This is a genomic window from Streptomyces sp. NPDC058691, from assembly GCF_042714775.1.
In the GTDB taxonomy this organism is placed as follows: Bacteria; Actinomycetota; Actinomycetes; order Streptomycetales; family Streptomycetaceae; genus Actinacidiphila.
Genome location: NZ_JBHXSO010000042.1, coordinates 1 through 56929, shown reverse-complemented (window position 1 = coordinate 56929; position 56929 = coordinate 1). Strand labels below are relative to the sequence as shown.

The 56929-nt window shown below is 71.9% G+C and carries 50 protein-coding genes (1 of these 50 cut by a window edge); 11 read left to right on the top strand and 39 right to left on the bottom strand.

Annotated elements, in window-relative coordinates:
• The 5 genes from ACFWVC_RS26765 to ACFWVC_RS26745 form a co-directional block, all read right to left on the bottom strand.
• Positions 1–1247, bottom strand: the 5' portion of a protein-coding gene (locus tag ACFWVC_RS26765) for a serine/threonine-protein kinase (RefSeq protein ID WP_384291368.1). It extends 172 nt beyond the left edge of the window; the window shows 1247 of its 1419 coding nt (coding positions 1–1247); its start codon is at positions 1245–1247; the stop codon falls past the left edge of the window.
• Positions 1248–1332: 85 nt separating this feature from the next.
• Positions 1333–3234, bottom strand: coding sequence for a serine/threonine protein kinase (locus ACFWVC_RS26760; protein WP_384291362.1), 1902 nt, complete (start codon positions 3232–3234; stop codon positions 1333–1335).
• 81 nt (positions 3235–3315) lie between these two features.
• Positions 3316–5172, bottom strand: a complete 1857-nt coding sequence (locus ACFWVC_RS26755) for a protein kinase (RefSeq protein WP_384291357.1) — start codon at positions 5170–5172, stop codon at positions 3316–3318.
• Between the two features lie 121 nt (positions 5173–5293).
• Positions 5294–6958 carry a protein kinase gene (locus tag ACFWVC_RS26750; protein WP_384291351.1) on the bottom strand — a complete coding sequence of 555 codons (1665 nt, stop codon included), beginning with the start codon at positions 6956–6958 and terminating at the stop codon, positions 5294–5296.
• A 124-nt stretch (positions 6959–7082) separates the two neighbouring features.
• Positions 7083–8789: a glycerol-3-phosphate dehydrogenase/oxidase gene (locus ACFWVC_RS26745; RefSeq protein ID WP_384291346.1), complete on the bottom strand. Its 1707-nt coding sequence runs from the start codon at positions 8787–8789 to the stop codon at positions 7083–7085.
• Between the two features lie 584 nt (positions 8790–9373).
• On the opposite strand from ACFWVC_RS26745, the gene ACFWVC_RS26740 reads away from it, so the two are divergent.
• Positions 9374–10609: a nucleotide sugar dehydrogenase gene (locus ACFWVC_RS26740; protein ID WP_384291342.1), complete on the top strand. Its 1236-nt coding sequence runs from the start codon at positions 9374–9376 to the stop codon at positions 10607–10609.
• A gap of 12 nt (positions 10610–10621) precedes the next feature.
• On the opposite strand, the gene ACFWVC_RS26735 is transcribed toward ACFWVC_RS26740, so the two are convergent.
• The 7 genes from ACFWVC_RS26735 to ACFWVC_RS26705 form a co-directional block, all read right to left on the bottom strand.
• Positions 10622–11713, bottom strand: coding sequence for a sugar phosphate nucleotidyltransferase (locus tag ACFWVC_RS26735; protein WP_384291338.1), 1092 nt, complete (start codon positions 11711–11713; stop codon positions 10622–10624).
• Positions 11710–12312, bottom strand: a complete 603-nt coding sequence (locus ACFWVC_RS26730) for a GtrA family protein (protein WP_384291334.1) — start codon at positions 12310–12312, stop codon at positions 11710–11712. The genes ACFWVC_RS26735 and ACFWVC_RS26730 overlap by 4 nt, the downstream gene beginning before the upstream one ends.
• 74 nt (positions 12313–12386) lie before the next feature.
• Positions 12387–13106 (bottom strand): polyprenol monophosphomannose synthase, encoded by a 720-nt coding sequence (locus tag ACFWVC_RS26725; RefSeq protein WP_384291455.1) that lies wholly within the window; start codon positions 13104–13106, stop codon positions 12387–12389.
• Between the two features lie 59 nt (positions 13107–13165).
• The gene (locus ACFWVC_RS26720) at positions 13166–14488 is read right to left on the bottom strand and encodes a UDP-glucose dehydrogenase family protein (protein ID WP_384291330.1); all 1323 of its coding nucleotides are present in this window, start codon (positions 14486–14488) and stop codon (positions 13166–13168) included.
• Between the two features lie 36 nt (positions 14489–14524).
• Positions 14525–16303: an ArnT family glycosyltransferase gene (locus ACFWVC_RS26715; protein ID WP_384291324.1), complete on the bottom strand. Its 1779-nt coding sequence runs from the start codon at positions 16301–16303 to the stop codon at positions 14525–14527.
• Positions 16303–17316: a glycoside hydrolase family 26 protein gene (locus tag ACFWVC_RS26710; protein WP_384291318.1), complete on the bottom strand. Its 1014-nt coding sequence runs from the start codon at positions 17314–17316 to the stop codon at positions 16303–16305. Before ACFWVC_RS26710 ends, ACFWVC_RS26715 begins: the two co-directional genes overlap by 1 nt.
• The gene (locus ACFWVC_RS26705) at positions 17313–18728 is read right to left on the bottom strand and encodes a glycosyltransferase family 2 protein (protein ID WP_384291451.1); all 1416 of its coding nucleotides are present in this window, start codon (positions 18726–18728) and stop codon (positions 17313–17315) included. Before ACFWVC_RS26705 ends, ACFWVC_RS26710 begins: the two co-directional genes overlap by 4 nt.
• 461 nt (positions 18729–19189) lie before the next feature.
• On the opposite strand from ACFWVC_RS26705, the gene ACFWVC_RS26700 reads away from it, so the two are divergent.
• On the top strand, positions 19190–20104 hold the full coding sequence (locus ACFWVC_RS26700) for a UTP--glucose-1-phosphate uridylyltransferase (RefSeq protein WP_384291313.1): 915 nt from the start codon (positions 19190–19192) through the stop codon (positions 20102–20104).
• Between the two features lie 74 nt (positions 20105–20178).
• Here ACFWVC_RS26700 and ACFWVC_RS26695 read toward each other — a convergent pair whose 3' ends face one another.
• From ACFWVC_RS26695 to ACFWVC_RS26680, 4 genes are all read right to left on the bottom strand, one after another.
• Positions 20179–21300 carry a GuaB3 family IMP dehydrogenase-related protein gene (locus ACFWVC_RS26695; RefSeq protein ID WP_360902374.1) on the bottom strand — a complete coding sequence of 374 codons (1122 nt, stop codon included), beginning with the start codon at positions 21298–21300 and terminating at the stop codon, positions 20179–20181.
• Between the two features lie 153 nt (positions 21301–21453).
• Positions 21454–22956 (bottom strand): IMP dehydrogenase, encoded by a 1503-nt coding sequence (gene guaB / locus ACFWVC_RS26690; RefSeq protein WP_384291303.1) that lies wholly within the window; start codon positions 22954–22956, stop codon positions 21454–21456.
• Positions 22957–23078: 122 nt separating this feature from the next.
• On the bottom strand, positions 23079–23690 hold the full coding sequence (locus ACFWVC_RS26685; RefSeq protein WP_384291298.1) for a sigma-70 family RNA polymerase sigma factor: 612 nt from the start codon (positions 23688–23690) through the stop codon (positions 23079–23081).
• Between the two features lie 260 nt (positions 23691–23950).
• Positions 23951–24562, bottom strand: coding sequence for a response regulator transcription factor (locus ACFWVC_RS26680; protein ID WP_003948568.1), 612 nt, complete (start codon positions 24560–24562; stop codon positions 23951–23953).
• A 478-nt stretch (positions 24563–25040) separates the two neighbouring features.
• Here ACFWVC_RS26680 and ACFWVC_RS26675 point away from each other — a divergent pair, with 478 nt between their 5' ends.
• From ACFWVC_RS26675 to ACFWVC_RS26660, 4 genes are all read left to right on the top strand, one after another.
• Positions 25041–25355, top strand: coding sequence for a WhiB family transcriptional regulator (locus tag ACFWVC_RS26675; protein ID WP_360902383.1), 315 nt, complete (start codon positions 25041–25043; stop codon positions 25353–25355).
• Between the two features lie 240 nt (positions 25356–25595).
• Positions 25596–26651: an aminotransferase class V-fold PLP-dependent enzyme gene (locus ACFWVC_RS26670; RefSeq protein WP_384291289.1), complete on the top strand. Its 1056-nt coding sequence runs from the start codon at positions 25596–25598 to the stop codon at positions 26649–26651.
• A 52-nt stretch (positions 26652–26703) separates the two neighbouring features.
• The gene (locus tag ACFWVC_RS26665; RefSeq protein ID WP_384291283.1) at positions 26704–27363 is read left to right on the top strand and encodes an MOSC domain-containing protein; all 660 of its coding nucleotides are present in this window, start codon (positions 26704–26706) and stop codon (positions 27361–27363) included.
• 10 nt (positions 27364–27373) lie between these two features.
• Positions 27374–28159, top strand: coding sequence for an SDR family NAD(P)-dependent oxidoreductase (locus ACFWVC_RS26660; protein WP_384291278.1), 786 nt, complete (start codon positions 27374–27376; stop codon positions 28157–28159).
• A gap of 56 nt (positions 28160–28215) precedes the next feature.
• On the opposite strand, the gene groL is transcribed toward ACFWVC_RS26660, so the two are convergent.
• Complete coding sequence (gene groL / locus ACFWVC_RS26655) at positions 28216–29838, bottom strand: chaperonin GroEL (protein ID WP_384291272.1); 1623 nt, start codon at positions 29836–29838, stop codon at positions 28216–28218.
• A gap of 124 nt (positions 29839–29962) precedes the next feature.
• Positions 29963–30271, bottom strand: coding sequence for a co-chaperone GroES (groES, locus tag ACFWVC_RS26650; RefSeq protein ID WP_018562788.1), 309 nt, complete (start codon positions 30269–30271; stop codon positions 29963–29965).
• Between the two features lie 246 nt (positions 30272–30517).
• Here groES and ACFWVC_RS26645 point away from each other — a divergent pair, with 246 nt between their 5' ends.
• Entirely contained in the window at positions 30518–31690 is a 1173-nt protein-coding gene (locus ACFWVC_RS26645; RefSeq protein WP_384291265.1) for a methyltransferase domain-containing protein, read from the top strand.
• A 175-nt stretch (positions 31691–31865) separates the two neighbouring features.
• On the opposite strand, the gene ACFWVC_RS26640 is transcribed toward ACFWVC_RS26645, so the two are convergent.
• From ACFWVC_RS26640 to tsaB, 4 genes are read right to left on the bottom strand one after another with little or no spacing between them, the layout of a single operon-like run.
• Complete coding sequence (locus ACFWVC_RS26640; RefSeq protein WP_384291260.1) at positions 31866–32117, bottom strand: hypothetical protein; 252 nt, start codon at positions 32115–32117, stop codon at positions 31866–31868.
• Positions 32114–33214 carry a tRNA (adenosine(37)-N6)-threonylcarbamoyltransferase complex transferase subunit TsaD gene (gene tsaD / locus ACFWVC_RS26635; RefSeq protein ID WP_384291255.1) on the bottom strand — a complete coding sequence of 367 codons (1101 nt, stop codon included), beginning with the start codon at positions 33212–33214 and terminating at the stop codon, positions 32114–32116. The genes ACFWVC_RS26640 and tsaD overlap by 4 nt, the downstream gene beginning before the upstream one ends.
• Positions 33207–33734: a ribosomal protein S18-alanine N-acetyltransferase gene (rimI, locus tag ACFWVC_RS26630; RefSeq protein ID WP_384291250.1), complete on the bottom strand. Its 528-nt coding sequence runs from the start codon at positions 33732–33734 to the stop codon at positions 33207–33209. Before rimI ends, tsaD begins: the two co-directional genes overlap by 8 nt.
• Positions 33731–34384 carry a tRNA (adenosine(37)-N6)-threonylcarbamoyltransferase complex dimerization subunit type 1 TsaB gene (tsaB, locus tag ACFWVC_RS26625; RefSeq protein ID WP_384291245.1) on the bottom strand — a complete coding sequence of 218 codons (654 nt, stop codon included), beginning with the start codon at positions 34382–34384 and terminating at the stop codon, positions 33731–33733. Before tsaB ends, rimI begins: the two co-directional genes overlap by 4 nt.
• Positions 34385–34548: 164 nt before the next feature.
• On the opposite strand from tsaB, the gene ACFWVC_RS26620 reads away from it, so the two are divergent.
• Entirely contained in the window at positions 34549–35091 is a 543-nt protein-coding gene (locus tag ACFWVC_RS26620) for a hypothetical protein (RefSeq protein ID WP_384291240.1), read from the top strand.
• A gap of 59 nt (positions 35092–35150) precedes the next feature.
• Here ACFWVC_RS26620 and ACFWVC_RS26615 read toward each other — a convergent pair whose 3' ends face one another.
• The 10 genes from ACFWVC_RS26615 to ACFWVC_RS26570 all read right to left on the bottom strand — a co-directional run bounded on the left by ACFWVC_RS26615 (position 35151) and on the right by ACFWVC_RS26570 (position 45861).
• Positions 35151–35339: a hypothetical protein gene (locus ACFWVC_RS26615; protein WP_384291234.1), complete on the bottom strand. Its 189-nt coding sequence runs from the start codon at positions 35337–35339 to the stop codon at positions 35151–35153.
• A 133-nt stretch (positions 35340–35472) separates the two neighbouring features.
• Complete coding sequence (gene tsaE, locus ACFWVC_RS26610; protein WP_384291229.1) at positions 35473–36000, bottom strand: tRNA (adenosine(37)-N6)-threonylcarbamoyltransferase complex ATPase subunit type 1 TsaE; 528 nt, start codon at positions 35998–36000, stop codon at positions 35473–35475.
• An 11-nt stretch (positions 36001–36011) separates the two neighbouring features.
• Entirely contained in the window at positions 36012–37361 is a 1350-nt protein-coding gene (locus ACFWVC_RS26605; RefSeq protein ID WP_384291224.1) for an alpha/beta fold hydrolase, read from the bottom strand.
• A gap of 32 nt (positions 37362–37393) precedes the next feature.
• Positions 37394–38530: an alanine racemase gene (alr, locus tag ACFWVC_RS26600; protein WP_384291221.1), complete on the bottom strand. Its 1137-nt coding sequence runs from the start codon at positions 38528–38530 to the stop codon at positions 37394–37396.
• A 35-nt stretch (positions 38531–38565) separates the two neighbouring features.
• Entirely contained in the window at positions 38566–39504 is a 939-nt protein-coding gene (locus ACFWVC_RS26595) for a L,D-transpeptidase (RefSeq protein ID WP_384291215.1), read from the bottom strand.
• Positions 39505–39573: 69 nt separating this feature from the next.
• Positions 39574–41028 (bottom strand): NAD(P)H-hydrate dehydratase, encoded by a 1455-nt coding sequence (locus ACFWVC_RS26590; protein WP_384291211.1) that lies wholly within the window; start codon positions 41026–41028, stop codon positions 39574–39576.
• 728 nt (positions 41029–41756) lie between these two features.
• Entirely contained in the window at positions 41757–42125 is a 369-nt protein-coding gene (locus ACFWVC_RS26585; RefSeq protein WP_384291206.1) for a holo-ACP synthase, read from the bottom strand.
• Positions 42126–42138: 13 nt separating this feature from the next.
• Positions 42139–43986 (bottom strand): glutamine--fructose-6-phosphate transaminase (isomerizing), encoded by a 1848-nt coding sequence (gene glmS / locus ACFWVC_RS26580; RefSeq protein ID WP_384291202.1) that lies wholly within the window; start codon positions 43984–43986, stop codon positions 42139–42141.
• A gap of 97 nt (positions 43987–44083) precedes the next feature.
• On the bottom strand, positions 44084–44890 hold the full coding sequence (locus ACFWVC_RS26575; protein ID WP_384291198.1) for an ABC transporter permease: 807 nt from the start codon (positions 44888–44890) through the stop codon (positions 44084–44086).
• Positions 44887–45861: an ATP-binding cassette domain-containing protein gene (locus tag ACFWVC_RS26570; protein ID WP_384291194.1), complete on the bottom strand. Its 975-nt coding sequence runs from the start codon at positions 45859–45861 to the stop codon at positions 44887–44889. The genes ACFWVC_RS26575 and ACFWVC_RS26570 overlap by 4 nt, the downstream gene beginning before the upstream one ends.
• 161 nt (positions 45862–46022) lie before the next feature.
• On the opposite strand from ACFWVC_RS26570, the gene coaA reads away from it, so the two are divergent.
• On the top strand, positions 46023–47015 hold the full coding sequence (coaA, locus tag ACFWVC_RS26565; RefSeq protein ID WP_384291188.1) for a type I pantothenate kinase: 993 nt from the start codon (positions 46023–46025) through the stop codon (positions 47013–47015).
• A 79-nt stretch (positions 47016–47094) separates the two neighbouring features.
• Here coaA and glmM read toward each other — a convergent pair whose 3' ends face one another.
• The 4 genes from glmM to ACFWVC_RS26545 form a co-directional block, all read right to left on the bottom strand.
• Positions 47095–48453, bottom strand: a complete 1359-nt coding sequence (gene glmM / locus ACFWVC_RS26560) for a phosphoglucosamine mutase (protein WP_384291182.1) — start codon at positions 48451–48453, stop codon at positions 47095–47097.
• 154 nt (positions 48454–48607) lie between these two features.
• Positions 48608–49108: a 30S ribosomal protein S9 gene (rpsI, locus tag ACFWVC_RS26555; RefSeq protein WP_384291176.1), complete on the bottom strand. Its 501-nt coding sequence runs from the start codon at positions 49106–49108 to the stop codon at positions 48608–48610.
• A gap of 40 nt (positions 49109–49148) precedes the next feature.
• On the bottom strand, positions 49149–49595 hold the full coding sequence (gene rplM / locus ACFWVC_RS26550) for a 50S ribosomal protein L13 (RefSeq protein WP_319658506.1): 447 nt from the start codon (positions 49593–49595) through the stop codon (positions 49149–49151).
• Between the two features lie 289 nt (positions 49596–49884).
• Positions 49885–51507: an ATP-binding cassette domain-containing protein gene (locus ACFWVC_RS26545; protein ID WP_384291168.1), complete on the bottom strand. Its 1623-nt coding sequence runs from the start codon at positions 51505–51507 to the stop codon at positions 49885–49887.
• A 66-nt stretch (positions 51508–51573) separates the two neighbouring features.
• Between ACFWVC_RS26545 and ACFWVC_RS26540 the strand changes: the two genes are divergently transcribed.
• Positions 51574–52626 (top strand): hypothetical protein, encoded by a 1053-nt coding sequence (locus ACFWVC_RS26540; protein WP_384291163.1) that lies wholly within the window; start codon positions 51574–51576, stop codon positions 52624–52626.
• Between the two features lie 37 nt (positions 52627–52663).
• Positions 52664–54511: a hypothetical protein gene (locus ACFWVC_RS26535; protein ID WP_384291161.1), complete on the top strand. Its 1848-nt coding sequence runs from the start codon at positions 52664–52666 to the stop codon at positions 54509–54511.
• A 370-nt stretch (positions 54512–54881) separates the two neighbouring features.
• Here the strand turns inward: ACFWVC_RS26535 and truA are convergent, their stop codons facing one another.
• The 3 genes from truA to ACFWVC_RS26520 all read right to left on the bottom strand — a co-directional run.
• Positions 54882–55745: a tRNA pseudouridine(38-40) synthase TruA gene (truA, locus tag ACFWVC_RS26530; protein ID WP_384291158.1), complete on the bottom strand. Its 864-nt coding sequence runs from the start codon at positions 55743–55745 to the stop codon at positions 54882–54884.
• A gap of 82 nt (positions 55746–55827) precedes the next feature.
• Positions 55828–56331 carry a 50S ribosomal protein L17 gene (gene rplQ / locus ACFWVC_RS26525; RefSeq protein WP_319658500.1) on the bottom strand — a complete coding sequence of 168 codons (504 nt, stop codon included), beginning with the start codon at positions 56329–56331 and terminating at the stop codon, positions 55828–55830.
• Between the two features lie 82 nt (positions 56332–56413).
• Positions 56414–56929 (bottom strand): DNA-directed RNA polymerase subunit alpha C-terminal domain-containing protein (locus tag ACFWVC_RS26520; RefSeq protein WP_384291148.1); only part of this gene is annotated, 516 nt, incomplete at its 5' end.

Below are 56929 nucleotides of genomic sequence, written 5' to 3'. Positions count from 1 at the left end.
CAGGTGAACTCCCACAGCGCGCCGTCGCCCTCGCGGTAGACGTTCTGGTGCAGCCGCACGCGGGTGTAGCGGGGCAGCGCGCGGACGTCCTGTTCGAGCGCGAGCAGGTGCATGTACGGGTTGGGGTCCGCCGGGTGGCTCTCGATCCCGATGCGCAGGCGGTGCGCGCCGTTGTCGGGCGTGTAGTCGATCTGGTCGCCGTCCAACTGCCGCTTCCAGCCGCGCGGTACGGCCACGCTGAACCCGGCCGGGTCGGTGACGCGCTCGTAGCCGGCGGGGACCCCGGCGTTCGTGTCGCCGCCCCGGTCGCGCAGCACGGCCGCGACGACCGCCGCGGCCGCGAGCAGCGCGACCGCGACCGACACGGCGACCGCGGTGACGGCGGTGCGCCGCCCGCGGGGACGGCTGTGGTGCGGCTCGCCCGCGGCGACGACGGCCAGGGTGGTGGCGAGTTGCCCGGCGGGCGTCCGCGCGGCCGGTTCCTTCTGGAGCAGGCCCGTGATCACCGGTCGCAGCGGTCCGGCGGTGCGGGGCTCGGGCAGTTCCTCGTACACCACCGCCTGGAGCGTGCCGATCGGCGAGGTGCGGCGGAACGGGGAGCGGCCCTCGACCGCGGTGTAGAGCGTCGCGCCCAGCGACCACAGGTCGGACTCGGGTCCCGGCCGGCCGCCGCGGGCCCGTTCGGGGGCCAGGTAGTCGACGGAACCGACGAGTTCGCCGGTGCGCGTGATGGCCGCGTCGCCCTCGACGACGGCGATGCCGAAGTCCGAGAGCAGCACCCGGCCGTCGCGGGCGAGCAGCACATTGGCCGGTTTCACGTCACGGTGCAGGACCCCCGCGGCGTGCGCGGCGCGCAGCGCGTCGAGGACGGCGGCGCCGACCCGGGCCGCCTCGCGCGGCGGCAGCGGGCCGTCCTTGCGGACCGCCTCCTCCAGGGAGCGTCCGTCGACGAGCTCCATGACGATCCACGGGCGGCCGTCCTGCTCGACGACGTCGTGGACGGTGACCACGCCCGGGTGGTTGATCCGGGCCGCCGCACGGGCCTCCTGCTGCATGCGGGTCTGGAGCACCGCCCGGTCCTCCTCGGCCAGATGGGCGCCGAGGGTCAGCTCCTTGACCGCGACGGTGCGGCGCAGCACGACGTCCTGGGCCTCCCACACCCGGCCCATGCCGCCGCTGCCGATCAGGTCGCCCAGCCGGTACCGCCCGGCCAGCACGCTGCCGCTGCCACTTGCGCTTCCGATCATTCCCCTGCCCCCACGGCCTGTCCGACGCCCGTCCGCCCCATTCGGTTCCGGCCCCCGCTCCGCGCGTGGGACCGGCACGGACGGGTCAGGTGCCGTAGGTCTCCGCCGCCTTCTCGAAGTACCGCTTGACGTCCGAGCGGCGGTTGTCCGGGCCGACGACCAGCACGACGTGGTACCTGCCGTCCCGGATCATGACCAGGTTGCGCGCGAAGAGCTGCCGCCCGGAGGCGTCACTCCAGCTGAACTCCCCCTCCGCCGCGGCGATTCCCCCCATGTCGAGACGGCGCAGCCCGGAGGCCGAGGACCATCCGGAGGCGCGGAAGCCGGCCAGCTCCGGCTCGTCGTTCTGGTACGCCATGGGGTCGCCGCCCTTGGCGGTGGCCGAGTCGCGGCCGGGGACGACGAGCAACTGGTAGTCCCCGCCGCTGTAGCGGACCTGGCCGTCGCCGTTTTTGCCGCTGCGCTGCCAGCCGTTGGGCACGGCCAGCCGGAAGCCCTCGGCGTCGGTGCGCAGCTGGAAATCGCCGCCGAGCCCGGTGGTCACCGTGTTGTCGGGAGGCGTGGCACGGGTGGGCGGCGCGCTGCTCGCCGGCGCCTTGCCCGTCGGCGCGCCGCTCCCCGGGGTGCGCGAGGACGGGGTCTTCGAGGGCGGGGCCTTCGAGCCCTGTGGCTTGTCGTCGCCGCCGGGCACCTGCGCGGGCAGCGTACGGGAGGCGCCCGCGCTGCCCTCGTCGGTCGTGCCACCGGCGCGCGGCAGGAAGACCACGGCGTAGACCACGGCGGCGGCCAGCAGCGCCAGGACCAGGGCGACGAGCATCAACCCGAGCGTGCGCGGCCCCCGTTGGGTCCGCTTGCGTTCCCTGGACCGCTTGTGGCGGCCGTGGGCGAGGGGCACCGGCACCGGATCGGCGGCGGCCTTGCGGCGGCGGACGAGTTCGCCCCGGCGCCGCACGATCGGCAGCTTGTGCGGGTCGTCGGCGGGCACCGGCACGGTGCGCAGCCCCAGATCAGGCTCAGGGGCGGAGCGCACCAGGGAGCGCAGCCAGCCGCGCAGTTCCTCCACGTCCGGGCGTTCCTCGGGGTCCTGCCGCAGCAGGGACTCCACGACCGGCCGCAGCGGGCCGCACTCCTCCGCGAACGCGGGCGGCTCGGCGACGACGAGCTGCACCAGCTCGGTGGTGGACTCCTCCGGGAACGGCGGGTGACCCTGCACGCTGCGGAAGAGCAGCGAGCCCAGCGCCCACAGGTCGGCGGCGGGGCCGACCGGCGGGGCCAGCTGCCAGTTCTCGTGGACCTCGGTGGCCTGCTCCGGTGCCCAGCGTTCGGTGACCGGGCCGACCACGGTGAGCCGGGCCTGCCGGGCGCGCTCCAGCTCCAGTACGGAGTGCGGTCCCTCCCAGCTGCCGCCGCCCGCCTCCTCGCCGCCCCCGGCGAGCGCGGGCACCGGCAGCGTGTTGTAGCCGCACAGCGCCTCCTGGGCGGCGCCGACCGCCAGGCCCGACAGCATCGCCCGGCCGTCGTCGCAGACCAGCACGGTGCCGGCGGTGACATTGCGGTGGGTCCAGCCATGGGCGTGCAGCACGCGCAGCGCGGTCAGCACGTCGTTGCCGACCTCGGCGGCGCGGAACGGGCTCAGCTTCTTGTCGGCCAGGAGCGCGGCGAGCGGGCGCGCGGACACCAGCTCGCTCACTATCCAGACGCTGCCGTCCTCGACGAAGATGTCGAAGACCTGCACCAGCCGGGGGTGATCGGGTATCGCGGCCGCCGCGCGGGCGGCCTCCAGCGCCCGGCGCGCGGTGTCGCCGCCGTCGCCGCGGTACGGCTCCGGTTCGGCGCCGACGACCTCCGGCAGCAGCACCTGGCGTATCAGCACCTCCTGGCCGCTGTAGGTGTCGTACGCCCGGGTCTCCACCAGTTCGTACTCGTCGGCGGGCGGCCGCGGCAGGCGGTAGCGGCCGGCCAGTATCCGTCCCGCGTAGTCGTCCACGACGCCTCCCCAAAGCGTCAGATCCGATCCGATCTGGATGCGGACAGTCCGCAATGACTCACGATACGTGCTGGAGCAGTGTCACTTGGCCGGTTTGAAGGTGTTGTACAGAGCGGCGAGCATCGCCTTGGTCTCCGGGCTGTTCCATTCGGCGTCCGGGGCCGTGAAGAGGATGGCGTAACCGTGCTTGTCGTCGGTGACGAAACCGCGGTTGACCGCCCGCATCTTGGTGCCGCCGGAGGTGAAGGTGAACGTCCAGTCGGCGACGGTGCGATAGCCGCGCCACGCGATGGGATCGATGGAGATCCGCTGGTAGCCGGGGTAGTAGCGCCGGCTGTTCGGCTCCTGGTTGCGCCACGCCTCGGCAGCGTCCTTGCCGGGACGATCCGTCCAGTCGACCTGGACGCGCGGGCTGTGGCTCGCGTTGAATATCGTGCCGCTGCCGTAGCCGTTGCCCTTGCTGTTCCCCGCCCAGCCGGCGGGCAGCGCTATCGAGAAGTTGCCCTCGGGAGAGGTGTAGGCCTGCCAGCCGGACGGCACCGCGCCGGCGGAGTCGTCGGAGCCGCTGCCGGACCCCTTGCCGGACCCCTTGCCGGACCCCTTGCCGGACCCGGAGTTGTCGCCGGAGCCCTTGCCGGAGTTGTCGTCGTCCGCGTTCTTGCCCTTGTCGTCACCGGACGTGTCGTCGTCGCCCTTGTTGCCCTTGTCGTCCTGGACGCCGCCGTTGTCACCGGACTTGGTGCTCGGCGAGGCCGAGGAACCGGGGGACGCCCCGGAGCCCGTGCCGTCGTCGCCGCCGCCCGCGTAGACGCCGATGATCGTGCCGAGTACGGCGAGCACGATCGCGGCCGCCACGATCAGCAGGATCCGGCGGCGCCGCTCGTCCTGCAGGAAGGGCGGCAGGGTGAACGATGCCGCGGTGACCGCCGCCCGGGCCGGGGGCACCGGCACCGGCTCCGGCTTGGTCTTCGCCGCGCGCAGCGCGGCCTGGTCGGCGGCGGCCTCGCGGGTCGCGGGCGGCGCGTCGGTGGGGGTCGGCTGCGGGTCGGTGGGCAGCGCCATGGCGCGGGTGACATCGGGCGCCGGGGCGACGGGGGCGACCGGGGCGTTGACGATCCCGGTCAGCATCGGCCGCACGGCCGCGTCGTCGAGGCGCTTGTCGGGGTCCTTGTCCAGCAGCCCCTCGATCGCGCCGGCCAGCGGGCCGGCATTGGCGGGGGTCTTGAGCTGCTCGGTCATCACGGCGGTGAGGGTGGCGATGGCCGAGCCCCTGTCGTACGGCGGCCTGCCCTCCACGCACGCGTACAGCAGCGCGCCCAGCGACCACAGGTCGGCGGGGGGCCCGGGCTTCTGGCCGCGGGCCCGCTCGGGCGAGATGTAGGAGGGGGCGCCGACGAGCATGCCGGTGGAGGTGACCGACGGGTCGCCGTCGATCTGGGCGATGCCGAAGTCGCTGAGCACGACCCGGCCGTCCTGGGCGAGCAGCACGTTGGACGGCTTGACGTCGCGGTGGAGGATGCCCTCCTTGTGCGCGGCCCGCAGCACGTCCAGCACGGTCAGGCCCACCTCGGCGGCCCGCTTGGGCGTCAGCGGGCCGTCCTCGCGGATCGCGTCGGACAGCGAGCGGCCCTCGACCAGCTCCATCACGATCCAGGGGCGCTCGTCCTCCTCGACGACGTCGAAGACGGTGATCGCACCGGTGTTGCGGATGCGGGCGGTCGCCTTGGCCTCCCGCAGGGTGCGGGTGATCAGGCGGCGCTTCTCGTCCTCGTCGACGTTGCCCGGGAAGCGGAGCTCCTTGACGGCGACGGTGCGGCCCAGGGTCTCGTCCACAGCCCGCCAGACCGTGCCCATGCCGCCCTTGCCGAGCACGGCACCCAGCCGGTAGCGGCCGGCGAGGAGACGGTGGTCGGTGTCGGTGTCATGCGCCTGACCCATGAATTCCCTCTGCAGTCGCTGAAGATGAAGCTCCCTCATCGCCTGATTCCGGCGACCGCGGGATGGAGAGCTCCATCATCCCTGACAATGCCCCGTGGTCCCACCCCGGCTTGACCCTGTGCTAGTCGGTGAGTACGAGACCGGCCACCACGTTCTCGAACACTGGCCGGTAGGAGGCCCATTGGGCGTCCGGAGCGGAGAGGTAGACGGCGAACTCCCGTTGTCCCGGCTCGCCGAATCCGAGGTCGATCGCGCGGAACTTCCGTGCCTTGCCCTCCCAGGTGAACTCCCATACGGCGGCGGGCCGTCCACGCCACTGGGTGCTCTGCATGCGCAGCTGCTCGTAGCCGGGCAGCTTGGGGATCGTCTGCGCCTCTTCGTCCTTGAAGTGCTGAAGGGGGCTCGGCCCCGCGAAGTCCAGCGTGCCGATGCGCAGGCCGACCAGGCCGGTCGGGTCGACGTAGATGATCTGCTGGCCGTCGTCGCTGACCTGGCGCGTCCACCCGTCGGGAATGGGCAGGGAGAAGCCGCGGTCCGGTTCCTCGACGAGGTGGTAGCCGTCCGGAACCGGGGACGGGCTGTAGGAGGGGGACGGCGAGGAAGGCGCGGAGGTGGACGGCGTGCTCGGCGTCGCCGGCGGGGACGACGGGGACGACGCTCCGGGCGAACCCGCGGCGCTGCCGTGCGTACCGCCGAAGTTCTGGGCGGCGTACACCCCGCCCCCGGCGAGTGCGGCCACCAGCACACCGGCGGTGATCCACAGCGGGGCGCGCCGCCGCCGGGCGGGCGCGGGCGCGGGGGTCGGCACCGGGGCCGGGGCCGGGGGCTGCGGCTGGTACGGCGGCGCCGCGGCGGCCGCGGTGACGGGGGCGGTCTCGGCCCCGGCCACCGGGCGGAAGACCGTGGTCGGCCCGGTCAGCGGCTGCGGGTGGGCCAGCGCTTCCCGCTGCACACGGGCCGTCACGGGCTCGGCGGCCAGGACGCGCAGCATCCGCTCCGCCTCCTCCGCCGACAGCCGCCGCTCCGGCTCGCGGGCGAGCAGCCCGGCGATGACCGGGGCGAGCGCGCCCGCGCGGCCCGAGACGGGCACCTCGTCGGTGGCGATGGCGTACGCGGTCTCGATGGCGGTGTCCCGGCGGAACGGTGAACGTCCCTCCACCGCCTGGAACAGCGTCGCCCCCAGCGCCCACAGATCGGCCTCGGGACCGGGCACGCCGCCGGTGAGGCGTTCCGGCGCGAGGAAGTCGATCGACCCGATCAGCTCGCCGGTGCGGGTCAGCGTCGAAGTACCGGACGCCTGGGCGATGCCGAAGTCCGTCAGCACGATCCGGCCGGTTTCGGAGAGCAGCACGTTGCCGGGCTTGACGTCCCGGTGCAGCACGCCCGCGGCGTGCGCGGCGCGCAGGGCGGCGATCATGCCGCGGCCGATGCGGGCGGCCTCCTCGGGCGGGACCGGCCCGCGCTCCTTGAGCAGATCGCCGAGGGTGGTGGCGGGGACGTACTCCATCACGATCGACGGCAGTCCCTCGTCCTCCACCACGTCGTGGACCACGACGACATTGGGGTGGCTGATCCGCGCGGCGCTGCGCGCCTCGCGCCGGGTGCGCTCGAAGAGCGTCTCCAGTTCGTCGTCCTGCAGATGGGGCTGCGGCGGATGCAGCTTCTTGACGGCCACCGGGCGTCCGAGCAGTTCGTCCTCGGCCCGCCAGACGGTGCCCATGCCGCCGCGGCCTATCCGCTCGACGAGTCGGTACCGCCCGGCTACCAGGCGTCCGAGGTCGGACATCGCGCGCCCCTTCCTGCGACTTACCAGAAGGAACGATATCCGGCCCGGCCGCGGAGCCCGCAGGCGCAGTGGTCCAGGCCACTGCGGACGCCCGCGGGGCCGCGTTCCCGCGGGCTACGGCGGGCTACAGCGGGACGATGTCCGGGGCGCCCAGACGGGCGGCGTCGGCCGTCTGGTCGTCGGGCTGCCGCTGCGACTCCCGCTCCGCCTCCACCCGCTTCTGGTAGTGCTCGACCTCCTTCTCGACCTGCTCCTTGTCCCAGCCCAGCACGGGCGCCATGAGCTCCGCCGTCTCGCGGGCGCTGAGCGTGCCGCGGTCGAAGGTCTCGATGGAGATGCGGGTGCGGCGGGTGAGCACGTCGTCCAGATGGCGCGCGCCCTCGTGGGAGGCGGCGTAGACGACCTCGGCGCGCAGATAGTCGTCGGCGTTGGCCAGGGGACTGCCGAGGGACGGGTCGTCCTTGATCAGCTGCAGCACTTCCTCGGTGAGGCTGCCGTAACGGTTGAGCAGGTGCTCGATGCGCGCCACGTGCACGCCGGTGCTCTCCGCCATCCGCGCCCTGGCGTTCCACAGGGCGTGGTAGCCCTCGGCACCGGCCAGCGGGACCTCCTCCGTGCAGCACTGCGCGACCCGGCGGTCCAGCCCGTGCACCGCGGCATCCACGGCGTCCTTGGCCATCACCCGGTACGTGGTGTACTTGCCGCCCGCGACGACCACGAGCCCCGGCACGGGATGCGCCACGGTGTGCTCACGCGACAGCTTGCTGGTCGCCTCCGACTCACCGGCCAGCAGCGGCCGCAGCCCGGCGTACACGCCCTCGACGTCGTCGCGGGTGAGCGGCACCGCGAGCACCGAGTTCACATGCTCCAGCAGATAGTCGATGTCGGCGCTGGACGCGGCCGGGTGCGCCTTGTCCAGGGACCAGTCGGTGTCGGTGGTGCCGACGATCCAGTGCCGGCCCCACGGGATCACGAAGAGCACGCTCTTCTCGGTGCGCAGGATCAGCCCGGTCGAGGAGTGGATGCGGTCCTTCGGCACGACCAGGTGGATCCCCTTGGACGCGCGGACATGGAACTGCCCGCGCTCGCCTATCAGCGCCTGCGTGTCGTCCGTCCACACCCCGGTTGCGTTCACGATCTGCCGGGCCCGCACCTCGTAGACGCCGCCGCCCTCGACGTCCTCGACCCGGGCGCCGACGACGCGTTCGCCCTCGCGCAGGAAGCCGATCACCCGGGCCCGGTTCGCGGCGAGCGCGCCGTAGCCGACGGCCGTTTTGACCAGCGTCATCGTGTAGCGGGCGTCGTCCATCTGCGCGTCGTAGTACTGCAGCGCCCCGACCAGGGAGTCCTTGCGCAGGCACGGCGCCACGCGCAGCGCCCCCTTGCGGGACAGATGCCGGTGGTGCGGCAGGCCGCGGCTGTGGCCCGACGACAGCGCCATCGTGTCGTACAGCGTCACGCCCGCCCCCGCGTAGAAGCGCTCCCAGCCGCGGTGCTGGAGGGGATAGAGGAAGGGCACCGGCTTGACCAGGTGCGGGGCCAGCCGCTGGATGAGCAGCCCGCGCTCCTTCAGGGCCTCCCGGACGAGGGCGAAGTCCAGCATCTCCAGATAGCGCAGGCCGCCGTGGATCAGCTTGCTCGACCGGCTCGACGTCCCCGACGCCCAGTCCCGCGCCTCCACCAGCCCGGTCGCGAGGCCGCGGGTCACCGCGTCCAGCGCCGTCCCCGAGCCGACGACGCCGCCGCCGACCACGAGCACGTCCAGTTCCTGTTCCGCCATTCGGGCGAGCGCGGAGGCGCGCTCCGCCGGTCCCAATGTCGCCGTCAGCATCCGAGCCTCCCGTGATGACGCCAGGTCGCGCCTCAGCGCATTCCCCGTCCTCACGATCGTTACCCGCGCTGCGCGGTGCGGCTACCTGTGCGGGGGTTCCTTCCCGCCCTCCCGCCCGTGTGCCCGGCGCGGTCTGGCACCCCGGCGCCCGTTTCGTGGGGTGCCGGGTGCAGGGCCTCCGGGGCTGGCCATTCTGGACAGCACATTTACGTGCGTTTCCAGCGCTTTCTCACTCGCGTCCCGGGTGCCGCACACAAATATGCTCCACAGTCCAGAACACCCACCCCTACGCCCCCGCCCCCTCCGTAGTAGCAAGCGCCTGATCCCCAGTGGGGGGTGGAAGGCAGCCATGGCGCGCGCCCACGGTTGGTGCAGCGGCACATCAGCCGCCCAGCCGACATCCCCCGCGGGCCGCTGGCCCGGCCGGGGGACGGGGAAAAACCTGGCCGGACCGCAAGGGCGGCGCCGCGTGGCGTGCGGTCATATCAGCTATCTGTCTGGTTAGCCTGATTTCGAGCTGTTTGGGTACCGCACGCAGCACCCCCGCGGCAGGACGCCGCAGGGCACCGCAGGAAGAGGACCCCATGCCCGCAGACCTCGCAGTCATCGGACTCGGCCATGCCGGCCTGCCCTTCGCGCAGGCGGCCTGCGCCGCCGGGATCGGGGTGATCGGGTACGACCCGGACGAGCGGGCCGTGGACGCGGTGAACGCCGGCCTGCGGGGTCCGTCCGGGGACCTCGCCGCGGCCGATGTGCGCAGGATGCTGGCCGCCGGCTTCCGGGCGACCGCCGACCCCGCCGCGCTGGGCCGGGTACGGACCGCCGTGATCTGCGCGCCGGTCACGGTCGGCGAGGACCGGGAGCTGGACCTGTCCGCCCTGGAGGAGGCAGGCCGCACGCTGGCCGCGCAGTTGCGCCCGCACACCACGGTGGTGCTGCAGTCGCCGGTGTACCCGGGCACGACGGAGGAGTTCCTGCGGCCGCTGCTGGAGAAGGGCTCGGGCCTGCGCGCGGGCCATGGCTTCCACCTCGCGTACTCCCCGGTCCGCGGCTTCGCCGGCCCCAAGGTGATCGGCGGCCTCACGCCCGCGTGCACGGAGGCCGCCGCAGCGTTCTACACCCGCTTCACCGAGCGGATCGTGCGGGCCAGGGGGCTGCGCGAGGCGGAGACCGTGCAACTGCTGGAGACCAACTACCGGCACGTCAACATCGCGCTCGCCAACGAGATGGCCGTCTTCTGCCATGACATCGGCGTCGACGTCTGGGACGTCATCCGCTGCGCCGAGACCCGCCCCTACGGTTTCCAGGCCTTCCGCCCGGGTCCCGGGGTCGGCGGCCACACGATGCCGCTCGACCCCAACCACCCGCCGTACCAGGGCCGCATGCGCGGCCATCCGCTGCGGCTGGTCGAGTACGCGCAGGAGGTCAACGCCCGCATGCCGCGCTACGTGGTGCAGCGTGCCGCCGCCCTGCTCAACGAGCACGGCAAGTCGCTGCGCGGCGCCCGCGTCCTGCTCCTCGGTGTGACGTACAAGCCCGACCTGCCGGACCAGGAGGGCGCCCCGGCCCGGGAGATCGGCGCCCGCCTGATCGAACTCGGCGCCCAGCTCAGCTACCACGACCCCTACGCCCCGGAATGGCGCGTCCTGGACCGCCCGGTCCCCCGCGCCGACTCGCTGTGGGAGGCCGCGGCCCACGCCGACCTGACGGTGCTCCTCCAGCACCACCGCACATACGACATGCAGGGCCTCGCCGCGAAGGCCCAGCTCATGCTGGACACCCGCGGCGCCACCCCGGTCGGCGCGGCCGCCCGGCTCTGACGGCCATCCGTGTCACTGAGCGTACGTGGGCGCCGAGAGACGGACCGCCCGCTCGGGAAGACGGACGCCGCAGTCGAGACGCACCCCCGCCGGGAGTTCGTTGTGCGGTCCCACGTGGGCGTGGTCACCGACCACGGCGTCGATGATGCTGGCGGCCGTGCCGACGACCGCCTCGCGTCCCACCACCGACCGCTGAACCAGCGCCCCGCCGCGGATACGCGCCCCGGGCAGGACCACGCTGCCCTCCACGATCGCCCCGGCTTCGACCTCGGCGCCCTCGCACACCGTCGTCCCCGCCGAGAGCACCGCCAGCGGGTCGACCCGCGCCCCCGGCAGCACGAGGGCATCTCCGGTCGGGCCGGGCAGCGCGGGTGAGTCCACGTGTCCGCGCACCAGATCAGCCGACCCGGTGACGAAGGCCGACGGCGTGCCGAGGTCCAGCCAGTACGTGCAGTCGACGACTCCGCGCAAGTGGGCGCCGGTTTCCAGCAGACCGGGGAACGTCTCGCGTTCGACGGACACGACCCGGCCCTCGGGAACGCCGTCGATGACCGAGCGCGTGAAGACGTAGCAGCCCGCGTTGATCTGATCGGTGACGATCTGCTCCGGCCGTTCCGGCTTCTCCAGGAACGCCTCGACGCGGCCGTGTGCGTCGGTGGTGACCAGCCCGTACGCCCGCGGATCCGCGACCCGGGTCAGGTGCAGGGTCACGTCTGCGCCGGACGCGCGGTGGCCGTCCCTGAGGGCCGCGATGTCCAGGCCGCTGAGGATGTCACCGTTGAAGACCAGCACCGGCTCGTCGGGCCCGCAGGTCAGATGGCGCGCGGCATTGCGGATCGCACCGCCGGTGCCCAGGGGCTCGGTCTCGGTGACGTAGACCAGCTCCAGGCCCAGCGCGGCCCCGTCGCCGTACTCCCGCTCGAAGAGTTCGGCCAGGTAGGACGTGGCGAAGACGACCCGGGTCACCCCCGCCGCCGCGGCGCGGGCCAGCTGATGGGTCAGCAACGGCACACCGGCGACGAGCAGCAGGGGCTTGGGGGTGTAGGTGCACAGCGGGTGCAGCCGGGTGCCTTTGCCACCGACGAGGAGAATGGCTTCGCTCATGGCGTCCGCACCCCCGCAGGTGTGACCGTCGATGCACCGGACGCCGGGTCCGTCATGTCTTCTCCCCAGGAAACGGTCAGGAAGGGGTCGGAGGGCACGGCCGGCGGAACGTGGTAGACAGGCGCCTCACCACGGGGGGCCGGGGCCGGCTCGCCGTCGTCGGAGGTTCGGAAGACCCACGTCCGGTACGACCAGAACCGGAAGAGGGTCGCGATGCCGATGCCGACGAATTTCCAGACGTTGTTGGCGAGGGTGCCGTCCCAGCCGAAGCCGTATGTGGTCGCGTAGAGCACGGAGTTCTCGATCACCAGGCCGACCGCGCTGAAGAAGAGGAAGAGACCGAGTTCCCGCCGCTGGCTGCTGCGGCCCTCCTGGCCGCGGTCCCGGTAGGTGAAGAACCGCAGGCCCAGGTAGTTGGTCATGATGGCGCAGACCGTCGCGAGGACACTCGCTCGTACGGTCTGCCACTGGGCGATGTCCTTGATGAGGTTGAAGATCGCGAGGTTGACCACGAACCCCGAGAGCCCCACCAAGCCGAACTTCGCTATCTCGCGGTACAGCGCGCCCAGCCGCGAAGGAAGCGCATGCCGTCCGCTCATCGTGAAGTCATGTCCGTTTCCTCCGCGGTCTCATGATCGTGCTCCTCGTACTCGTCGCCCCCGTGGGGCGCGGCTCAGCCCCGGCGGTTGCGCAGCCGCAGACGCAGCGGCACCAGCGCCGATTCGACCTGGGTCGCGAGGTTCATCTTGGAGACGCCCTCGGTGCGCTCCTCGAAACGGATCGGGATCTCCACGCCGTTGTGACCGGCACGCGCCGCCAGGAACTTCAGCTCCACCTGGAAGCTGTAGCCCGCGCTGTCCAGCGTCCGGAGATCCACGTCGCGCAGTGTCTGCGCCCGCCAGAGGTTGAAGCCGGCGGTGATGTCACGGATCTTGGTGTCCAGGATGGTCCGCGCGTACCGGTTGGCGAAGCGCGACAGCAACTGCCGGTGCTTGCCCCACTCCTCGTCCAGGGAGCCGCCGTCCACGTATCGGCTGCCGACGACGAACCCCGCCCCGGTGGCCAGCGCGGTGCCGAGCATCTGCGGGATGACATCGGCCGGGTGGCTGCCGTCGGCGTCCATCTGCACCACGAACTCCGCGCCCTCGTCGAGCGCGGCCAGCATGCCCGCGGTGTAGGCCTTGCCCAGACCGTCCTTGGTGGTCCGGTGCAGTACACTCATCCGCGGGTGGTAGCCGAACTCGTTGTACTTCTCAGCGAGTTGTTCGGCGAGTGCGCCCGTGCCGTCCGGACTCGAGTCGTCGACGATCTTCAGATGCAGACCGGGAAGCGGCAGTCGCATGACGATGTCGGCCATCCGCGGCAGATTCGCGGCCTCGTTGTACGTGGGCATCACGACCGTCAGCGGGACGTTCCCCCACGACGGCGGGAAGTGTGCGGTGTCCGGTGCGTTCACGGTCGCTCCTGTCTCGGGTGGGCCGGACGGCCCAATGCGTGGAAGTCCCAGCCGGCAGCGGCCCAGCGAGCGCCGTCCAGGGAGCCCCGGCCGTCGATGACCCGGGGGTGGGCGGTGAGGGGGGTCAGCTCGGCCGGATCCAACGCTCCGAACTGCGGCCACTCGGTGAGGTGCAGCACCGCGTCAGCACCGCGGACCGCATCCGGGACCGAGAGCGCGTACCCAAGCGTCGGGTACGCCTTGCGGGCGTTGTCCATGGCCTGCGGGTCGAAGACGGCGACCTCGGCGCCCTCCAGATGCACACGGGCCGCGATGTCCAGGGCGGGCGAATCCCGGATGTCGTCCGAGTCGGGCTTGAAGGCCGCGCCCAGCACGGCGACCCGCTTGCCCTGCAGGCTGCCGTCGCACAGTTCGCGCGCCAGCTCCACCGTCCGCTCACGGCGGCGCATGTTGATGGCGTCGACCTCGCGGAGGAAGGCCAGCGAGTGGCCAGTGCCCAGTTCCTCGGCACGCGCGGCGAAGGCACGGATGTCCTTGGGCAGGCAGCCTCCGCCGAACCCGATACCTGCCCGCAGGAAGCGGGCGCCGATCCGCTCGTCGTGGCCGATCGCACGGGCCAGCACCGAGACGTCCGCCCCGGAGGCCTCGCACACCTCGGCTATCGCGTTGATGAAGGAGATCTTGGTGGCGAGGAAGGCGTTGGCCGCCGTCTTCACCAGCTCAGCCGTTGGGAAGTCCGCGGTCACCACGGGTGTGCCGGCGTCGATCACCGACGCGTAGACCTCCCGCAGCAGCGCCTCGGCCGCGTCGGAACGTATACCGAGGACCAGCCGGTCCGGCCTGAGCGTGTCCTGCACGGCGAAGCCCTCACGCAGGAATTCCGGGTTCCAGGCGAGTTCGGCCTTGCCCTGCAGCCGCGCAGCAAGGCGCTCGGCGGTTCCGACCGGGACGGTGGACTTGCCGACGACCAGCGCCGGGGCGTCACCGAGGTGGGCGCACAAGCCGTCCACCACCGCGTCGACATACCGCAGGTCGGCCGCCCCGGAGTCCTTGCGCTGCGGAGTACCGACGCACACGAAGTGCACCTGCCCGAAAGCAGCCGCCTCCTCGTACGAGGTGGTGAAGCGCAGCCGCCCGGAGGCGGTGTGCCTGGCGAGCAGTTCCTCCAGGCCGGGCTCGTAGAAGGGCACCCGCCCGGCACGCAACGCGGCGATCTTTTCCGCATCGACGTCCACCCCGAGCACCTCGTGCCCCAGTTCCGCCATACAGGCGGCATGGGTGGCACCGAGATAACCGGTGCCGAAGACAGTGAGCCGCATAGACACGGCCTCTCCTAACGAAAATGGCCTGCGCGGCTACTGTTTGATCCAGATCCGGTACTCACCGTGACCTGAGGAGTTTTTGAAGGGCACGTTGCCCAGCAGCCGGTAGTGCGAACTGTGCTTCATCTGACCAGCGATGTACTCGTCCATCGCCGGGGTGGTCACCATGTCCAAGACCACCAAGTCGAAGTAGCCGTCCTTGATGGCCTGGCGGTAGCCGTCCCGACCGGTGTGAGTCGCGCCCTTCGTGTCCTGGTAGGAGATGAAGAAGGTCGACGTCCACTGACGCTGATTGGTGCGGTCCCTGAGGTAGTAGACGGGGACTTCGTAAGTCTCTGCGAGGTAGCGGCCCTTGCTGTTCACATGGGGCTTGATCGTCGCCACGAGCTGGCTCGAGTCCGCCCAGACCCCGAAGCGCCAGGTCGACTGGCTCAGCCCCAGGCACAGCATCACGACCCAGACCAGGATGCCGAACTGCGGATAGCGGAAGTGGGCTCCCACCATCCGGCTCACACCTATGCCTGCCATCGGCGCCGCGAACAGCAGACCGAAGCCGATGTGCTTGAACAGCGACACCGAGGTGTGCAGGTGGATCTGGTACGCCGGCGCCAGCAGGGCCGTTCCGCACAAGGTCAGGGCCAGCAGAGTTCGCCAGCGCCAGCCGGGGCTGCTCATCCGCAAGGACACGGGGGACTCGTTCATGCGACTCCGCCGGATGTACGAGACCAGACCACCGCAGGCGGTGAGGAACATCAGCCCGCCCCAGTCCCAGGACTTCTCGATGAGCGACCATGTGCTGTCGGTACCGTGCTCACGATTGGTGGTCGTCTGCTGGACACCTGACAAGACGTCCGTGTACTTCGCGCCGAGCACGATCAGCACAATCATCACGAGGCCGAGCAGCACACCCCGCAGCATCGAACGCCACTTCCGGTGCGGCCAGGAGGTCAGCACCGCGAGGACGACGATCGTGGGCAGATACAGGGCCGAGGCGTACTTCACCGCGACGGCCAGCACGCCGATCGGAGCCGCGAGCATCACGGCCGCGATCGGGGCGCGGTCGGTGCGTATGACGATCCAGGTCGTCAGGGCCAGGAGGAACAGCGCAGCGGCGTCGTACGTGGCGAAGTTCCCGAGGACGATCGCCGACTGCGTGACCGCGAACAGGCCGGCCGCCACCAGCGCCACTCGCTCGTTGAACATCCGCCGGGTGAAGGCGTACAGCAGGCTCGTGGTACCCAGCATGAACGCCAGACTGAGCAGCCGGGCACCAGTCAGGCCGAAGCTGCCGTCAACGGCGGCCGCCAGCACCGGGTAGAGCATCGGCGAGCCCGAAAAATATGTGTTGTAGTTGACCGGCGTGGGAGTGCCGTGCAGGAGGTGACCGATCTCCATGTGGCCGGCGTACAGGTAGAGCGCCTCGTCCTGGAAGGCGGTGTTACCCAGACGCAGCGACAGGAGGGCTTGGATGACCAGGATCGCCAGGAGGATGGCCCGGCTGACCCAACTCCGGCGCGCGCTGGGCGCCATGTCCCAGCCAGCCTCCGGCGACTCGGGCACCTCGTAGCCGGGTCCCGTGTCCACATCCGGGTAGGCGTGGACGAGGCCGTGCCCGCCGGGCGTCACGGCCGGGTGGGGCGCGTATCCGACGTACGTTTCCTGGGCGCCGCCCACTCCGTGGGCGTTGTCGGCCGTGCCTGCCGGGAGGGCCGCGTAGGGCTCCTCCTCCGAGACGTAGGTCGCGTCATTGGGAGGCTGCTCGAACCACCCCTGGCGCGGGACGCGGGGCGAGTCGTAGGTGTCAGGTTCCATCACGGTTTCCGGACGTCGAAGCCGAAGAGATCGTCGGACGCGAGGCGCTTGAACTCGGCCAGGGCCAGAGGGCTCACCTTCAGCCGCCAGTCGGCGCGCTTGTGGTAGTCGAACCACACAAAACCGAGCAGGTCATCGTCGGACGTCACGCCCTGGAAGAGATTGCGGACGTCCGCCCGCCGGCGCTCGCCGGGCTCGGCCGCGGTTTCGAGGATGATGAAGGGCTTCTTGCTGAAGGTGCGCACCTGGCGCATGGTCGGGCCGAAGACGCTGTCGAAGGCGTTGTCGGAACCGATGGTGAAGTAGCCGATCATTCCGACCCAGTCGACGTAGGCGTCGCCCGGGTAGTACGGCTCCAGCTTGACCTGCGGCACCGGGTTGACGATGTTGGGCGACCACGCCCAGATCACGTTGGCGGCCCCGACATCGCCGAAGACGTCGTGCATGTGCCGCCAGGCACCGACGAACTCCTTCGGGGTGACGTGCTTGGTACCCCAGTTCTCCCAGTTGCCGTTGAACTCGTCGGCGAAGTCGATGACGACGGGCAGGTTGAGCTGACGCACCGCCGTCGCGTATGTCCTCAGATAGGCGTCCTGCTTGCCGGCGGCAATGTCGGCGAGGGAGACATGGAAGGGTTCCCAGGACATGAGCGTCAAGGCACCCGACTTCCACGCCCTACGCACGCCGGAAGCGTCGAAGCCCGCGCCCCACTCCGCGTAGTAGGCGACCAGGTTGGGCTGCTTGCCGACCATCCCGGCGTACTGGTCGACCGGGGCCATCGTGTGTGGGGCCTTGTCCTCGGCGACACCGAAGTACTTCTTGTCGGGGTGGAGCAGTGGGCTCACGTCGAAGGGGATGGCAGGCTGGGCGCTCTCACTACTGGAACCGCCGCCCTTCCCCTGGTCCGCCGACGCAGACCCGGAGTCGCCCGGGCCGCAGGCAGCCGTGGCGGCCAGCAGACCGGCCGCGACCAGACCGGCTGCCGCCTTGACGATGTGCTTGGCGTACCTCATGCCGCGCTCTCCGCCCGCGGCTGCACCAGGACCCGACCCACAACGACGGCGTAGAAGAGCCCGGAGGACAACACCAGCGCGAAGTTCAGGGGGTCCATGGACAGCATTCGCCACGCCGCGACGCCCACCCAGACCAGGGCGGTTCCACCGCTCCAGGCCCACATGCCGATCCAGAAGCGGCGGGTCTTGTTCTTCTTGGCCCCCGAGGAGCCGGTGGGCTGCCAGCCCATACGGTTCTTGCGCAGGATGTCCCAGATGGCGAAGACGTGCGCCCAGCCGTACATCATGCGGGCTGCCCAGGCTTCCAGCCGGTACGGCGCGCGGTGCCAGAGCGGGAAGATGACCGTCGTGTAGACGATGCTCGGCACGACCAGCAGCAGGTTCTCCACACGCAGCTTGTCCGGCATGGCCAGCAACAGCACGATCGGAATGACCGGTGCGGCGAAGGTGAAGAGCGCCGTGTGGATGTAGTAGAAGAAGCCGGACATGTAGCACATGCGACTGGAGAACTTGATCTTCGAGTCCCAGAACTTGCGACTGCCCAGCAGGCTCATCGATCCGGAGCACCAGCGGTACTGCTGATTGAAGAAGGCACCCGCGTTGTCGGGACACACCCCGGTCGAGACCGGGACGGGCACATAGCGCACGTCCCAGCCGAGATTGCGCAGGTCGAAGCCGGTGTGGACGTCCTCGGAGTGCTCGATCAGGGTGGTCCCACCGTTACTGTCCAGCGCTGTACGCCGGTAGACGGCGCAACTGCCCACACAGATGGCACCGTCACTGCCCTGCCGGGCGACCTGGACGGAGCGGTAGAACAACTCCTGCACCGCGCCGGCACCGCGCTCGATCCAGTTCTGCGAATCGAGAACGCGGAAAAACTGGGGGGACTGAACGATTCCGATTCGCTCGTCGGCCGCCATATACGGAAGGAGTTCTTCCAGAAGATCGGCACGGGGAGTGAAGTCCGCGTCCAGGATGAGGATGAACTCCCCGCCCGACTGCGCGAATCCGAAGTGGAGGTTGCCCGCCTTCTTGAACCATCCACGGTTCGGGCGGGTGCCGTAACGGAACCCGAAGTCCCTTGCCATCGCGGCGAGTTCGGGACTCGCGCCGTCATCGAGAACAAACGGAACGCACACGCCCGGATACCGGTCGGCGAGGGCACGTACATGCGTCCAGGTGTTGTGCAGCACCTCGATGGGTTCACCGCACACCGGAAGGAAGACATCGACGGAGGGGTAGACCTCCGGGCGCCACTCACGGACCAGGCGCTTGTGCGCCTTCATGTCGAAGTCCCTGGTCAGCGCGTTCACACGCAGGGAGATCAGGTAGTACACCACCGTGAAGACCAACAGTGGCATGTAGATCCACATCCACGGCGTGGACTGCGCCAGCTTGAACTGGCTCACCACCAGACAGCAGAAGCTGACCAGCGAGAAGAGTGTCAGAACCCACAGATGTCGCTTGGCATACGAATATTTCTCGCGGTCCGTGGGTGGCTTCGGCAGCAACCCCAGTTGCGGTGCATACTTGCGCGCGGCGCGACGGTGCCCGACGGCAGGTCGCTGCCCCGGGCCCACGTACGCAGGCTGAAGAGAACTCATTACCACTCCCCGGGCCTCACGGCCCTACCCCCACCCTTTACTCGGCCCCCACAGGTCGAACACGCAGCCGAGCAACGGAAGCATATATGCAAATCCCTTGAACCCAACAAGATCAAGTTGGGTACCTGTCCGATATGTGCAGGTTGCAGGTATCTCTGGCTGAGGCGACGGGTTGCGGGTAGATCGCGGCCGGGACGCGTGCTTATCCTGAGCGTCGAACAATGGGGAGAGAATGGGGGGCGCGGGCCTTCGAGGCCACGCTGTCAGGCATGTCTGCGCACGTATCCAACACCGTCGAACCCGTGGTCAAGGCCGTAATTCCGGCCGCGGGCCTCGGGACTCGTTTCCTTCCCGCGACGAAGGCAACGCCCAAAGAAATGCTGCCGCTGGTCGACAAGCCCGCGATCCAGTACGTCGTCGAGGAAGCCGCCTCCGCCGGACTCAGCGATGTGCTGCTCATCACAGGCCGCAACAAGCGAGCACTGGAGGACCACTTCGACCGGGCCCATGAGTTGGAGGCGCTGCTCGCCGCCAAGGGCGACCACCAACGGCTCTCACTGGTTCATGAGTCCAGCAGCCTGGCCACCGTGCACTACGCCCGGCAGGGCGACCCGCTGGGGCTGGGACACGCGGTGCTGTGCGCGCAGGCTCACGTTGCCGACAACCCCTTCGCCGTCCTGCTGGGCGACGACCTCATCGACCCGCGAGACCCACTGCTCTCCCGCATGGTGGCAGTCCGTCAGCGCTACGGCGGCAGCGTGATCGCGCTCACCGAGGTCCCCGAGGACCGCATGCACCTGTACGGCTGCGCGGTGACCACCCCGCTCGCGGACGAGGACGATGTCCTGCGCGTCAACAGCCTGGTCGAGAAGCCCGCGCCGGGCACCGCGCCCAGCCGCTACGCCCTTATCGGGCGCTATGTCCTCGACCCCGCGGTCTTCGAAGTTCTGCGCGCCACGCCTCCAGGGCGGGGAGGGGAGATCCAGCTCACCGACGCCCTCCAAGCGCTCGCGGTCGGCGGGGCCGGCGGTCCGGTGCACGGCGTGGTCTTCACGGGTCGCCGCTACGACACCGGCGACCGCTCGGACTACCTGCGTGCCACAGTGCGCCTGGCCTGCGAGCGCGAGGACCTCGGGCCCGATTTCCGCAGGTGGCTGCGGAACTTCGTCGCCACGGAGCTGTGACCCCGGCGCAAAGCGAACGGCCCGGTCCGCGTCCACAGTGAACGCGGACCGGGCCGTCGGCTCTGCGGCCGGCCTCAGCGGTGGTGCGTCGGCGAGACCGTCACCTCGACCCGCTGGAACTCCTTGAGCTCCGAGTAGCCCGTGGTGGCCATCGCCCGGCGCAGGGCGCCGAAGAAGTTCATCGAGCCGTCAGGGGCGTGCGAGGGGCCGAGCAGGATCTGCTCGGTCGTGCCGGCGGTGCCGAGGTTCATCCGCTTGCCGCGGGGCAGTTCCTCGTGCGTGGCCTCCATGCCCCAGTGGAAACCGCGGCCGGGGGCGTCCGTGGCGCGCGCGAGCGGCGAGCCCATCATCACCGAGTCGGCGCCGCAGGCGATCGCCTTCGGCAGGTCGCCGCTGGAGCCGAAGCCGCCGTCGGCGATGACGTGGACGTAGCGGCCGCCGGACTCGTCCATGTAGTCACGGCGGGCCGCCGCGACGTCCGCGACGGCGGTGGCCATGGGCACCTGGATGCCGAGCACGCTGCGCGTGGTGTGGGCGGCGCCGCCGCCGAAGCCGACCAGGACGCCCGCGGCGCCGGTGCGCATCAGGTGGAGCGCGGCGGTGTACGTGGCGCAGCCGCCGACGATCACCGGGACGTCGAGCTCGTAGATGAACTGCTTGAGGTTGAGCGGCTCGTGCGAGCCGGAGACGTGCTCGGCGGAGACCGTCGTGCCGCGGATCACGAAGATGTCGACGCCGGCGTCGACGACGGCCTTGGAGAACTGCGCGGTGCGCTGCGGGGAGAGCGCGGCGGCGGTGACCACGCCCGCGTCGCGGACCTCCTTGATGCGCTGCCCGATCAGCTCCTCCTTGATCGGCGCCGCGTACAGCTCCTGCATGCGCCGGGTCACGGAGGCGTCGTCCAGCTCGGCGATCTCCGCGAGCAGCGGCTCCGGGTCCTCGTACCGGGTCCACAGGCCCTCGAGGTTGAGCACCCCGAGGCCGCCGAGGTTGCCGATGCGGATGGCGGTCTCCGGGGAGACCACGGAGTCCATCGGCGCCGCCAGGAACGGCAGCTCGAAGCGGTAGGCGTCGATCTGCCACGCGATCGAGACCTCCTTCGGGTCCCGCGTACGGCGGCTCGGGACGACGGCGATGTCGTCGAATGCGTACGCCCTGCGGCCGCGCTTGCCCCGCCCGATCTCGATCTCAGTCACTGTCGCTATGCCTTTCCTCGTGGCCTGCCCGTCCGAGTATCCCAGGGAGGGCAGGCGAAAGCCCGCGACCGTGGGGGCCGCGGGCTGTGCCGTGTGCGCTGCGCCGTACGCGCTCCGCGCTCCGTGCGCGCTCCGCGCATCGGTACGTGCGGATCAGCGCCCGTGGTAGTTCGGCGCCTCGGTGGTCATCTGGATGTCGTGCGGGTGGCTCTCCTTGAGGCCGGCCGCGGTGATCCGTACGAAGCGGCCCTTCTCCTTCAGCTCGGGGATGGTCGCCGAGCCGACGTAGCCCATGGAGGAGCGCAGGCCGCCGATGAGCTGGTGCGCCACCGCGGCGAGCGGGCCGCGGTAGGGCACCTGGCCCTCGATGCCCTCGGGGACGAGCTTGTCCTCGGAGAGCACGTTGTCCTGGAAGTAGCGGTCCTTGGAGTACGACTTGGCCTGGCCGCGCGACTGCATCGCGCCGAGCGAGCCCATGCCGCGGTAGGACTTGAACTGCTTGCCGTTGATGAACATCAGCTCGCCCGGCGACTCCTCGCAGCCCGCGAGCAGGCTGCCCAGCATCACCGTGTCCGCGCCGGCGGCGATCGCCTTGGCGATGTCGCCGGAGTACTGCAGACCGCCGTCGCCGATCAGCGGGACACCGGCCGGGCCGGCGGCCAGCGAGGCCTCGTAGATCGCGGTGACCTGCGGGGCGCCGACGCCCGCGACCACCCGAGTGGTGCAGATGGAGCCGGGGCCGACACCGACCTTGATGCCGTCGGCACCGGCGTCGATCAGCGCCTGGGCGCCGTCCCGGGTGGCGACGTTGCCGGCCACCACGTCGATCCTGATGTTGGCCTTGACCTTGGCGACCATGTCGAGGATGCCGCGGCTGTGGCCGTGGGCGCTGTCGATCACGAGGAAGTCCGCGCCGGCCTCGACCAGCCGCTGGGCACGCAGGAAGGCCTCGTCGCCGACGCCGACCGCCGCGCCGACCAGCAGCCGGCCCTCGGCGTCCTTGGCGGCGCCCGGGTACTTCTCCGCCTTGACGAAGTCCTTGACGGTGATGAGGCCCTTGAGCCGGCCCTCGTCGTCGACCAGCGGAAGCTTCTCGATCTTGTGCTTGCGCAGCAGCTCCATCGCCTCGATGCCGGAGATCCCGACCTTGCCGGTGACCAGCGGCATCGGGGTCATGACCTCGCGGACCTGGCGGGAGCGGTCGCTCTCGAAGGCCATGTCACGGTTGGTGACGATGCCCAGCAGCTTGCCGGAGCCGTCGGTGACCGGGACGCCGCTGATGCGGAACTTGCCGCAGAGCGCGTCGGCCTCGGCGAGGGTGGCGTCCGGGTGCACGGTGATGGGGTCGCTCACCATGCCGGACTCGGACCGCTTCACCAGGTCGACCTGGTTGACCTGGTCGTCGACCGACAGGTTGCGGTGCAGAACGCCCACGCCGCCCTGGCGGGCCATCGCGATGGCCATGCGGGCCTCGGTGACCTTGTCCATCGCGGCGGACAGCAGCGGGATGTTCACGCTGACGTTCCGGGTGACCCTGGAGCGGGTGTCGACCTGGTTCGGCACGACATCCGAAGGCCCTGGGAGGAGGAGCACGTCGTCGTAGGTCAGTCCGAGCAACCCGAACTTCTCGGCTACTCCGTCGGCGTTCAGCGTCATGACACCTTCCCCATGGTCTTGCCCAGCGAGATGTTCAATGCTAATGGCTCTCGCGGGAAACCTTTTCCGGCCTTGACGGGGGCCCGCGGGCCCTGGGCCCCGCCAGGGACCGGAGCGATGGGCTAGGCGCTCAGCCCACGGGCGCCCGGAGCTTCCTCCGCGAGCGCGCGCAGCCGGGACAGCGCCCGGTGCTGCGCCACCCGGACGGCCCCCGGCGACATCCCGAGCACCTGTCCGGTCTCCTCGGCGGTGAGCCCGACGGCGACCCGCAGCAGAACCAGCTCCCGCTGGTGCTCCGGCAGATTCGCCAGCAGACCCTTCGCCCATTCGGCGTCGCTGCTCAGCAGCGCCCGTTCCTCCGGCCCGAGCGAGTCGTCCGGCTGCTCGGGCATCTCGTCTGAGGGAACCGCCGTCGAACCGGGGCCGCGCATGGCCGCCCGCTGCAGATCGGCGACCTTGTGGGCGGCGATCCCGAACACGAAGGCCTCGAAGGGCCGCCCCTGGTCGCGATAGCGCGGCAGCGCGCACAGCACCGCGAGGCACACCTCTTGGGCGAGGTCGTCCACGAAGTGGCGCGCGTCACCGGGCAGTCGCGACAGCCGGGTGCGGCAATAGCGTTCGGCAAGCGGGTGCACATGGGCGAGGAGGTCGTGCGTCGCCTGCTCGTCACCCTCGACGGCTCGACGTACGAGAGCCCCTATGGCTGTCTCTGTGCCGGTGGCCTCGTCGCGCATCCATCCATAGTGCCTCGCCGAAGCGCGCTCTGTGGCCTCGGCGGGGTGGTTGTGCTCCGAAGCGTTATGCGATGCGCCTTGTGACGCGTTTCGAGGGACCGCACCGGCCGTAGTCATGTCATGCACCCGCCGCCCCGCCCGCCCGTGTCCCCGAGAGTCCATGCCTCCAGCATGCGCCCTCGGAACGGAAACCGGTACGAGCGGGGCAGCCGCACAGCCGCCCCACAGCCCATCGGCCCCTCGCCGCTCAACTCGACGGCCTAGCGCACCAGGCCCCAGCGGAAGCCGAGCGCCACCGCGTGGGCCCGGTCCGAGGCGCCGAGTTTCTTGAAAAGACGTCGCGCGTGCGTCTTGACGGTGTCCTCGGAGAGGAACAACTCCCTCCCGATCTCGGCGTTGGAGCGGCCGTGGCTCATCCCCTCCAGCACCTGGATCTCGCGGGCGGTGAGCGTCGGCGCGGCGCCCATCTCGGCGGAGCGCAGCCGGCGCGGCGCGAGCCGCCAGGTCGGGTCGGCGAGCGCCTGGGTGACCGTGGCCCGCAGTTCGGCGCGCGAGGCGTCCTTGTGCAGATATCCACGGGCACCGGCGGCGACGGCGAGCGCCACCCCGTCCAGGTCCTCGGCGACCGTGAGCATGATGATGCGGGCCCCCGGATCGGCGGACAGCAGCCGCCGTACGGTCTCGACACCGCCGAGACCGGGCATCCGGACGTCCATGAGGATGAGGTCCGAGCGGTCGGCGCCCCAGCGGCGGAGGACTTCCTCGCCGTTGGCCGCGGTCGTTACGCGCTCGACACCGGGCACGGTCGCCACCGCGCGGCGGAGCGCCTCTCGGGCAAGCGGGGAGTCGTCGCAGACGAGAACGGAAGTCATGACCGTCCTCCGCAGCTGATCCGCGTCACGTTGAGCCTCCAGGCTGTACGAATCGTCACTGGTGGGGCTGACGGTCTCGGGCGCCTGCCCGATTACTTCGGCCGCCAACCACTTCCGCACCTTCAACGACCCTCACTCGAAAGAGTTACGGAGTTTGCGGACGCTCTCCCGCACACTCCGTGCCCGGTTCGCCACGCACCAGCAACACCGCAGGTCGTGGCGGTGTGCCCGATCGCAAAAGGAAGCACTTCGGGCGCCCGGTTGCAGGACACCGAACCGCCGACCGGGGGTCAATGTCAGATTTTGCCTGTTTGGCGGCTTTTTACCCGCATGGCGGGAGTTCGTTGGCGATTTTGTGATGAATCATATTTACATCTACTTGGACAGTAGATGTACCGTCGACATCACCTCCCGCAGAGCGCCTGGAGCGTCGCCTGGGAGGCAGTCCCGTGCAGCCCACCTCTCGAGGAGATGAGCAATGGCAGACTTCTCCCGCCTCCCGGGCCCCAACGCAGACCTCTGGGACTGGCAACTGATCGCCGCCTGTCGTGGTGTGGACAGTTCGCTGTTCTTCCATCCCGAGGGAGAGCGCGGTGCGGCGCGGAGCGCGCGTGAAGCGGCCGCCAAGGAGGTGTGCATGCGCTGTCCCGTGCGCGCCGAGTGTGCGACCCACGCCCTGACGGTCCGCGAGCCCTACGGGGTCTGGGGCGGGCTCACCGAGGACGAGCGCGAGGAGATGATGGGCCGGTCCCGCAACCGGGTCATGAGCTCGCACGCCGCCGGCGGACACTGAACGCCGGCGCCTCACCCACTGAGGAAACGTTTCCCTCTCCCCGTACGCCGGGGAACCGATCCGGGCGCCCGTGCGGCGCCCTCACCCTGCGGGCCGCCAGGCCCGCCGCGAAGGCAAGGCACGGCCACCAGAGGCCAGGCACGGCCACGCCGGCCGTGCACCGCGCAGCACCAGCAGCCCCGCACCCCCGCACCCCCCTCCCATGGACTTCGGACAGCGCCGGCCCCAGGCTGAGGAGCCATGGACCTCACCGGGGAATTCACGCTGGATGCCGGGATCACCTATCTGAACACCGCGTCGGCGGGCGTCGGCCCACGCCGGGCCGCCGACGTACTGCGCACCGCCGTGGCGGCCTGGTCCGACGGCAGCGACGACTGGGTGCGCAATGAACTCGTCCTGAACACCACGCGCGCCGCCTACGCCCGGCTGACCGGCGTCGCCGCCGACCGGGTCGCGGTCGGCTCCTCCGTCACCACCCATGTCGGGATGATCGCCGCGGGCCTTCCGGCGGGCGCTGAAGTCGTCCTCGCGGAGGGCGACTTCAGCTCCCTGGTCAACCCCTTCGCCTCCCGCCCCGACCTCACGCTGCGCACCGTGCCGCTGGAGGGCCTGGCCGACGCCGTACGTCCCACCACCGCGCTGGCCGCCGTCAGCGCGGTGCAGTCCGCGGACGGACGCGTCGCCGACCTCGCCGCGGTCCGGGAGGCCGCGGACCGGCACGGGGCGCGCATGCTGGTCGACGCGACGCAGGCGGTCGGCTGGCTGCCGCTGGCGACCGGGGCCTTCGACTACGTGGTGTGCGGCGGCTACAAGTGGCTGCTCGCCCCGCGCGGGGTGTCCTTCCTGACCGTGCGGGAGGGCGCCGAGGACGGCCTGTCGCCCTGCTTCGCCGGGTGGTACGCGGCCGAGGACCCCTGGGACGACTGCTACGGGCCGGTGGCCCGGCTCGCCCGCTCCGCCCGGCGCTTCGACGTGCTGCCGCCGTTCCTGCCGTACCTGGCCGGGTCGGCCTCGCTCGGGCTGATCGAGGAGGTGGGCGTCGAGGCGATCGGCGCCCACGACATCGCGCTGGCCGAGCGCTTCCGCGCGGGCCTCAAGGAGCTCGGCCACAAGGCCGTGCCGCCGGGTGCCCACGATTCGGCGATCGTGGCCGTCCCGGGCCTCGGGGACGCGGCGGAGCGGCTGGCCGCGGCCGGTATCCGCGTATCGGTCCGCGCCGGCAACCTGCGGGCGGCGTTCCACCTGTACAACACCGAGGCCGACGTGGACCTGCTGCTGAGCGTGCTCGCGCGCTGAGCCGCCGGAAAACACCTCGCCCCGCGCCGGGCGGCCGCCGTACCGTCGGAGCATGAGAGTGCTCTCGGTCAACGTGGGACGTCCCCGGCCGAACCCCTGGAAGGACACGGGGCTCACGGGCATCGACAAGCACCCCGTGACGGGCCCGGTGGCGGTGACCGCGCCAGGCTCCAAGGGCACCGGCGCGGTGGGCCTGGCCGGCGACCGGGTGTACGACGTGAAACACCACGGCGGCCCCGACCAGGCCGTGTACGCCTATGCCCGCGAGGACCTGGACGGCTGGGAGCGCGAACTCGACCGGGAACTGCGCGACGGCATGTTCGGGGAGAACCTGACGACCCTCGGCGTGGACGTCAACGGAGCGCTGATCGGGGAACGTTGGCGGATCGGCGGGCCCGCGGGCCCGATCCTGGAGGTGTCCTGCCCGCGCGTCCCCTGCGGCACCTTCCAGGGCCGGATGGACGAGGACGGCTGGCTCCGGCGGTTCACCCGTGCCGCGCTGCCCGGCGCCTACCTGCGGGTCGCCGGGCCGGGCGAACTCCGCGCGGGCGACCCGGTGGAGATCGTCCACCGCCCCGACCACGAGGTGACCGTCGCGCTGGTCTTCCGGGCGGTCACCCTGGAACCCGGGCTGCTTCCCGCGCTGCTCGCGGCGGACGCGCTCCCGGAGGAGATCCGCGCGACGGCGCGCAGGCGCACACGGTCCCACTAGCCTGCGGGGCATGACGACTTCACTCATCACGGGAGCCACCGCGGGCCTCGGCGCGGCCTTCGCCCGCAGGCTCGCGAGCGACGGCCACGCCCTCGTGCTCGTCGCGCGCGACGAGCACCGGCTGCAGGAACGTGCCGCCGAACTGCGCCGCACCTACGCGGTGACCGTGGAGGTGCTGCCCGCCGACCTGTCGACGGACAAGGGCATCGAGGCGGTGGAGACGCGGCTGGGCGACCGCGAGCGGCCGGTCGGCGTACTGGTCAACAACGCGGGCTTCGGCAACCGCGGTGCCTTCGGCGACGTGCCGATGGCCGACGAGCTGACCATGCTCAAGGTGCACTGCGAGGCCGTGCTGCGGCTGACCGGCGCGGCGGCCGCGGCCATGAAGCAGCGCCGGCGCGGCTTCATCGTCAATGTGGCCTCGGTGGCGGCGTTCGTGCCGCGCGGCACGTACGGCGCGAGCAAGGCGTGGGTGGTCAGCTTCACCCGGGGCGCGGCCCGCGAACTGTCCGGCAGCGGGGTGCGGCTGATGGCGCTGTGCCCGGGCTTCGTCCGCACCGAGTTCCACGAGCGGGCGGGCATGGACACCGGCAGCATCCCCGGCTGGGCGTGGCTGGACGCCGACAAGGTGGTCGCCGCCGCCATCCGCGACCTGGCCCGGGGCCGCACGCTCAGCGTGCCCGACCCGCGCTACAAGGCCGCGGCGCTCGCCGCCAAGCTCGCCCCGAGCGGGGCCTTCGGCGCGGTCTCCACGACGGCCGGGCGCCGCTTCGGCCCCGTCTACCCCCGGGACTGACAGGACAAGCCGAAGGCCCCCGTTCCCAGTGCGGGAACGGGGGCCTTCGGACGCACTCAGTGGGAGTGACCGTGGCCGTGACCGGCCTCGGCGGGCTCCTCCTCCTTCTTCTCCACCACGAGGGTCTCGGTGGTGAGAAGCAGGGAGGCGATGGAGGCGGCGTTCTCCAGGGCGGAGCGGGTGACCTTGACCGGGTCGATGACGCCGGCCTTCACCAGGTCGCCGTACTCGCCGGTCGCGGCGTTGAAGCCGTGGCCCTTCTCCAGCTCGGCGACCTTGGAGGTGATGACGTAGCCCTCCAGGCCGGCGTTCTCGGCGATCCAGCGCAGCGGCTCGACCGCGGCGCGGCGCACGACGGCGACACCGGTGGCCTCGTCGCCGGTCTTGCCGAGGCCGTCCTCCAGCACCTTGACGGCGTGGACGAGCGCGGAGCCACCACCGGAGACGATGCCCTCCTCGACCGCGGCGCGGGTCGCGGAGATGGCGTCCTCCAGACGGTGCTTCTTCTCCTTGAGCTCGACCTCGGTGGCCGCGCCGACACGGATGACGCACACGCCGCCGGCCAGCTTGGCGAGGCGCTCCTGGAGCTTCTCGCGGTCCCAGTCGGAGTCGGTCGTGGTGATCTCGGCCTTGATCTGGCCGATGCGGCCCTCGATCGCGGAGGAGTCGCCGGCACCGTCGACGACGGTGGTCTCGTCCTTGGTGACCGTCACGCGGCGGGCGTTGCCGAGCACGTCCAGGCCGACCTGGTCGAGCTTGAGGCCGACCTCCTCGGCCACCACGGTGGCACCGGTGAGGGTGGCGAGGTCCTCCAGCATGGCCTTGCGGCGGTCGCCGAAGCCGGGGGCCTTGACCGCGACCGCGTTGAAGGTACCGCGGATCTTGTTGACCACCAGGGTGGAGAGGGCCTCGCCCTCGACGTCCTCGGCGATGATCAGCAGCGGCTTGGAGGCGCCGGCCTGCAGCACCTTCTCCAGCAGCGGGAGCAGGTCCTGGATGGAGGAGATCTTGCCCTGGGTGATGAGGATGTACGGGTCCTCCAGGACGGCCTCCTGGCGCTCCGCGTCCGTCACGAAGTACGGCGACAGGTAGCCCTTGTCGAAGGCCATGCCCTCGGTGAAGTCCAGCTCCAGACCGAAGGTGTTGGACTCCTCGACGGTGATGACACCGTCCTTGCCGACCTTGTCGATCGCCTCGGCGATCAGCTCGCCGACCTGCTTGTCCTGGGCGGACAGGGCGGCGACGGCGGCGACGTCGTCCTTGCCCTCGATCGGGCGGGCCGAGGCGAGCAGCTCGTCCGAGACGGCCTTGACGGCGGCGTCGATGCCCTTCTTCAGGGCGGCCGGGGAGGCGCCGGCGGCGACGTTGCGCAGGCCCTCGCGCACGAGCGCCTGGGCGAGCACGGTGGCGGTGGTGGTGCCGTCACCCGCGATGTCGTTGGTCTTGGTCGCCACCTCCTTCACCAGCTGCGCACCGAGGTTCTCGTACGCGTCCTCGAGCTCGACCTCGCGGGCGATGGTCACGCCGTCGTTGGTGATGGTCGGAGCGCCGAACTTCTTGTCGATGACGACGTTGCGGCCCTTGGGGCCGATCGTCACCTTCACGGTGTCGGCGAGCTTGTTGACTCCACGCTCAAGGGCGCGACGGGCGTCCTCGTTGAACTTCAGGATCTTGGCCATACCGGCGGAATTCCTCGTCTTTGGGTTCTCGTCAAAGACCGCGCCCCGGGTCCCCGGTCCGTGCGAGGACTCGGTGTGCCCGGGGCGTGGTCACGGCATTTCTCGGTTACGAGCGGCGCCGGATTTACTTCTCGACGATCGCGAGGACGTCGCGAGCCGAGAGGACGAGGTACTCCTCGCCGCTGTACTTGACCTCGGTGCCGCCGTACTTGCTGTACAGCACGATGTCGCCGACCTTGACGTCGAGCGGGATGCGGTTGCCGTCCTCGAAGCGACCCGGACCGACGGCCAGGACGACGCCCTCCTGGGGCTTCTCCTTGGCGGTGTCCGGGATGACCAGGCCGGAGGCGGTGGTCTGCTCGGCATCCAGCGGCTGGACCACGATGCGGTCCTCGAGCGGCTTGATGGCAACCTTGGTGCTGGCGGTCGTCACGATCCGACCTCCCCCTTCAAAGGGCTTACGGGAGTGTCTGTCTGGGGTGGCGACCTGGTAGGCCCGTCGTCGCGGGTGCCGGACCTGCCCGTCGCTGTGTTGTTGGCACTCGGCGTGGCCGAGTGCCAGGTCTGAGATTATGACGCGCTTAGCACTCGGTCAAGCGGAGTGCCAATGCCACGCCGGGCGCGCCGTGCGCGGGCGCCCATCGGAGCCCGGTCCGGCGGACGCCGGAGGCGCGGGACAATGGACGGTGTGGATCTCGACGCGTTCTCGGCCCTGCTGACCGACGAGGGGCAGCGACTGCTGACCGTCCTCCGCGACTACGACCCCGCGGCCGAGATCGCCACCGCGACCCGGCTGCGCCGGGAGCACGACGCGGCGCTCGTCTCGGCGGCGCTCACCCAGGCGCGGCTGCGGCAGCGGGCGGAGGCGAAGTTCGGCGAGGACGCGTACGCGATGTACTTCACGCCCGACGGGGTGGAGCAGTCGACGCGCGCTTCGGTGGCGCGGCACCGGGCGGAGCGGTTCGCGACCCTCGGGGTGCGGCGGCTGGCGGACCTGTGCTGCGGGATCGGCGGCGACGCGATCCCGCTGGCACGCGCCGGGGTGACGGTGCTGGCGGTCGACCGCGATCCCCTGACGTGCGCGGTGGCGCGGGCCAACGCGCGGGCGCTGGGGCTCGCGGAACGCATCGAGGTGCGCTGCGCGGACGTCACCGATGTGGGGACGGACGGCTGCGACGCGGTGTTCGTGGACCCGGCCCGGCGCGGCGGACGCGGCAGGATCTTCGACCCGGAGGCGTACTCCCCGCCGCTGTCGTGGGCCGTGGCGGCGGCGCGCAGGACACCCCTGGCCGCGCTCAAGGTCGCGCCGGGCATCCCGCACGAGGCCGTGCCGGAGGACGCGGAGGCGGAGTGGGTCTCCGACCACGGCGACGTGAAGGAGGCCGTGCTGTGGTTCGGCACGGCCTCGGGCACCCGCCGGGCGACACTGCTGCCCTCCGGCGCCACCCTGCCCGCCGCCGGCCTGCCCGACCCCGCGGTGCGCCCGGTCGGGCGCTGGCTGTACGAGCCCGACGGCGCGGTCATCCGGGCCCACCTGGTCGCGGACGTCGCGGCGCAGGTCGGAGGCGGTCTTATCGACGAGACCATCGCGTACGTCACTTCGGACGAGCCGCACAGCACGCCCTACGCCTCCGCGTACGAGATCACCGACGTGCTCCCCTTCAACCTCAAGCGGCTCAAGGCGCTGCTGCGCGAACGCGAGGTCGGCGTGCTGACCGTCAAGAAGCGGGGCTCCGCGGTCGAACCCGAGGAACTGCGCCGCCGGGTCAGGCCCCAGGGCCCCAACGCGGCGACGGTCTTTCTGACGCGGGTGGCGGGCGCGCCCACGATGCTGCTCGGGTCGCCCGCCTGATTTTTCCCCGCCCTCCCACCCGTGTGCCCTGTGAAGTCTGGGCGGCCCGACGCGCGTGCGGGGGTGGGCCGGGGCGCGTGACTTCACAGGGCTGGGGGCACCCCCGGCCGAAGGTTGGGGGAGGGAGGGCGGGCGGGGGAGAAACCTACCCGCGCAGAAACGCCCCGCACTCGGGTCAGGCCACAGCCTCGAAGCGCCAGCGGTGGACGGCGCGCCGCGCCAGCCCCTCCGCCGGCTCGGGCAGTTCGGGGAGCTCCGCGTCGTACGGGGCGTCCCACCAGGTGATGACGAGGACCCGGTCCCCGGGGGCGGAGAAGGTCTCGCGGCGCAACGGCGCGGGCGTCAGCGTCTGCGCGCGCACCCACGCCAGGAGTTCGGGCCCGCGGCCCTCCGCGGCGCGGGCCTCCCACATCAGGGCGACGGTCATGACGAGTAGAGGTTGTCCTTGCTGAGCTCGTGCACGTGATCGTGGGTGTGGGTGTGCCCGGGCACGGACACGTCCGTGACCAGCAGGGAGGAGTCCGCCGGCAGGTCCCACGTCGAGGACGGGCGGCCGCGGGCCACCATCTCCGCCCCGAGCGCCGCGACCATCGCGCCGTTGTCGGTGCAGAGTTTGGGCCGCGGCACGCGCAGGATGATGCCCGCGTCCTCGCAGCGTTCCTGGGCCAGCGAGCGCAGCCGGCTGTTGGCCGCGACGCCGCCGCCGATCATGAGGTGGTCGACGCCGTTGTCCTTACAGGCGCGGATCGCCTTGCGGGTCAGCACGTCCGCCACGGCCTCCTGGAAGGACGCGGCGACGTCCGCGACGGGCACGTCCTCGCCCTCCCGGCGCTTGGACTCGATCCAGCGGGCCACGGCCGTCTTCAGCCCGGAGAAGGAGAAGTCGTACAGCGGGTCCCGCCCGCCCGTCAGGCCGCGCGGGAAGCGGATGGCGGCCCGGTCGCCCTCGCGCGCGACGCGGTCGATGGCCGGGCCGCCGGGGAAGCCGAGGCCCAGCACGCGTGCGACCTTGTCGAAGGCCTCGCCCGCCGCGTCGTCGATGGTCGCTCCGAGCGGCCGCACGTCGCCGGTGATGTCCGGCGCCAGCAGCAGCGAGGAGTGCCCGCCGGAGACCAGCAGGGCCATCGTGGGCTCCGGCAGCGCGCCGTGCTCCAGTTGGTCGACGCAGATGTGGGACGCCAGGTGGTTCACGCCGTACAGCGGCTTGCCGAGCGCGTACGCGTACGCCTTGGCGGCCGAGACGCCGACCAGCAGCGCGCCCGCCAGGCCCGGCCCGGCGGTGACGGCGATGCCGTCCAGGTCGGAGGCGGCGACCCCGGCCTCCTTCAGCGCGCGCTGGATGGTGGGGACCATCGCCTCCAGATGGGCGCGGCTGGCGACCTCGGGGACGACGCCGCCGAATCGGGCGTGCTCGTCCACGCTGGACGCGACCGCGTCGGCCAGCAGCGTGTGACCTCGTACGATGCCGACACCGGTCTCGTCGCAGGACGTCTCGATGCCGAGGACAAGGGGCTCGTCAGCCATGGGTCGTCTCAGTTCCTTGTAGACCTGGTGTTTCTCGTGTGTCCGCAGGCGCCGCCGCCGTCAGGTCGCCGAGCCGCATGACGAGGGCGTCGACGTTGCCGGGCTGGTAGTAGCCGCGCCGGAATCCGATCGGCTCGAAGCCGAAGCGCTCGTACAGCCGCTGGGCGCGGATGTTGTCGATCCGCACCTCCAGCAGCACCTCGTGGCACTCGAACGCCGTGGCCTGGTGCAGCAGTTCGCGCAGCAGGCGGGCGCCGAGGCCGGTGCCCCACTGGTCGCGGGCGGCGGCGATGGTCTGCACGTCGCCGGTGCCGGCCACGGCGGCCAGGCCGGCGTAGCCGACCAGGCGCCCGTCCGCCTCGGCGACGACGTAGTGCCGGGTCGCCGCCGGGTGCCGGGCGTCGGCGAGTTCGGACCAGAACATGCCGCGCGACCAGGCGTCGTCGGGGAAGAGCAGCTCCTCCAGCTCCATCACCGGCTCCAGGTCCCACCAGCGCATCTCGCGCAGGACGGCGGTCACTTCGGCAGGACCGCCTTGTAACCGGCCGGGACCTGCGCGTCCGGGCGGCGCAGGTAGAGCGGCAGCGGGGGGAGGAACTCCTCGCCCTCCGCCAGCTTCGCCGCGGCGAGCGAGGCCAGCGCGGCGGCGGACTGGTCGGCGGGCGGGCGGACGTCGGTGAAGACGTCCGGGTACAGCGCGGCGCCCGCGCCCACCGCGGGCAGGCCCGCGACGCGTTCGGCGATCTCGGCCGGGTGGTCCACGGCCGGGTCGCCGACCCGGCCGCGCGGTCCCTCGTAGCGGGCCCAGTAGACCTCCTTGCGGCGGGCGTCGGTGGCCACGACGAAGGGGCCGTCGATCCCGGCGGCGTACGCCAGGCCGTCCAGCGTGCAGAGCCCGTGCACGGGCACCCCGAGGACGTCCCCGAACGCGGCGGCGGTCACCAGGCCCACGCGCAGGCCCGTGTAGGGCCCCGGGCCGACGCCGACCACGAGCCCGGTCACGGCGGCCGGCCCGGTGCCCGCCTCCCGCAGCACCCGGTCCACGGCGGGCATCAGCAGCTCGCCGTGCCTGCGCGCGTCGATCTCCGTCGACTCGGCGAGCACGCGGTGCCCGTCGTGCAGGGCGACGGTGACGGCGGGGGTGGCGGTGTCGAAGGCAAGCAGCAGCACGCGTTCAGCCTACGGCGTTCACCGGGGCGGCCCTGCCGGTACCGGGGTGTTCGCCGGTACGGGGGCGGCGCTCGGGTCCCGCCCGCACCGGCTGCTAACGTCAACCTGAGCCTGACGCCCCACTACCGGAGGACCCCGTGGCAAGGATCGGTTCAGGGACGATCGTGACCGGACTGACCGCAGCCGCCCTGGCCGCCGTCGGCGTGCTCGCCGTCCAGGCCTCCAGCTCCGCCACGGAGGTGGCCGCCGGGGGTGTGGCGGTGTCCACGGACAACGGCAGCACCGCGCCCACCGACGGTGCCTCCCACTCTCCGGGCAAGAAGCACGAGCTGCCCGCCGCCTCCGGCAGCGGCCGCCGCGTGGTCTACTCGCTGCGCCAGGACCGCGTCTGGCTGGTGAGCGACGCGGGCAAGGTACGCCGCACCTACGTCGTGGTGCCGGGCACGGTGGATCCCGGCCCGGGGACGTACGACGTGACCACGCGCAGTGCCAGCGGCACCGGCGGCGACGGGGTCCCGATCGAGCACGTGGTGCGCTTCGCGTCCGTCGACGACGTGATCGTCGGCTTCAGCGCCGCCCGCGACGGCTCGCTGCCCGGCACGTCCGACGGCTCGCAGCAGACCGGTGGCATCCGCGAGAAGCGCAAGGACGGCGCGGCCCTGTGGAACTTCGCCACGATCGACACCAAGGTCGTGGTCGTCCGCTGAGGACGACCGTCCCCGCGGGCATTGCGAAATCACCCGACCGGGTGAACGGCCGACCGGCCCTATGCCGCGTCGGCCTCCGGGGCCGCGGTCCCGCCCGCGGTGGTGGTCCGCGCGTCGGGGTCGTCGGGCGCCGCGGGCTCGTCCGGTGACTTCGGGGGCGTGCTGACCGCCTTCGCCGCGTCACACGCGGCGAGCAGTGCCTGCACCGAGTAGCCCGGCTCCGGCTCCGGCACCTTGTGGGCCGACATGGTTGCCTCCTGGGGCGGGGGGCGGTGTGGTCCGAGGGGCTGGAGGTTAGGCAGCCCTAACTTCTCCTCGCACTCCAGAAGAACACGTGACCCGTGCCCGGCGCAACATCTTCCCGACACCTTGTCGGAACGGTTACTCCCCCAGCGCGGCCAGGTCCTCCCCGGCCCAGCGGGCGCCGACCCCGGTGACGACCACTTCGCGCACGTCGTGGTCCTCCTGCCCGTTCCCGGACGCGACCTCGCCGACCGCGCGGTGGATCACCAGCTGCAGACGGTCCTCGGACAGCTCCTCGACCTTGCCCTCGCCCCATTCGACGACCACGACCGACTCCGGGAGCGAGACGTCCAGGTCCAGGTCCTCCATCTCGTCCAGGCCGCCGGAGAGCCGGTACGCGTCCACGTGCACCAGCGCCGGCCCGCCGGTCAGCGACGGGTGGACCCGCGCGATCACGAAGGTCGGCGACGTCACCGCGCCGCGCACGCCCATGGCCTCGCCCAGACCGCGGGTCAGTGTCGTCTTGCCCGCGCCCAAGTCCCCGCTGAGCAGGACGAGATCACCCGCCCGCAGCAGCGGCGCGAGGCGCTGCCCCAGCTCCCGCATCCGCTCGGGGGTCTTGACGACGACCCGGACCGCTTCCCTGCCGATGGCTTCCATGCCCATGTGCCCGAATGCTACGCGCCGCCGGTGACCGCGTGCCCGGACCGGTCCTGCTGCCGAGGCACCACCGGCCGCGCCGCGGCCAGCTCGCGCAGCACCTGGGGTACGGGGGCACGCGAGGCGTCCGCCGCCTCGGCGAGCAGCGCGGCGAGATGGGTGTTGACCAGGTCCGGCTGCTCCAGCATCACCAGATGGCCGGCGCCGGGGACGACGACCAGCTCGGTGTCGGGCAGCCGCTCGGCGATGGCCCGGCTGTGCTCACTGGGCGTCAGCAGGTCCTTGTCCCCCGCGAGCACCAGTCCGGGCAGGCCGTCCAGGACGTCCAGCGCCTCGCTCTTCTCGTGCTCCGTGAAGGCCGGGTAGAACTCGGCGACCACGTCGATCGGCGTCGACTCGATCATCCGCTCGGCGAACCGCGCGACCGCGGGGTCGACGTCCGAGCCGAACGAGTAGCGCTTGATGATCCCGGCGAAAAGGTCGGCCGTCGCCCGGCGTCCCCGCTCCACCAGGTCCACCTGGGTGCCCAGGATCCGCAGCACCCCCGGCGCCAGCGCCCGCAGCGCCCGCGCTCCCGCCGCTGGCAGGCCCAGCGTCACACTGGCGAGCTTGCCGGAGGACGTGCCGACGAAGGCGAAGCCCACCACGCGCTCCCGGACGAACTCGGGGAACTGGTCGGCCAGCGCCATGACCGTCATGCCGCCCATGGAGTGCCCGACCAGCACCACCGGGCCCTCCGGCACGGCGGCGTCGACGACCCGCTTCAGGTCGCGGCCGAGCTGGTCGATGGTGGCGGGCTCGCCGCCCGCCTGGTCGTTGCCGCGACCGGAGCGGCCGTGGCTGCGCTGGTCCCAGTACACCGCGCGCACCACGCCGCGCAGGACCGCGCGCTGGAAGTGCCAGGAGTCCTGGTTGAGGCAGTAGCCGTGGCTGAAGACCACGGTGGGCGGGGCGCTCTGGCCGCCGCGCCGGAACAGGCCCCACCGGCGGGCCGGCGGGACCGGGTCGGCGGCGGCCGGCTCGGCCTCCTCGACCTCGTAGTACAACTCGGTGCCGTCCTCGGCGGCCACCCGCCCCGGCATGCCGCGCAGCGACCCGTAGGGTCCGGCCACATCGAGGGCGAGGCGCGCGCGCCGGCGCATGCTGCGGCCGACCGTGACGCGCTCCAGCGCCACACCGGCGGCGGCACCTGCCGCGACGACGCCGATGGCGGCGCCGGCTATCCCGGCGCTGCGCCAGCGACCGGACGACAGCAATCCGCCCGGACCGCCCGTGACGGCCTCCGCGACCGCCTCCGCGGCCCCGGCCACCGCCTCGGCCGCCTCCACCGCTTTCCCCGCCGTGTTACCGCTCTCGGACCCGCTCATGTCGTCTTCGCTGCTTCCCCTCGGCTACGCGGTTACGTACCCACGTAGACGCGCGGCACCCGGCTGCCGATCCGGGTGACGATCTCGTAGGCGATGGTGCCGGCGGCACGTGCCCAGTCCTCGGCGGTCGGCTCACCGCGGTCGCCGGGGCCGAACACCACCGCTTCGTCGCCGGCCTCGGCGTGGTCGCCGCCGAGGTCCACGACGAACTGGTCCATCGCCACCCGGCCCGCGGCGGTCCGCCACTTGCCCGCCACCAGCACCGGTCCGGTGCCCGAGGCGTGCCGCGGAACGCCGTCCGCGTAGCCGAGGGGGACGAGGGCGAGGGTGGTGTCGCCCGGCGTCGTGTAGTGGTGGCCGTAGCTGACGCCGTGGCCGCCGGGCACCCGCTTGACCGAGGCCAGGCGGGCCGAGAGCGTCATCACCGGCCGCAGCCCGAACTCCTCCGGGCCGCCGACCTGGGGGATCGGCGAGATCCCGTACATCGCGACGCCGGTCCGCACGAGGTCGAAGTGCGCCTCGGGCAGCGTGAGCGTCGCCGGGGAGTTGGCCATGTGCCGCACCTCCGGGCGCAGTCCGGCGCGCGCGGCGCTCTCCAGCGCGGCGTGGAAGACGGCCAGCTGGGCGGCGTTGGAGGGGTGCCCCGGCTCGTCGGCGCACGCGAAGTGCGACCACAGACCGGTCACCTTGACCAGCCCCGCCTCCTCGGCGGCACGGGCGGCGGCCACCAGGTCCGCCCAGTCCCCGGGCTGGGCGCCGTTGCGGCCCAGCCCGGTGTCCGCCTTGAGCTGCACCCGGGCGGTACGGCCGGCCGCCTCGGCCGCCGCGGCCGCCTCGCGCAGCGCCCACAGGCCGCTGATCGTCACATCGATGCCGGCCTCGACGGCGTCGCGCCACGGCCCGTTCGGCGTCCACAGCCAGCACAGCACCGGCGCGGTGATCCCCGCGGCGCGCAGCGCCAGCGCCTCCTCGGGCGTGGCGACGCCGAGCCAGGCGGCGCCGGCCTCCAGCGCCGCCCGGGCACACGGGACCATGCCGTGGCCGTAGGCGTCCGCCTTGACCACGGCCATCAGCCCGGAACGGGGCGCGCGGGCGCGCAGCGCCGCGACGTTCGACCGCAGCGCGGCGAGATCGATCGTGGCCTGGGCGCGCAGATTTGTCTCATCCATCGCGCCCAGTGTCTCAGGCCCGCCCGGTGCGACCGTCACGTGCCGGATTTGTGCCCGAAGACATGCACCTGGTCGTGCAGCTTCAGCAGGTTCCACAGCCGTCCCGCGTCGGGCGTGGACAGGTTGACGCAGCCGTGCGAGCCCGGCGCGCGGTAGACGCTGCCGGTGATGGCGTGCAGGGCCTGGCCGCCGCTGAAGAACTGGCTGAAGGGCATGGGGGCGTCGTAGATGTCGGACACATGGTCACGGTGGCGCCAGTAGACCTTGAAGCGCCCCGTGCGGGTCGCGAAGCCCGTGCGGCCGCTGCGCATCGAGACCGGCCCGAAGACCACGTTCGTCGCGCTGGTCTGCACCCACAGGATCTGCCGGGTGAGGTCCACGCACGCCACGCGCTTCCCCTTGGCCGGCGTCAGGCACTGGCGGCCGGCGTTCGGGCCCTGCTGGATGGCCAGGTCCAGGCGCAGGTGGCCGAAGGTGGTGGGCCCGGCGAACCCGGTGTCCGGCAGGATGTCGCTCGACTGCTGGTAGCGCTGGATGGCGTAGCAGTCGTCCTCGGACTGCTTCCCGTCCACGCGCAGCCCCAGAAGCCGCTCCACGTCCCGCTGGTACGGGCCGGCGAGCGGCGTGCAGTACGGCGACAGACGGCCCGCGGCGGCCTCGTCCGGGGGCAGCCACTCGACCTGCTGCGGGTCGACGGGCTGCATCTCCTCCTCGGCCTCGTCCTCGTCGTAGTCGCCCCTGTTCTCCTCGGCGTCGTGCGAGTGGTCCACGTGCTTGGGCGGCAGACCCTGGTCCGGGGTGTCGGTGGGCGACGGCAGGTCGTACTGCTGGTACGGAACCCCCGCGACGTAGTCCTCGAGCTTCACGGGGTGGTGATCATCGGCGGAGGCCGTCGTCTCGGCGCCCAGAGCGGACAGGACGACCAGGGCGACGGTGCACAACCGCGCCCCCCGGCAGGCGTACGTTCTTCCCATGCCTTGACGCATAGACGCGGCGTCGCCCGCCGGAACACTCCACGGGCGGACTCCACCCGTTTCGCCCAGCTACGATCTGACGCTCCGCCAGGCATCGGGAACCGCGGCGGCCACGTCGTCCGCCGCGACCGGCGCCCCCACCGGACCGGAGGCGACGCGCGCCGCGAGGCCGTGCAGATACGCGCCGGCGGACGCGGCGTCACGTGCCGTAAGGCCCGCGGCGAGCAGCGAGCCGGTGATGCCGGAGAGCACGTCCCCGCTGCCGGCCGTGGCCAGCCAGGGCGTCCCCGTCGGGTTGACCCGGACCGGCACGGCCGGGTCCGGGGCCGCCACGAGCGTCGTGGAGCCCTTCAGCAGCGCCGTCGCGCCGAACTCCGCCGCCAGACGCCGTACGAAGGCCAGCCGGGCCGCCTCGACCTCCTCCCGGGCCACGCCCAGCAGCGCGGCCGCCTCGCCCGCGTGCGGGGTCAGCACAGTCGGCGCGAAGCGCTCACGCACGGCTTCGCGATCCAGCAGGCGCAGCCCGTCCGCGTCCACGAGCACCGGCACGTCGGAGGCGAGCACATCCTCCACGGACCGCCGCGCCTCCGGCCCGTCGCCGAGCCCCGGGCCGACCACCCACGCCTGCACCCGGCCTGCCTTGTGCGGCGGCCCCGCCGACACCAGCGCCTCCGGGAAGCGCGCGATCACCGCCCGCGCGCCCGGGCCCACGTACCGCACCGCCCCCGCGCCCGCGCGCAGCGCGCCCGCCACCGCGAGCACGGCGGCGCCGGGGTAGCGCTCCGACCCCGCGACGACACCGACCACACCGCGGCGGTACTTGTCGCTCTCGGCCGACGGGTGTGGCAGCAGCGCCGCCACGTCCGCGTGCTGCAGCGCCTCCAGGTCCGGGGCGGGCTGGTCCAGGCCGATGTCGATCAGGCGCAACGCGCCCGCGTACTCGGCCGCGGGGTCGATGAGCAGGCCCGGCTTGTAGGTGCCGAACGTCACCGTCATGTCGGCCCGGACCGCCGCGCCGCGGACCTCGCCGGTGTCCGCGTCCACCCCGCTGGGCAGGTCGACGGCCACCACGATCGCGGGCGCCGCGTGCGCGGCCTCCGCCAGCGGCACCGCCTCCGGGCGCAGTCCGCCCTTGCCGCCGATGCCCACGATGCCGTCCAGCACGAGGTCGGCGCGGTGGATCAGCGCCTCTGCGTCCGCCTCCTGCGGGGTCACCGCCCGTCCGCCCGCGGCACGCAGGGCCGCCAGGCCGCCGCGGTGGGCCCTCTCCGGGGCGAGCAGCACCGCGGTCACGCCCGCCCCGCGCCGGGCGAGCCGCGCGCCCGCGTACAGGGCGTCACCGCCGTTGTCCCCGCTGCCGGTCAGCACGACGACGCGGGCGCCGTATGCGCCGCCGCCGAGCGCTGTCGCGCAGGCCGCGGCGAGGCCTGCGGCGGCGCGCTGCATCAGTGCGCCCTCCGGCACCCGGGACATGAGCTCGCGCTCGGCGGCCCTGACGTTCTCCACGCTGTGCGCAACCCGCATGTGCCCCATGTTCCCATCGCCGCCCCGATGTTGCGCGGGGTGGCCGCGTGCCCGCTTTTCCCGCCCGCCCTCCCTCCCGTGTGCCCTGTGAAGTCAGTGACCCCGGCGCCCGTTTCGTTGGGTGCCGGGTTCGGGGCCTCCGGGGCTGGCCATTCTGGACAGCACATTTCGGTGCCTCAGGCACTCTGCGTTGGTCACCCCGGGTTGTGCACCCAAATATGCTCCACAGTCCAGAACGCCCACCCCTACGACCCCGCCCCCTCCGTAGTAGCAAGCGCCTGATCCTCAGTGGGGGGTGGAAGGCAGCCATGGCACAGGCCCAGGGTTGGTGCGGCGGCACATCAGCCGCCCAGCCGTCACCGCCCACACCGACGGAGGTGATCCAGGCAACCGCAGTCGCCCGGACCGCCTCCAAACCCCCCACTGGGGATCAGGCGCATGACGAAACGGAGGGGGCGGGGGAGTTGGGGGCACCCCCGGCCGAAGGCTGGGGGAGGGTGGGTGTTCTGGACGGTGCGGGATATTTGTGTGCACCATCCGGGGCGGGACGGGATGAGCAGGTGCTGGAAACGCACGTAAATATCCCAGTCCAGAATGGCCAGCCCCGGAGGCACCGCACCCGGCCCACCCCGCACGCGCGCCGGGCCGCCCAGACTTCACAGGGCACACGGGAGGGCGGGCGGGGGAGAAACCTCACCGCACACACAACGGCGCCCCGCGCCGTGCGGCTAGCCCTCCGCGATGACGACCGCCGACGCAACCCCCGCGTCATGACTGAGCGAGACATGCCACACCCGCACCCCCAGCGCCTCCGCCGCCGCCGCGACCGTGCCCCGCACGACAAGGCGGGGCTGCCCCGAATCCTCCGTGACGACCTCCGCGTCCGCCCAGTGGAGCCCCCCAGGGGCTCCCAGCGCCTTCGCGACCGCCTCCTTCGCGGCGAAGCGCGCCGCGAGGGAGGCGGTGCCGCGACGGGCCCCGCTGGGGAGGTGGAGTTCGCCGGGGAGGAAGAGCCGTTCGGCCAGGCCGGGGGTGCGATCCAGGGACTCCCCGAAGCGGTCGATCTCGGCGACGTCGATGCCGACCCCGATGATCACGCGGGCCCCCGGGTCATTCGACGGTGACGGACTTCGCGAGGTTGCGCGGCTGGTCCACCTCGTTGCCGCGGGCCGTGGCCAGCTCGCAGGCGAAGACCTGCAGCGGCACGGTCGCCACCAGCGGCTGCAGCAGGGTCGGCGTCTGCGGCACGCGGATGAGGTGGTCGGCGTAGGGGACGACGGACTCGTCGCCCTCCTCGGCGATGACGATCGTGCGGGCGCCGCGGGCGCGGATCTCCTGGATGTTGGAGACGATCTTGTCGTGGAGCACGGACCGCCCGCGCGGGGAGGGGACGACCACGACGACCGGCAGGTCGTCCTCGATGAGCGCGATGGGCCCGTGCTTGAGCTCGCCGGCGGCGAAGCCCTCGGCGTGCATGTAGGCGAGCTCCTTGAGCTTGAGCGCGCCTTCGAGGGCGACGGGGTAGCCGACGTGGCGTCCGAGGAAGAGGACGGTGTTCTTGTCCGCCAGGGAGCGGGCCAGTTCGCGCACCGGCTCCATGGTCTCCAGCACCTGCTCGACCTGCTGGGAGATGTGCGAGAGCTCGCGGATGACGGCGGTGATCTCGTCGCCCCACTTGGTGCCGCGCACCTGCCCGAGGTAGAGGGCGACGAGGTAGCAGGCCACCACCTGGGTGAGGAACGCCTTGGTGGAGGCGACGGCGACCTCGGGGCCCGCGTGGGTGTACAGGACCGCGTCGGACTCGCGGGGGATGGTCGAGCCGTTGGTGTTGCAGATCGCGAGCACCCTGGAGCCCTGCTCGCGCGCGTGGCGCAGCGCCATGAGGGTGTCCATGGTCTCGCCGGACTGGCTGATGGCGACGACGAGGCTGCGCGAGTCGAGGATCGGGTCGCGGTAGCGGAACTCGCTGGCGAGCTCGACCTCGCAGGGCACCCGGGTCCAGTGCTCGATCGCGTACTTGGCGATCATGCCGGCGTGGAAGGCGGTGCCGCAGGCGACGATCACGATCTTGTCGATCTCGCGCAGCACGTGGGTGGGGATGCGGACCTCGTCCAGCGTGAGCAGGCCGCTCGCGTCGATCCGGCCCAGCAGTGTGTCGGCGACCGCCTTGGGCTGCTCGGCGATCTCCTTGAGCATGAAGTAGTCGTAGCCGCCCTTCTCGGCGGCGGAGGCGTCCCAGTCGATGTGGTACGGCCGGACCTCGGCGGGCTTGCCCTCGAAGTCGGTGACGGTGACGCCCTCCCGGCGCAGCTCGACGACCTGGTCCTGGCCGAGCTCGATCGCCTCGCGGGTGTGGTCGATGAAGGCCGAGACATCGGAGGCGAGGAAGTTCTCGCCGTCGCCGACGCCCACGACGAGCGGGGAGTTGCGGCGGGCACCCACCACGACGTCCGGCTCGTCGGCGTGGACGGCGACCAGTGTGAAGGCGCCGTCCAGGCGGCGGCAGACCTGGCGCATGGCCTCGGTGAGGTCGCCGGTGGAGGAGTACGCCTCGGCGAGCAGGTGGGCGACTGCCTCGGTGTCGGTCTCGGAGAGCAGGTCGTGGCCGCGCTCGGCGAGCTCCGCGCGCAGGGCGGCGAAGTTCTCGATGATGCCGTTGTGGACGACGGCGACCCGGCCCGCGTTGTCCAGGTGCGGGTGCGCGTTGGCGTCGGTGGGGCCGCCGTGGGTGGCCCAGCGGGTGTGGCCGATGCCGGCCGGGCCGGTCGGCAGCGGGCGCTCGTCCAGCAGCTTCTCCAGGTTGGCGAGCTTGCCCGCCTTCTTGGCCGCCGCCATGCCCCCGTCCGCCAGGACCGCGACGCCGGCCGAGTCGTACCCCCGGTACTCCAGACGCTTCAGACCTGCGATGACCACATCGAGGGCGGACTGCCCGCCCACGTATCCAACGATTCCGCACATGAGGAGAACTCTAAGCGGCGAGCGCCCGCCGCCGAAGCCGGAGCCGACCGCCCGGATGCCCGGGAGGCCGGGCATCCGGGCGCCGGAGGGCGCTCGGTCAGGTCCGCGCGCGGTAGGCGCGCATCACCAGGGGCACGAACACGACGGCGATTCCGGCGGCCCACAGCAGCGACCACATCAGCGGGCCCGCGACCTCGCCGCTGCCGGTCAGCAGCGCCCGCACCGCGTCGGCCAGACGGGTGACGGGATTGACCTCGGCCCAGGCCTTGAGCCAGCCCGGCATCGTGTCGGCCCGCACGAAGGCGCTGGAGGTGAAGGTGAGCGGCATCACCAGGACGAACCCGAAGGTCATCACCTTCTCCGGCTCGGAGACCAGCATCCCGATGAGCAGCGTCATCCAGGACATCGCCAGCGCGAAGACCAGCAGCAGACCCGCCGCGCCGAGCACGCCGGGGACGCCGCCGTTCACGTCGAAGCCCATCACCATGCCGAGGCCGAGCATCAGCAGCAGCGACCAGAGCTGCTTGCCGAGGTCGGCCACGACGCGCCCCATGAGCGGCGCGGAGCGGGCGATCGGCAGGGAGCGCAGCCGGTCCAGGACCCCCTTGGTGAGGTCGATGTTGAGGCCCATCGCGGTGTTCATCGTCGCGAAGAGCGCGTTCTGCACGATGATCCCGGGGAGCGCGTACTGCAGATAGGCCTCCGGCGAACCGGCCATCTGGCCGCCGAAGACGTAGGTGAACAGCAGCACGAACATGATGGGCTGGACGCTGAGGTCCATCAGCTCCATCGGGTTGTGCTTGATCTGCACCAGGTTGCGCCAGGCGAGGGTGCAGGTCTGCTGCAGCCCGTCCCAGGGCCGCACCTTGGCGGCCGGCGCCACATCAAGCGTCACGGCGCTCATACCAGGGCCTCCGTCTTGTCCTCGTCGGTCGTCGTCTCGTCCGCCGCGCGGTGCCCGGTCAGGGACAGGAACACCTCGTCGAGGCTGGAGCGGCGCAGCGTGAGCTCGCCCACCCGCACCCCGGCCTCGTCCAGCCGGCGTACGACGGCGGGCATGAGTTCCGGGTCGTTCACCGGCGCGGTCACCACGCCGTTCTCCACCGTGGCCGCCGGACCGGCGATCACCGAGACCAGCGCGTGCACCTTGTGCAGTTCTCCGGCGTCCATCGGGCGCACCTGGAGCACCTGGCCGCCGACCTGTTCCTTGAGGCCGTCGGGGGTGCCCTCGGCGATCACGCGGCCGCGGTCGATGACGGCGATGTCGTCGGCGAGCTGGTCGGCCTCCTCCAGGTACTGCGTGGTCAGCAGGACGGTCGTGCCGTCCCCGACCAGGCCGCGGACGATGTCCCACAACTCGTTGCGGCTGTGCGGGTCCAGGCCGGTGGTGGGCTCGTCGAGGAAGAGGATGCGGGGCCGGCCGACCAGGCTCGCGGCCAGGTCGAGGCGGCGGCGCATGCCGCCGGAGTACGTCTTGGCGGCCCTTCCGCCCGCGTCGGACAGCCGGAAGTCCTCCAGCAGGCCGGTCGCCCGGGCCCGGGCCTCGCGCCGGGGCAGGCCGAGCAGGCGCGCGATCATCAGCAGGTTCTCGTGGCCGGTGAGCATCTCGTCCACCGCGGCGTACTGCCCGGTGAGACCGACCAGGGCGCGCACGGCGCCCGCCTCCCGTACGACGTCGTGCCCGCCGACCAGAGCGCGGCCGCCGTCCGGCCGCAGCAGGGTGGCGAGGATGCGCACCGCGGTGGTCTTGCCGGCCCCGTTCGGGCCGAGCACGCCGAGCACGGTGCCCGTGCGCGCGGCCAGGTCGACGCCGGACAGGGCCTCCGTCTCCTTGAAGCGTTTGACCAGGCCCTCCGCCTGGATCGCGTAACTCATCCGCGATGTCCTCCCCGTGCTGATTCCTACGGTCTTCGTGCGATGCGCACCACTGTCCTCTCCCCCACTGACAACGGGCTGACAGGCGGCTGACAGCCGGTCGGTGCGCCGCCGGGCGACCCCGCCGCGAGCGCCGTTCATCCCGGCGCAACAATGAATCCGTGCCGCCGACCACTTCGCCCCACCAGACGCGCCGCCGCGCCGAGCCGACCCCGTACGTGGACCTGACCCGGGCGGAGTGGAGCGCGCTGCGCGACCGCACGCCGCTGCCGCTCTCGGCTCAGGAGGTCGAACGGCTGCGGGGCCTGGGCGACGTCATCGACCTGGACGAGGTGATCGACGTCTACCTGCCGCTGTCGCGGCTGCTGAACCTCTACGTCGGTGCCACCCACGGCCTGCGCGGCGCGGTCAACACCTTCCTGGACGACATGGGGGGCGGCCACGGCACCCAGGCCGGCACGCCCTTCGTCATCGGGGTCGCGGGCAGCGTGGCGGTCGGCAAGTCCACCACCGCGCGCATCCTCCAGGCGCTGCTGGCCCGCTGGCCGGAGCACCCCCGGGTGGAACTCGTCACCACCGACGGTTTCCTGCTCCCCAAGGCCGAGCTGGAGCGCCGCGGGCTGATGTCGCGCAAGGGCTTCCCCGAGTCGTACGACCGCCGGGCGCTCACCCGTTTCGTCGCCGATGTGAAGGCCGGCAAGGACGAGGTGCGCGCGCCGGTCTACTCCCACCTGATCTACGACATCGTGCCCGACGGGGAACTGGTCGTCCGGCGCCCGGACATCCTCATCGTGGAGGGTCTCAACGTCCTGCAGCCGGCCCTGCCCGGCAAGGACGGCCGCACGCGCGTGGCGCTCGCCGACTACTTCGACTTCAGCGTGTACGTGGACGCGCGCACCGAGGACATCGAGCAGTGGTACCTGGCGCGCTTCCGCAAGCTGCGCGAGACCGCCTTCCAGAACCCGCTGTCGTACTTCCACCGCTACACCGAGGTCTCCGAGGAGGAGGCCATGGAGTACGGCCGGCACACGTGGCGCGCCATCAACCAGCCGAACCTGGTCCAGAACGTCCTGCCCACCCGCGGCCGGGCCACGCTGGTGCTGCGCAAGGGCGCCGACCACAAGGTGCAGAAGCTGTCCCTGCGCAAGCTCTAGGCGAGCGCGGGGGGGGGCCGGTCGTCCTGGCGCCGGGGCGACGCCAGGACGGGGAGTGTCCTCGGTCCGGCCGGGGGGGCTAGCCGAGCGCGGACTTCACCGCGTCGGCGAGCCGGCCGGCCACCGAGCGGGCGTGGTCGATGTCGGCGGCCTCGACCATGACGCGCACCAGCGGCTCGGTGCCCGACGAGCGCAGCAGGACACGGCCGGTGGTGCCCAGCTCGGCCTCGGCCTCTTCCACGGCGGCGGTGAGCTCGGGCGAGGAGTGCACGCGGTGCTTGTCCACGTCACGCACGTTGACCAGCACCTGCGGCAGCCGCTCCATGACCTGCGCCAGGTCGGCCAGCGTGCGGCCGGTGGCGCTCACGCGGGCGGCCAGCATCAGGCCGGTCAGGGTGCCGTCACCGGTGGTGGCGTGGTCCAGGATGATCACGTGGCCCGACTGCTCGCCGCCGAGCGCGTAGCCGTGCTCCTTCATGGACTCCAGCACATAGCGGTCGCCGACGGCGGTCTGGATCAGGTCGATCCCCTCGCGCTCCATGGCGAGCTTGAAGCCCAGGTTGGACATGACGGTCGCGACGACGGTGTTCTTGCGCAGCCGGTCCGCCTCGCGCAGGGCGAGCGCCAGGACGGCCAGGATCTGGTCGCCGTCGACCTCGTTGCCGAGGTGGTCCACGGCCAGGCAGCGGTCGGCGTCGCCGTCGTGGGCGATGCCGAGGTCAGCGCCGTGCTCGATGACGGCGGCCTTGAGCAGGTCCAGGTGCGTGGAGCCGCAGCCGTCATTGATGTTGAGGCCGTCCGGCTGGGTGCCGATCGTGATCACCTCGGCGCCCGCGCGGGTGAAGGCCTCGGGCGAGACGCGGGCCGCGGCGCCGTGCGCCTCGTCCAGCACGATCGTCAGCCCGTCGAGGCGGTTGGGCAGGACGCCGATCAGATGGGCGACGTACTGGTCGAAGCCCTCGTCGTAGTCCCGGACCCGGCCGACGCCGGCGCCCGTCGGGCGGTCCCAGGGCGCCCCGGTGCGGTGCTCGTCGTAGACGGCCTCGATGCGGTCCTCCAGCTCGTCGGCGAGCTTGTGACCGCCCCGGGCGAAGAACTTGACGCCGTTGTCGGGCATCGGGTTGTGGCTCGCGGAGAGCATCACGCCCAGGTCCGCGCCGAGCGCCCCGGTGAGATACGCCACAGCCGGGGTCGGCAGCACGCCCACCCGCAGGACGTCCACGCCGGCGCTGGCGAGTCCCGCCACCACCGCCGCCTCCAGGAACTCTCCGGACGCCCGCGGATCACGCCCCACCACGGCCACCGGCTTGTGGCCTTCGAAGGTGCCCGCCTCGGCGAGCACATGCGCCGCCGCGACCGACAGCCCGAGCGCCAGCTCGGCTGTCAGGTCGGCGTTGGCGACACCGCGCACACCGTCCGTACCGAAGAGTCGTCCCACAGTCATTCCTCCGAGATATGCCGTGCGGCGCCTCGCTCACCCGGTGAGGCGTCTTTCCAGGTATACGCTCCCACCCCCCGAAATGCGTACGCCCCGGAGACGCACAAAGTGCCTCCGGGGCGTACGTGAGTGCAACGCAGCGCGCGACGCGAGATTAGCGCTTGCTGTACTGCGGAGCCTTGCGGGCCTTCTTCAGACCGGCCTTCTTGCGCTCGATCTCGCGAGCGTCGCGGGTCAGGAAGCCGGCCTTCTTGAGCGGACCGCGGTTGTTGTCCACGTCCGCCTCGTTCAGCGCACGGGCGACGCCCAGGCGCAGCGCACCGGCCTGGCCGGAGATGCCGCCGCCGTTGATGCGGGCGATGACGTCGTAACGGCCGTCGAGCTCAAGGATCTTGAACGGCTCGTTGACTTCCTGCTGGTGCACCTTGTTGGGGAAGTACTCCTCCAGGGTGCGACCGTTGATGGTCCACTTGCCGGTGCCCGGGATGATCCGGACGCGGGCGACGGACTCCTTGCGGCGGCCCGTGCCGGCGGCCGGCTGGGGCTCGCCGAAGCGGGATGCGAGGGACTCGGAGGTGTACTCCTCCGGGATCTCGATGGTCTCCACGATCTCGCCGTCCTCGACGAGAGGGGTCTCAGCGGTGGTCTCGGCCACGATTCTCCTCAGATGCTTTCTGTGTTGACGGTGGCCGGGACTAGCCCTGCGCGACCTGGCTGATCTCGAACGGAACCGGCTGCTGAGCGCCGTGCGGGTGCTCGGCACCCGCGTAGACCTTCAGCTTCGAGAGCATCTGACGGCCCAGGGTGTTCTTGGGCAGCATTCCCTTGACGGCCTTCTCGATGGCCTTCTCCGGGTTCTTGTCGAGCAGCTCGTCGTAACGAACGGAGCGGAGACCGCCGGGGAAACCGGAGTGGCGGTAGGCCAGCTTCTGCTGCTTCTTGTTGCCGGACAGGTGCACCTTGTCGGCGTTGATGATGATGACGAAGTCACCAGTGTCAACGTGAGGCGCGTACACCGGCTTGTGCTTGCCCCGGAGGAGGGACGCGGTGTGGGCCGCCAGTCGGCCCAGGACGACGTCCTGCGCGTCGATGACGTGCCACTGGCGCTGGACATCGCCGGGCTTGGGGCTGAACGTACGCACGGTCGTAGCCTTCGCTTCTTCAGTGAGTGGGTACTGACAAGGCCACCCGGACGATCACGACAGCCCTGTCGCCCCGCGGCGACGCAACCGCTGGACGAACGCTGGTCATCGGCCCGGTGGACCGGCGTAGCGGCCTCTCACGTGAGAACGAGCAAGCCAATACGCATAACGAACCTGCAGAATACCCGCGCCGCCCTGTTCGGGTCAAAACGCGTCGCCGCGGCCGTGTGCGGGCGCTTCCGCACAGGGCCGCGCGCCCCCTCCGCACCGCGGCTCCGCCGCGTCCCCGCTACCGCTCCCGCGCCACGCGTGACTCGTCCCACACCGGCTCCGGCACCTCCCGGAGGACCCCGTCGGCGCCGAAGACGACGAAACGGTCGAAGCTGCGGGCGAACCAGCGGTCGTGCGTCACCGCGAGCACGGTCCCGTCGAACGCCTCCAGGCCCTCCTGGAGGGCCTCCGCCGACTCCAGGTCGAGGTTGTCCGTCGGCTCGTCCAACAGCAGCGCCGTCGTCCCCGAGAGCTCCAGCAGCAGGATCTGGAAGCGCGCCTGCTGCCCGCCGGACAGCTGGTCGAAGCGCTGGTCGCCCTGGCGGTCCAGCTCGTACCGCCGCAGGGCGGACATCGCCTTGCCGCGGTCGCGGGCGTGCTCCGTCCACAGGATGTCGACAAGGGTGCGCCCGAGCAGCTCCGGATGCGCGTGGGTCTGCGCGAAGTGCCCCGGCACGACCCGGGCGCCCAGCTTCCACTGCCCGGTGTGCCGGACGCCGGCGTCCCCGGCCAGCAGCCGCAGGAAGTGCGACTTGCCGGAGCCGTTCGACCCCAGCACCGCGACCCGCTCCCCGTAGAAGACCTCCAGGTCGAAGGGCTTCATCAGCCCGGTCAGCTCCAGCCGCTCGCAGGTGACGGCGCGCACGCCGGTGCGCCCGCCGGACAGCCGCATGCGGATGTCCTGCTCGCGCGGCGGCTCCTGCGGCGGCCCCGCGTCCTCGAATCTCTTCAGCCGGGTCTGCGCGGCCCGGTAGCGGGAGGCCATGTCGGGGCTGATCGCGGCCTGCTGACGCAGGGTCAGCACCAGCTTCTTCAGCTTGGCGTGCTCCTCCTCCCAGCGCCGCCGCAGCTCCTCGAAGCGGGCGAAGCGCTCGCGGCGCGCCTCGTGGTACGTGCCGAAGCCGCTGCCGTGCACCCACACGTCCGACCCCGCGGGCCCCGGCTCCACGGAGACGATCTTCTCGGCGGAGCGGGCCAGCAGCTCGCGGTCGTGGGAGACGAACAGCACGGTCTTGCGGGTCTGCCGCAGCTGCTCCTCCAGCCAGCGCTTGCCGGGCACGTCCAGATAGTTGTCCGGCTCGTCCAGCAGCAGCACCTCGTCGGTGCCGCGCAGCAGCGCCTCCAGGACGAGCCGTTTCTGCTCGCCGCCCGACAGCGTCCGCACCTCGCGCCACTGCGCGCGCTCGTACGGGACGCCGAGCGCGGCCATGGTGCACATGTCCCAGACCGTCTCGGCCTCGTAGCCGCGTGCCTCCGCCCAGTCGCTCAGCGCCTGCGCGTACGCGAGCTGTGCGGCCTCGTCGTCCTGCGCCATGATCTCCAGCTCGGCGGCGTCCACGGCCCCGGCCGCCTCGCGGATGCGGGGCGGGGAGACCGACACCAGCAGGTCGCGCACCGTGCGGTCGTCCCGCACCGAGCCGACGAACTGCGGCATCACGCCGAGTCCGCCGCCGACGGTGACCGTGCCGCCGTGCGGCTTCAACTCCCCCGAGATCAGCCGCAAAAGCGTCGTCTTGCCCGCGCCGTTCGCCCCCACGAGGGCCACCGCGGCGCCTTCGCCCACCCGGAACGAGACATCGCCGAGCAGCACCCGCCCGTCCGGCAGGTAGTACTCCAGATGTGCAACGTCGACATGTCCCATGTCCTGGATTCTCGTTGCGCGGCCGCCCGCCGCCAAACGGGTTTTCTCCTCTATAGAATCCGCGCCATGACTGAAGGGCCGCAGCAGCCGTACAACCCGAACCAGGGATGGACCGCACCACAGGGGCCGCACAGCACGCCCCGGACGCCCGGGGAACAGCGCCAGGTACTGCGAGGCAACATCGTCGGCGGCCCGGACCACCAGCCGCAGCAACCCGCCTGGACGCCGCCCGCCGAATGGGCGCCGCCGCTGCCCGGTCAGGGCACCCGCGGCCCGTCGCAGCAGCAACAGCAACAGCAACAGCAGTTCGGCCCGCCGCCCACCGGCGAGCCCGACTGGTCGGCGCTGGCGGAGGAGACCGAGTCCCGGGCCCGGCGCCGCAGGCTCTACTTCATAGGCGGCGGCGTCCTCGCCGTCGCCGCCGTCGCGGGGATCGTCGCCACCGCCGTGGTCAGCTCCGGCCGGCCGTCGGCCTCCCCCACCCCGACCGCCTCGTCCGCCCCCTCCGAGGTGGCGCTGCCGCCGGAGCCCTCGTTCTCCGAGGTCTCCCCGCCGCCGCAGCTCAACCCGCTGGACTTCATCTCGGACCGCAAGAAGGACACCGCCCCGCTGTCGGTGGCGGGGCTGTTCCCCGGCAAGAAGCTCGTTTGGGGCGGCCGTACGTACACCAAGGCCGCCGCCAAGGAGGGGAGCTGCTCCTCCGCGGCCTCGGCCGGCCTCGCCGCCGTGCTGCGGAAGAACGGCTGCAGCAAGATCCTGCGCGTCACCTACGTCGGCGGCAAGGTCGCCGTCACCGTCGGTGTGGCCGTCTTCGACGACCAGTCCGCGGCCGGCAAGGCCAAGTCGCAGGCCAAGGGGTACGTCCTGCCGCTGTCCGGCGGCGGTGTGGGCACCTTCTGCCACGCCACCTCGTGCCGGACGACCACCAACGCCAAGGGCCGCTACGCGTACTTCACCATCGCCGGGCTGAAGAACAACGGACGCATCACCGCCTCCGACACCGTTGCCAGGCAGGCCGGCAAGGACGGCTCCGACTACGCCTTCAACCGCATCGTCCAGCGCGGCAAGGACCAGGCCGCCGCCGCTATGGCCTCCGCCGTGGCCTCCCCGGACAACTGACCCGCCCCTCTCCCCCCGCGACCCGGACCGGAACGGCATGCCCTCCCTGCGTACGCTGCTGACCCTCCCCCGCATGCTCCGCCACGGCACCGCCGTCGGCGCCGGGCTGCCGCCGGACGAGGCCGTCGTGCTCGACGTGCCCGGCGCCCCGCTGCGCGCCGCGCTGGCCGCGGCGGGCGCCGGCGACCACGCCCCGGCCCGGGACCTGCTGTCGGCCACCCGGCTGGGCTGCGAGTGGGAGCGGCGCGACGTGTACGTGGCGGAGATGGCGCAGTTCGCGCTGCACAACCCCGGCTGGCTGGACGCCTGGCTGGCGGCCTCCCCCGGCGACCCGGACGCGACGCTGGTCAAGGCCGACCTGTCCATCCTCCAGGCCTGGGAGATACGCAGCGGCGCCCGCGCCAAGGACGTCGCGCCCGAGCAGTTCAAGGCCTTCTTCGCCCTGCTCAAGGACGCCGTCCCGGTGATCGGCAGCGCCGCCGAGCTCAACCCCTCCGACCCCGTGCCGTGGCGCATCGCCCTCACCCACGCCCGCGGCATCCAGGCCTCCCGCGAGATCTTCGACGCCTACTGGGCCGAGGCCGTCGAGCGTTCGCCGCACCACTACGGCTGCCACGCCACCGCGCTGCAGTACCTGTGCGCGAAGTGGTACGGCTCACACGAGGAGATGTTCGACTTCGCCGAGCACGCCGCCGAGGAGTCGCTGCCCGGATCGAAGATCAACGCCCTGCCGCTGCTGGCCGCCGTGGAGTACGACATCGTCGCCGGCGGTGCCGCCGGCGACGGCGAGGACGGCGAGGACGTCATCGACCCGGCCCGGCTCGCCGCCGCCGTCGACCGCGCCCTGGAGCTGTCCACCTGGTACGACCCCGGCGACCCGGAGGCCGCCGGCTTCCGCAACCACCTGGCCCTGATGCTGCTGCGGGCGAGCCGCTGGGAGGAGGCGCTGGCCGTCTTCCGGGACATCGGCGTGCACGCCACGAGCCTGCCCTGGGCGTACCTGGGCGCCGACCCGCTCCAGGAGTTCCTCGACTTCCGCACCGGCGTGCGCATGCAGGTCGCCACCCGCACGCGGTTCTTCCACGCTCCGCCGCGGCCGCCGGTTTCCGCCAGTCCCCCGGAGTGGGCCCCGCGCGCCCTCGCGGTCGCCGCGGCGCCGCTGCCCGCCGTCGCCCAGGCCGCGCTGCTCTGCCGCACGGGGCTGCGGCTGGCGCCCGCCGGGAGGCGCTTCACCTACGTCGAGCTGACCGGCGAGGGCAGTCTCGCGGGCGTGGTGGACCTGTTCACGGCGGGCGAGAAGTGGCCCGCGATCGTGCTTCAGCGGTCCGGCGACCGCTACGGGATCACGCTCTCCTCGCGCGGCAGGAGGCTGGCCGCCCATGAATGGGCACCCGGCGCGCCGGTCCCCTCCCTCGACAGGGCCGGCTCCACCGCCGCCGCCCTCGCGGCCGCCTTCGGCATACCCGACGCACGGCCCCTGACGTCCCTGCTGCGCGGCACGGACGCGCCCGCACGGCGGCTCGCGGACACCGCCGCCGCCCTGGGCCTGCCGGCCCTCCCGGTCGGCTTCGGGGACCACCCCGCCGTCCTCGACGGGCTCCCCGGCGCGCAGATACTGGCCCAGCGGGGCTTCCTGACCGGCGTGAAGGACTCGCTCACCACGGATGAGAGCGCCCTGTCCTTCCCGCCCCCGGGCACCCCTTTGCGGCTGCCCTACCGCTGGTGGCTGCTGCGGGCCCTCTACCTGTTCTTCCTGCTGCCGGGCGCCGCCTTCACCTGGTACAGCGCCTTCCACGGCCACCTGCGCGCGGTCCCGCTCGTGGTGACGTCCCTGGGCGCGGCCTACGTCCTCGCCCAGGTCATCGCGGCCCTGCGCCGCCGCTAGACGCTCCGCGGGCGACCGGTGTGTCCCCCGCGGGCCCGTCGTGGCTGGTCGCGCAGTTCCCCGCGCGCCTTCAAGGCACATTCCCACGCCGGACACTCAGGCGCGGCCTACGTCCGCGCCAGGGTTGCCGCTGCGGATCCGTCCCGGCCGGCGGCCGCTCCGTCTGAAGGCCGGTACCCCCACTGCGAGCCCGTCGTGGTTTGTCGCGCAGTTCCCCGCGCCCCCTTCGGGGCACGCCACCGCTCAGGTAGCCGCCGACCTGCACCCGACGCCGGAGCCGCTACGCACACCGCGGGCCCGTCGTGGCCGGTCGCGCAGTTCCCCGCGCCCATTCGGGGGCGCGAATCGGGTGCGCCCCACCACGGCACGTTCAGGCGTCGGTGGGGGTCGCGGGGGCGCAGGGGAGGGTGCGCATGTTGCGTGCTTCGCGGTTGCGCGCCGCGAGCTGGTCGTCCGGGGGGTAGCCGACCTCTTCCAGCGTCAGTCCGTGGGGTCGCACGACGTTGACCGCCGAGTGCCGCACGCGTCCGGCCAGCACCTCGCCGGGGAAGCCCTCCGCGCGGTGCCCGTCGCCGACCAGCAGCATGGCCCCGACCAGCGCCCGCACCATGTTGTGGCAGAACGCGTCCGCACGGACGGTCGCCACGGCCACCCCGGAGGGATCGCGCTCCCAGTGCAGCTCCAGCAGGGTGCGGATGGTGGTCGCGCCCTCGCGCTTCTTGCAGTACGCCGCGAAGTCGTGCTCCCCGAGCAGCCTCTCGGCCGCCGCGTTCATGAGGTCGACGTCGACCGGCCGGTCGTGCCACAGCACATGGCCCCGCAGCAGCGGGTCGACACCGCCCTGGTGGTCGCCGACGCGGTAGGCGTAGCGCCGCCAGACCGCCGAGAACCGCGCGTTGAAGCCCGCCGGGGCCTGTCCGACCCGCCACACCCGGACGTCCCAGGGCAGCCGCCCGGCCAGCCGCCGCAGCAGCTTGTCGCCTTCCCGGGCCCACACGTCCTGCGGCAGGTCCACGTGCGCGACCTGTCCCCGCGCGTGCACGCCCGCGTCCGTGCGCCCGGCCACGGTCAGGTCGACCGGGTCCGGCAACCGCAGCACGGTCTGGAGGGCCGACTCCAGCTCGCCCTGCACGGTCCTCCGGCTGCGCTGCTTCGCCCAGCCGGAGAACTCGGCGCCGTCGTACGCCAGGTCCAGCCGCACCCGGACGAAGCCGGGCGCCACCTCGTCACTCACAACCCACTCCACACTCCACCGGTCCCTCAAACGGAACGGGCCCGCCCCCAGCAATCTGGGTGCGGGCCCGTCCGAGTACGCCTTACGCGTCCTTGGACTCCTCGGCCGGAGCCTCGGCAGCCTCGGCCTTGTCCTCGACCTCGGCGGGAGCCTCGGTCTTGGTCTCGGCCTCCTTGACCGCGCGCTTGGTCGCGGCCTCCGCCTCGCCCGTGGCCTGCTGGGCCACGGTCAGCGCCTCCACCAGCTCGATGACCGCCATCGGCGCGTTGTCGCCGCGACGGTTACCGATCTTGGTGATGCGGGTGTAGCCACCCGGGCGGTTCTCGTACCGCGGGGCGATCTCGGTGAAGAGCGTGTGGACGATGCTCTTGTCCGTGATCGTCTGCAGCACCAGGCGACGGTTGTGGATGTCGCCCTTCTTCGCCTTGGTGATCAGGCGCTCCGCGACCGGACGCAGACGGCGCGCCTTGGCCTCGGTGGTGGTGATGCGGCCGTGCTCGAACAGCGACTTCGCGAGGTTCGCGAGAAGCAGACGCTCGTGCGCGGCGCTGCCGCCCAGACGGGCACCCTTGGCGGGCTTCGGCATGGTGTTTCTCCTCAATCTCTGCACCGGCCGTGTCAGGTACCGGTGTCAGGGCCCCCCAAGCGGGCGCCTGGGGGCAGTCAGATCAGTACTGCTCGGTCTCGACGAAACCGGCGTCGACGTCGTCGTCCGCGCCGAAGGCGTCGGCCGCGGCGGTCGGGTCGAATCCGGGCGGGCTGTCCTTGAGGGCCAGGCCCATTCCGGCCAGCTTCGCCTTGACCTCGTCGATCGACTTCGCACCGAAGTTGCGGATGTCGAGCAGGTCGGCCTCGGAACGCGCCACGAGCTCACCCACGGAGTGGATGCCCTCGCGCTTGAGGCAGTTGTAGGAACGGACGGTGAGCTCGAGCTCCTCGATCGGGAGCGCGAGGTCGGCCGCCAGGGCGGCGTCCGTCGGGGACGGGCCCATGTCGATGCCCTCGGCGTCGACGTTCAGCTCGCGGGCGAGACCGAACAGCTCGACCAGCGTCTTACCGGCCGACGCCACCGCGTCACGGGGACGCATCGCCGGCTTGGTCTCGACGTCGACGACCAGCTTGTCGAAGTCGGTGCGCTGCTCGACACGGGTCGCCTCGACCTTGTAGCTGACCTTGAGCACCGG

Coding starts and splice junctions, on each gene's coding strand:
- ACFWVC_RS26755 (WP_384291357.1), bottom strand. CDS start 5,172: ATGGGTCAGGCGCATGACACCGACACCGACCACCGTCTCCTCGCCGGC.
- ACFWVC_RS26750 (WP_384291351.1), bottom strand. CDS start 6,958: ATGTCCGACCTCGGACGCCTGGTAGCCGGGCGGTACCGACTCGTCGAG.
- ACFWVC_RS26745 (WP_384291346.1), bottom strand. CDS start 8,789: ATGCTGACGGCGACATTGGGACCGGCGGAGCGCGCCTCCGCGCTCGCC.
- ACFWVC_RS26740 (WP_384291342.1), top strand. CDS start 9,374: ATGCCCGCAGACCTCGCAGTCATCGGACTCGGCCATGCCGGCCTGCCC.
- ACFWVC_RS26735 (WP_384291338.1), bottom strand. CDS start 11,713: ATGAGCGAAGCCATTCTCCTCGTCGGTGGCAAAGGCACCCGGCTGCAC.
- ACFWVC_RS26730 (WP_384291334.1), bottom strand. CDS start 12,312: ATGAGCGGACGGCATGCGCTTCCTTCGCGGCTGGGCGCGCTGTACCGC.
- ACFWVC_RS26725 (WP_384291455.1), bottom strand. CDS start 13,106: ATGCCCACGTACAACGAGGCCGCGAATCTGCCGCGGATGGCCGACATC.
- ACFWVC_RS26720 (WP_384291330.1), bottom strand. CDS start 14,488: ATGCGGCTCACTGTCTTCGGCACCGGTTATCTCGGTGCCACCCATGCC.
- ACFWVC_RS26715 (WP_384291324.1), bottom strand. CDS start 16,303: ATGGAACCTGACACCTACGACTCGCCCCGCGTCCCGCGCCAGGGGTGG.
- ACFWVC_RS26710 (WP_384291318.1), bottom strand. CDS start 17,316: ATGAGGTACGCCAAGCACATCGTCAAGGCGGCAGCCGGTCTGGTCGCG.
- ACFWVC_RS26700 (WP_384291313.1), top strand. CDS start 19,190: ATGTCTGCGCACGTATCCAACACCGTCGAACCCGTGGTCAAGGCCGTA.
- guaB (WP_384291303.1), bottom strand. CDS start 22,956: ATGACGCTGAACGCCGACGGAGTAGCCGAGAAGTTCGGGTTGCTCGGA.
- ACFWVC_RS26685 (WP_384291298.1), bottom strand. CDS start 23,690: ATGCGCGACGAGGCCACCGGCACAGAGACAGCCATAGGGGCTCTCGTA.
- ACFWVC_RS26680 (WP_003948568.1), bottom strand. CDS start 24,562: ATGACTTCCGTTCTCGTCTGCGACGACTCCCCGCTTGCCCGAGAGGCG.
- ACFWVC_RS26675 (WP_360902383.1), top strand. CDS start 25,041: ATGGCAGACTTCTCCCGCCTCCCGGGCCCCAACGCAGACCTCTGGGAC.
- ACFWVC_RS26670 (WP_384291289.1), top strand. CDS start 25,596: ATGGACCTCACCGGGGAATTCACGCTGGATGCCGGGATCACCTATCTG.
- ACFWVC_RS26665 (WP_384291283.1), top strand. CDS start 26,704: ATGAGAGTGCTCTCGGTCAACGTGGGACGTCCCCGGCCGAACCCCTGG.
- ACFWVC_RS26660 (WP_384291278.1), top strand. CDS start 27,374: ATGACGACTTCACTCATCACGGGAGCCACCGCGGGCCTCGGCGCGGCC.
- groL (WP_384291272.1), bottom strand. CDS start 29,838: ATGGCCAAGATCCTGAAGTTCAACGAGGACGCCCGTCGCGCCCTTGAG.
- ACFWVC_RS26645 (WP_384291265.1), top strand. CDS start 30,518: ATGGACGGTGTGGATCTCGACGCGTTCTCGGCCCTGCTGACCGACGAG.
- ACFWVC_RS26640 (WP_384291260.1), bottom strand. CDS start 32,117: ATGACCGTCGCCCTGATGTGGGAGGCCCGCGCCGCGGAGGGCCGCGGG.
- tsaD (WP_384291255.1), bottom strand. CDS start 33,214: ATGGCTGACGAGCCCCTTGTCCTCGGCATCGAGACGTCCTGCGACGAG.
- ACFWVC_RS26615 (WP_384291234.1), bottom strand. CDS start 35,339: ATGTCGGCCCACAAGGTGCCGGAGCCGGAGCCGGGCTACTCGGTGCAG.
- tsaE (WP_384291229.1), bottom strand. CDS start 36,000: ATGGGCATGGAAGCCATCGGCAGGGAAGCGGTCCGGGTCGTCGTCAAG.
- ACFWVC_RS26605 (WP_384291224.1), bottom strand. CDS start 37,361: ATGAGCGGGTCCGAGAGCGGTAACACGGCGGGGAAAGCGGTGGAGGCG.
- alr (WP_384291221.1), bottom strand. CDS start 38,530: ATGGATGAGACAAATCTGCGCGCCCAGGCCACGATCGATCTCGCCGCG.
- ACFWVC_RS26595 (WP_384291215.1), bottom strand. CDS start 39,504: ATGGGAAGAACGTACGCCTGCCGGGGGGCGCGGTTGTGCACCGTCGCC.
- ACFWVC_RS26590 (WP_384291211.1), bottom strand. CDS start 41,028: ATGCGGGTTGCGCACAGCGTGGAGAACGTCAGGGCCGCCGAGCGCGAG.
- glmS (WP_384291202.1), bottom strand. CDS start 43,986: ATGTGCGGAATCGTTGGATACGTGGGCGGGCAGTCCGCCCTCGATGTG.
- ACFWVC_RS26575 (WP_384291198.1), bottom strand. CDS start 44,890: ATGAGCGCCGTGACGCTTGATGTGGCGCCGGCCGCCAAGGTGCGGCCC.
- ACFWVC_RS26570 (WP_384291194.1), bottom strand. CDS start 45,861: ATGAGTTACGCGATCCAGGCGGAGGGCCTGGTCAAACGCTTCAAGGAG.
- ACFWVC_RS26545 (WP_384291168.1), bottom strand. CDS start 51,507: ATGGGACATGTCGACGTTGCACATCTGGAGTACTACCTGCCGGACGGG.
- ACFWVC_RS26540 (WP_384291163.1), top strand. CDS start 51,574: ATGACTGAAGGGCCGCAGCAGCCGTACAACCCGAACCAGGGATGGACC.
- ACFWVC_RS26535 (WP_384291161.1), top strand. CDS start 52,664: ATGCCCTCCCTGCGTACGCTGCTGACCCTCCCCCGCATGCTCCGCCAC.
- rplQ (WP_319658500.1), bottom strand. CDS start 56,331: ATGCCGAAGCCCGCCAAGGGTGCCCGTCTGGGCGGCAGCGCCGCGCAC.